This is a genomic window from Staphylococcus nepalensis (genome assembly GCF_014635045.1).
Classification (GTDB): domain Bacteria; phylum Bacillota; class Bacilli; order Staphylococcales; family Staphylococcaceae; genus Staphylococcus; species Staphylococcus nepalensis.
The window spans coordinates 230,686-288,356 of the sequence record NZ_BMCF01000001.1; the positions used below are offsets into that span (position 1 = coordinate 230,686).

59 protein-coding genes (2 of these 59 only partly in view) are annotated in these 57,671 nt (G+C 33.1%); 23 read left to right on the top strand and 36 right to left on the bottom strand.

Annotated features, from left to right (window positions below; all coding sequences use genetic code 11):
• The 3 genes from IEU88_RS01165 to IEU88_RS01175 all read right to left on the bottom strand — a co-directional run.
• Positions 1–148, bottom strand: partial view of a hypothetical protein gene (locus tag IEU88_RS01165; protein WP_170006822.1) — the 5' portion only. Its footprint begins 29 nt before the window's first position; 148 of the gene's 177 nt are visible here — the first part of the coding sequence; it begins with the start codon at positions 146–148; the stop codon falls past the left edge of the window.
• 80 nt (positions 149–228) lie between these two features.
• Positions 229–702 (bottom strand): SRPBCC family protein, encoded by a 474-nt coding sequence (locus tag IEU88_RS01170; RefSeq protein WP_096808514.1) that lies wholly within the window; start codon positions 700–702, stop codon positions 229–231.
• Positions 703–717: 15 nt separating this feature from the next.
• Positions 718–1,305 carry a helix-hairpin-helix domain-containing protein gene (locus IEU88_RS01175; RefSeq protein WP_096808513.1) on the bottom strand — a complete coding sequence of 196 codons (588 nt, stop codon included), beginning with the start codon at positions 1,303–1,305 and terminating at the stop codon, positions 718–720.
• A 161-nt stretch (positions 1,306–1,466) separates the two neighbouring features.
• Between IEU88_RS01175 and IEU88_RS01180 the strand changes: the two genes are divergently transcribed.
• Both IEU88_RS01180 and IEU88_RS01185 read left to right on the top strand, forming a co-directional pair.
• Positions 1,467–1,805 (top strand): PadR family transcriptional regulator, encoded by a 339-nt coding sequence (locus IEU88_RS01180; protein WP_103372697.1) that lies wholly within the window; start codon positions 1,467–1,469, stop codon positions 1,803–1,805.
• On the top strand, positions 1,795–2,574 hold the full coding sequence (locus IEU88_RS01185) for a hypothetical protein (protein ID WP_115359558.1): 780 nt from the start codon (positions 1,795–1,797) through the stop codon (positions 2,572–2,574). The genes IEU88_RS01180 and IEU88_RS01185 overlap by 11 nt, the downstream gene beginning before the upstream one ends.
• Before the next feature lie 140 nt (positions 2,575–2,714).
• Here the strand turns inward: IEU88_RS01185 and IEU88_RS01190 are convergent, their stop codons facing one another.
• The 6 genes from IEU88_RS01190 to IEU88_RS01215 all read right to left on the bottom strand — a co-directional run bounded on the left by IEU88_RS01190 (position 2,715) and on the right by IEU88_RS01215 (position 8,778).
• Positions 2,715–3,230: a YceI family protein gene (locus IEU88_RS01190; protein ID WP_103372818.1), complete on the bottom strand. Its 516-nt coding sequence runs from the start codon at positions 3,228–3,230 to the stop codon at positions 2,715–2,717.
• Positions 3,231–3,411: 181 nt separating this feature from the next.
• A complete protein-coding gene (adcA, locus tag IEU88_RS01195) occupies positions 3,412–4,956 on the bottom strand; it encodes a zinc ABC transporter substrate-binding lipoprotein AdcA (RefSeq protein ID WP_103372819.1) in 1,545 nt (514 codons plus the stop codon).
• A 323-nt stretch (positions 4,957–5,279) separates the two neighbouring features.
• Positions 5,280–5,894 (bottom strand): DsbA family protein, encoded by a 615-nt coding sequence (locus IEU88_RS01200; protein WP_103372820.1) that lies wholly within the window; start codon positions 5,892–5,894, stop codon positions 5,280–5,282.
• A 27-nt stretch (positions 5,895–5,921) separates the two neighbouring features.
• Positions 5,922–6,293, bottom strand: a complete 372-nt coding sequence (locus IEU88_RS01205; RefSeq protein ID WP_103372821.1) for a cystatin-like fold lipoprotein — start codon at positions 6,291–6,293, stop codon at positions 5,922–5,924.
• Between the two features lie 583 nt (positions 6,294–6,876).
• A complete protein-coding gene (locus IEU88_RS01210; protein WP_103372822.1) occupies positions 6,877–7,206 on the bottom strand; it encodes an ASCH domain-containing protein in 330 nt (109 codons plus the stop codon).
• 126 nt (positions 7,207–7,332) lie between these two features.
• Positions 7,333–8,778 (bottom strand): MDR family MFS transporter, encoded by a 1,446-nt coding sequence (locus tag IEU88_RS01215; protein ID WP_103372823.1) that lies wholly within the window; start codon positions 8,776–8,778, stop codon positions 7,333–7,335.
• 222 nt (positions 8,779–9,000) lie between these two features.
• On the opposite strand from IEU88_RS01215, the gene IEU88_RS01220 reads away from it, so the two are divergent.
• Positions 9,001–9,105 carry a putative metal homeostasis protein gene (locus tag IEU88_RS01220; protein WP_017722768.1) on the top strand — a complete coding sequence of 35 codons (105 nt, stop codon included), beginning with the start codon at positions 9,001–9,003 and terminating at the stop codon, positions 9,103–9,105.
• A 187-nt stretch (positions 9,106–9,292) separates the two neighbouring features.
• On the opposite strand, the gene IEU88_RS01225 is transcribed toward IEU88_RS01220, so the two are convergent.
• The gene (locus IEU88_RS01225) at positions 9,293–9,979 is read right to left on the bottom strand and encodes a 2,3-diphosphoglycerate-dependent phosphoglycerate mutase (RefSeq protein WP_096808505.1); all 687 of its coding nucleotides are present in this window, start codon (positions 9,977–9,979) and stop codon (positions 9,293–9,295) included.
• Positions 9,980–10,349: 370 nt separating this feature from the next.
• Here IEU88_RS01225 and IEU88_RS01230 point away from each other — a divergent pair, with 370 nt between their 5' ends.
• Positions 10,350–10,712, top strand: coding sequence for an aggregation-promoting factor C-terminal-like domain-containing protein (locus IEU88_RS01230; protein ID WP_103372824.1), 363 nt, complete (start codon positions 10,350–10,352; stop codon positions 10,710–10,712).
• A gap of 119 nt (positions 10,713–10,831) precedes the next feature.
• Here the strand turns inward: IEU88_RS01230 and IEU88_RS01235 are convergent, their stop codons facing one another.
• Together IEU88_RS01235 and IEU88_RS01240 are read right to left on the bottom strand one after the other, a co-directional pair.
• Positions 10,832–11,701, bottom strand: a complete 870-nt coding sequence (locus IEU88_RS01235) for a cation diffusion facilitator family transporter (RefSeq protein ID WP_096808503.1) — start codon at positions 11,699–11,701, stop codon at positions 10,832–10,834.
• A 307-nt stretch (positions 11,702–12,008) separates the two neighbouring features.
• Positions 12,009–12,389: a GtrA family protein gene (locus tag IEU88_RS01240; protein WP_103372825.1), complete on the bottom strand. Its 381-nt coding sequence runs from the start codon at positions 12,387–12,389 to the stop codon at positions 12,009–12,011.
• A 257-nt stretch (positions 12,390–12,646) separates the two neighbouring features.
• On the opposite strand from IEU88_RS01240, the gene tcaB reads away from it, so the two are divergent.
• Positions 12,647–13,852 (top strand): putative multidrug effflux MFS transporter TcaB, encoded by a 1,206-nt coding sequence (gene tcaB, locus IEU88_RS01245; RefSeq protein ID WP_096808501.1) that lies wholly within the window; start codon positions 12,647–12,649, stop codon positions 13,850–13,852.
• 122 nt (positions 13,853–13,974) lie between these two features.
• Here the strand turns inward: tcaB and IEU88_RS01250 are convergent, their stop codons facing one another.
• Positions 13,975–14,439 (bottom strand): GyrI-like domain-containing protein, encoded by a 465-nt coding sequence (locus IEU88_RS01250; protein ID WP_096823759.1) that lies wholly within the window; start codon positions 14,437–14,439, stop codon positions 13,975–13,977.
• A 163-nt stretch (positions 14,440–14,602) separates the two neighbouring features.
• Here IEU88_RS01250 and IEU88_RS01255 point away from each other — a divergent pair, with 163 nt between their 5' ends.
• Positions 14,603–15,211, top strand: coding sequence for a C39 family peptidase (locus tag IEU88_RS01255; protein WP_096808500.1), 609 nt, complete (start codon positions 14,603–14,605; stop codon positions 15,209–15,211).
• Between the two features lie 23 nt (positions 15,212–15,234).
• Here the strand turns inward: IEU88_RS01255 and IEU88_RS01260 are convergent, their stop codons facing one another.
• Positions 15,235–16,047, bottom strand: coding sequence for a metallophosphoesterase (locus IEU88_RS01260; protein ID WP_096808499.1), 813 nt, complete (start codon positions 16,045–16,047; stop codon positions 15,235–15,237).
• Positions 16,048–16,405: 358 nt separating this feature from the next.
• Here IEU88_RS01260 and yidC point away from each other — a divergent pair, with 358 nt between their 5' ends.
• Positions 16,406–16,948, top strand: coding sequence for a membrane protein insertase YidC (gene yidC / locus IEU88_RS13845; protein ID WP_318270770.1), 543 nt, complete (start codon positions 16,406–16,408; stop codon positions 16,946–16,948).
• Positions 16,949–17,208: 260 nt separating this feature from the next.
• The gene (locus IEU88_RS01270; RefSeq protein WP_096808498.1) at positions 17,209–17,709 is read left to right on the top strand and encodes a GNAT family N-acetyltransferase; all 501 of its coding nucleotides are present in this window, start codon (positions 17,209–17,211) and stop codon (positions 17,707–17,709) included.
• 221 nt (positions 17,710–17,930) lie between these two features.
• Here the strand turns inward: IEU88_RS01270 and pcp are convergent, their stop codons facing one another.
• The 16 genes from pcp to IEU88_RS01350 all read right to left on the bottom strand — a co-directional run bounded on the left by pcp (position 17,931) and on the right by IEU88_RS01350 (position 33,419).
• Positions 17,931–18,572 carry a pyroglutamyl-peptidase I gene (gene pcp / locus IEU88_RS01275; protein ID WP_103372836.1) on the bottom strand — a complete coding sequence of 214 codons (642 nt, stop codon included), beginning with the start codon at positions 18,570–18,572 and terminating at the stop codon, positions 17,931–17,933.
• Positions 18,573–18,615: 43 nt separating this feature from the next.
• On the bottom strand, positions 18,616–19,542 hold the full coding sequence (locus IEU88_RS01280; RefSeq protein WP_103372826.1) for a DUF979 domain-containing protein: 927 nt from the start codon (positions 19,540–19,542) through the stop codon (positions 18,616–18,618).
• On the bottom strand, positions 19,535–20,239 hold the full coding sequence (locus tag IEU88_RS01285; protein WP_103372827.1) for a DUF969 domain-containing protein: 705 nt from the start codon (positions 20,237–20,239) through the stop codon (positions 19,535–19,537). The genes IEU88_RS01280 and IEU88_RS01285 overlap by 8 nt, the downstream gene beginning before the upstream one ends.
• A gap of 359 nt (positions 20,240–20,598) precedes the next feature.
• Positions 20,599–21,039, bottom strand: a complete 441-nt coding sequence (locus IEU88_RS01290) for a DUF805 domain-containing protein (protein ID WP_096808494.1) — start codon at positions 21,037–21,039, stop codon at positions 20,599–20,601.
• A gap of 129 nt (positions 21,040–21,168) precedes the next feature.
• The gene (locus IEU88_RS01295) at positions 21,169–22,773 is read right to left on the bottom strand and encodes a M20/M25/M40 family metallo-hydrolase (RefSeq protein WP_103372828.1); all 1,605 of its coding nucleotides are present in this window, start codon (positions 22,771–22,773) and stop codon (positions 21,169–21,171) included.
• Between the two features lie 229 nt (positions 22,774–23,002).
• Positions 23,003–24,394: an MFS transporter gene (locus IEU88_RS01300; RefSeq protein WP_103372829.1), complete on the bottom strand. Its 1,392-nt coding sequence runs from the start codon at positions 24,392–24,394 to the stop codon at positions 23,003–23,005.
• Between the two features lie 566 nt (positions 24,395–24,960).
• Positions 24,961–25,722, bottom strand: coding sequence for an alpha/beta hydrolase (locus tag IEU88_RS01305; protein ID WP_103372830.1), 762 nt, complete (start codon positions 25,720–25,722; stop codon positions 24,961–24,963).
• A 15-nt stretch (positions 25,723–25,737) separates the two neighbouring features.
• Positions 25,738–26,430 carry an ABC transporter permease gene (locus tag IEU88_RS01310; RefSeq protein ID WP_096808490.1) on the bottom strand — a complete coding sequence of 231 codons (693 nt, stop codon included), beginning with the start codon at positions 26,428–26,430 and terminating at the stop codon, positions 25,738–25,740.
• On the bottom strand, positions 26,430–27,371 hold the full coding sequence (locus IEU88_RS01315; protein ID WP_096808489.1) for an osmoprotectant ABC transporter substrate-binding protein: 942 nt from the start codon (positions 27,369–27,371) through the stop codon (positions 26,430–26,432). The genes IEU88_RS01310 and IEU88_RS01315 overlap by 1 nt, the downstream gene beginning before the upstream one ends.
• A 15-nt stretch (positions 27,372–27,386) precedes the next feature.
• Positions 27,387–28,022: an ABC transporter permease gene (locus IEU88_RS01320; RefSeq protein ID WP_096823757.1), complete on the bottom strand. Its 636-nt coding sequence runs from the start codon at positions 28,020–28,022 to the stop codon at positions 27,387–27,389.
• Positions 28,022–29,206, bottom strand: coding sequence for a betaine/proline/choline family ABC transporter ATP-binding protein (locus tag IEU88_RS01325; RefSeq protein ID WP_103372831.1), 1,185 nt, complete (start codon positions 29,204–29,206; stop codon positions 28,022–28,024). The genes IEU88_RS01320 and IEU88_RS01325 overlap by 1 nt, the downstream gene beginning before the upstream one ends.
• A gap of 283 nt (positions 29,207–29,489) precedes the next feature.
• On the bottom strand, positions 29,490–29,957 hold the full coding sequence (locus IEU88_RS01330) for a thioesterase family protein (RefSeq protein ID WP_096808486.1): 468 nt from the start codon (positions 29,955–29,957) through the stop codon (positions 29,490–29,492).
• Positions 29,958–29,969: 12 nt separating this feature from the next.
• A complete protein-coding gene (locus IEU88_RS01335; protein ID WP_103372832.1) occupies positions 29,970–30,923 on the bottom strand; it encodes a 3-hydroxyacyl-CoA dehydrogenase NAD-binding domain-containing protein in 954 nt (317 codons plus the stop codon).
• Positions 30,923–31,810, bottom strand: coding sequence for a beta-keto acid cleavage family enzyme (locus IEU88_RS01340; protein WP_096808484.1), 888 nt, complete (start codon positions 31,808–31,810; stop codon positions 30,923–30,925). Before IEU88_RS01340 ends, IEU88_RS01335 begins: the two co-directional genes overlap by 1 nt.
• A 179-nt stretch (positions 31,811–31,989) precedes the next feature.
• The gene (locus tag IEU88_RS01345; RefSeq protein ID WP_096808483.1) at positions 31,990–32,550 is read right to left on the bottom strand and encodes a TetR/AcrR family transcriptional regulator; all 561 of its coding nucleotides are present in this window, start codon (positions 32,548–32,550) and stop codon (positions 31,990–31,992) included.
• A 272-nt stretch (positions 32,551–32,822) separates the two neighbouring features.
• On the bottom strand, positions 32,823–33,419 hold the full coding sequence (locus IEU88_RS01350; RefSeq protein ID WP_103372833.1) for a YdeI/OmpD-associated family protein: 597 nt from the start codon (positions 33,417–33,419) through the stop codon (positions 32,823–32,825).
• 181 nt (positions 33,420–33,600) lie between these two features.
• Between IEU88_RS01350 and IEU88_RS01355 the strand changes: the two genes are divergently transcribed.
• Positions 33,601–34,980, top strand: coding sequence for an APC family permease (locus tag IEU88_RS01355; RefSeq protein WP_103372834.1), 1,380 nt, complete (start codon positions 33,601–33,603; stop codon positions 34,978–34,980).
• 679 nt (positions 34,981–35,659) lie between these two features.
• Entirely contained in the window at positions 35,660–37,030 is a 1,371-nt protein-coding gene (locus tag IEU88_RS01360; protein WP_096808480.1) for a CitMHS family transporter, read from the top strand.
• A gap of 45 nt (positions 37,031–37,075) precedes the next feature.
• On the opposite strand, the gene IEU88_RS01365 is transcribed toward IEU88_RS01360, so the two are convergent.
• From IEU88_RS01365 to IEU88_RS01380, 4 genes are all read right to left on the bottom strand, one after another.
• Positions 37,076–38,260: an MFS transporter gene (locus IEU88_RS01365; protein WP_103372835.1), complete on the bottom strand. Its 1,185-nt coding sequence runs from the start codon at positions 38,258–38,260 to the stop codon at positions 37,076–37,078.
• A 309-nt stretch (positions 38,261–38,569) separates the two neighbouring features.
• Entirely contained in the window at positions 38,570–39,343 is a 774-nt protein-coding gene (locus tag IEU88_RS01370; RefSeq protein WP_096808478.1) for an ABC transporter permease, read from the bottom strand.
• The gene (locus IEU88_RS01375) at positions 39,340–39,990 is read right to left on the bottom strand and encodes an ABC transporter ATP-binding protein (RefSeq protein ID WP_096808477.1); all 651 of its coding nucleotides are present in this window, start codon (positions 39,988–39,990) and stop codon (positions 39,340–39,342) included. The genes IEU88_RS01370 and IEU88_RS01375 overlap by 4 nt, the downstream gene beginning before the upstream one ends.
• Before the next feature lie 126 nt (positions 39,991–40,116).
• Positions 40,117–40,899 (bottom strand): CPBP family intramembrane glutamic endopeptidase, encoded by a 783-nt coding sequence (locus IEU88_RS01380; protein WP_096808476.1) that lies wholly within the window; start codon positions 40,897–40,899, stop codon positions 40,117–40,119.
• Positions 40,900–41,072: 173 nt separating this feature from the next.
• Here IEU88_RS01380 and IEU88_RS01385 point away from each other — a divergent pair, with 173 nt between their 5' ends.
• On the top strand, positions 41,073–42,656 hold the full coding sequence (locus IEU88_RS01385) for an FMN-binding glutamate synthase family protein (RefSeq protein WP_096808475.1): 1,584 nt from the start codon (positions 41,073–41,075) through the stop codon (positions 42,654–42,656).
• A gap of 76 nt (positions 42,657–42,732) precedes the next feature.
• Here the strand turns inward: IEU88_RS01385 and IEU88_RS01390 are convergent, their stop codons facing one another.
• On the bottom strand, positions 42,733–43,239 hold the full coding sequence (locus tag IEU88_RS01390) for a thioredoxin domain-containing protein (protein WP_103373360.1): 507 nt from the start codon (positions 43,237–43,239) through the stop codon (positions 42,733–42,735).
• A gap of 198 nt (positions 43,240–43,437) precedes the next feature.
• On the opposite strand from IEU88_RS01390, the gene IEU88_RS01395 reads away from it, so the two are divergent.
• Positions 43,438–44,514 (top strand): M42 family metallopeptidase, encoded by a 1,077-nt coding sequence (locus tag IEU88_RS01395; RefSeq protein ID WP_103373361.1) that lies wholly within the window; start codon positions 43,438–43,440, stop codon positions 44,512–44,514.
• A gap of 114 nt (positions 44,515–44,628) precedes the next feature.
• Here IEU88_RS01395 and IEU88_RS01400 read toward each other — a convergent pair whose 3' ends face one another.
• A complete protein-coding gene (locus tag IEU88_RS01400) occupies positions 44,629–45,447 on the bottom strand; it encodes an SDR family oxidoreductase (protein ID WP_096808472.1) in 819 nt (272 codons plus the stop codon).
• A gap of 417 nt (positions 45,448–45,864) precedes the next feature.
• Between IEU88_RS01400 and ppx the strand changes: the two genes are divergently transcribed.
• From ppx to hisF, 11 genes are all read left to right on the top strand, one after another.
• Positions 45,865–47,394 (top strand): exopolyphosphatase, encoded by a 1,530-nt coding sequence (ppx, locus tag IEU88_RS01405; protein ID WP_170006907.1) that lies wholly within the window; start codon positions 45,865–45,867, stop codon positions 47,392–47,394.
• 67 nt (positions 47,395–47,461) lie between these two features.
• A complete protein-coding gene (locus IEU88_RS01410; protein WP_170006909.1) occupies positions 47,462–49,621 on the top strand; it encodes an RNA degradosome polyphosphate kinase in 2,160 nt (719 codons plus the stop codon).
• A gap of 278 nt (positions 49,622–49,899) precedes the next feature.
• On the top strand, positions 49,900–51,195 hold the full coding sequence (gene dsdA / locus IEU88_RS01415; protein ID WP_103373340.1) for a D-serine ammonia-lyase: 1,296 nt from the start codon (positions 49,900–49,902) through the stop codon (positions 51,193–51,195).
• 321 nt (positions 51,196–51,516) lie between these two features.
• Positions 51,517–52,332 carry an ATP phosphoribosyltransferase regulatory subunit gene (locus tag IEU88_RS01420; protein ID WP_103373341.1) on the top strand — a complete coding sequence of 272 codons (816 nt, stop codon included), beginning with the start codon at positions 51,517–51,519 and terminating at the stop codon, positions 52,330–52,332.
• A gap of 16 nt (positions 52,333–52,348) precedes the next feature.
• Positions 52,349–52,966 (top strand): ATP phosphoribosyltransferase, encoded by a 618-nt coding sequence (gene hisG / locus IEU88_RS01425; protein ID WP_103373342.1) that lies wholly within the window; start codon positions 52,349–52,351, stop codon positions 52,964–52,966.
• The gene (gene hisD, locus IEU88_RS01430; RefSeq protein ID WP_371871911.1) at positions 52,956–54,224 is read left to right on the top strand and encodes a histidinol dehydrogenase; all 1,269 of its coding nucleotides are present in this window, start codon (positions 52,956–52,958) and stop codon (positions 54,222–54,224) included. The genes hisG and hisD overlap by 11 nt, the downstream gene beginning before the upstream one ends.
• The gene (locus tag IEU88_RS01435; RefSeq protein ID WP_096808465.1) at positions 54,211–55,224 is read left to right on the top strand and encodes a pyridoxal phosphate-dependent aminotransferase; all 1,014 of its coding nucleotides are present in this window, start codon (positions 54,211–54,213) and stop codon (positions 55,222–55,224) included. Before hisD ends, IEU88_RS01435 begins: the two co-directional genes overlap by 14 nt.
• On the top strand, positions 55,193–55,771 hold the full coding sequence (gene hisB, locus IEU88_RS01440; RefSeq protein ID WP_096808464.1) for an imidazoleglycerol-phosphate dehydratase HisB: 579 nt from the start codon (positions 55,193–55,195) through the stop codon (positions 55,769–55,771). The genes IEU88_RS01435 and hisB overlap by 32 nt, the downstream gene beginning before the upstream one ends.
• Positions 55,768–56,346, top strand: coding sequence for an imidazole glycerol phosphate synthase subunit HisH (gene hisH / locus IEU88_RS01445; protein WP_096808463.1), 579 nt, complete (start codon positions 55,768–55,770; stop codon positions 56,344–56,346). The genes hisB and hisH overlap by 4 nt, the downstream gene beginning before the upstream one ends.
• On the top strand, positions 56,339–57,043 hold the full coding sequence (gene hisA, locus IEU88_RS01450; protein ID WP_103373344.1) for a 1-(5-phosphoribosyl)-5-((5-phosphoribosylamino)methylideneamino)imidazole-4-carboxamide isomerase: 705 nt from the start codon (positions 56,339–56,341) through the stop codon (positions 57,041–57,043). The genes hisH and hisA overlap by 8 nt, the downstream gene beginning before the upstream one ends.
• Positions 57,040–57,671, top strand: partial view of an imidazole glycerol phosphate synthase subunit HisF gene (gene hisF, locus IEU88_RS01455; RefSeq protein WP_103373345.1) — the 5' portion only. It continues 127 nt past the right edge of the window; only the first 632 of its 759 coding nucleotides appear in the window; the start codon lies at positions 57,040–57,042; its stop codon lies off the right edge, out of view. The genes hisA and hisF overlap by 4 nt, the downstream gene beginning before the upstream one ends.

Sequence of the window (57,671 nt, forward strand, 5' to 3'; positions counted from 1 at the left end):
GGCCATAGGCAAAAATACCATAACCTGCTAAAGTACGTAAAAACCATTTGAATGTGCTGCTACGTAAACTTTTTTCATTTAACAAAACAGCTGGTACAAGCGTACTAACAGCATACAACCCCAAAACTTTTAAATAACGTTTATACAATACACTCACCTCATTTCACTTTTATTATAACTAAAAGTGACGATGTGTGAGCACTCTAATTTTTACATATCTTTGACTTTTTACATATTTTTTAAAAGTGATTCTAAATTATCAAACGTGCTATTCATACCATCTTCTACGCCCATATCTAATAATTGCCGTGCTGATTTTGGATGAGGTAGTTCAGCTGTAGAAATAATACGTGTAATCGTGTCATCTTTTTGTTCTATTTGAATGATATTATGCATACCAGCCATATTTTTATCAATATGACCTTCCTTGTCAGCAAAGTAATCGTAATAATCAATCAAATTCGGTTCTTTTACTTCATTATATTTTGTTAATGTATAACTGGCGCCTTGATTAGTATATATTGCAAAAAAGGCTTGTCCTCCTTTTTTAATATTGAATTCAAATACTTCAGTTGTTGCATTTTGTGGGTGAAACCACTGTTCAAATAAAGCACGTTCTGTATAAGCTTGAAAAATTTGTTCTGCTGTTGCTTCAAAATCTCTTTTGAAAATAATTTTATTTTCGTTCACTTCTATTCCCATTTAATATACTCCTTCTTATGATTCGTTCATAATGACGTAAGACGTAACGATTTTTATTTTTGCATTTTTACTGTGACTCTCAAATTCAATAAAATCTGCAAAGTAAATTTTCATACCATTAACATTTGTCTGAATACCGTGCATTGCCCCGAATTTTCCGTGTGTTAAATGATGTGTAACTTCAATTTTTTTAATTTCTGTGCTGTGTGCTTCTATTTCATTATAAAATTCATCTAAGCTTTTTAATTCAAATGCGCCTGGTACCTTCCAAATGAAATTAGAAACCACAATTTGTGATAACTTTGTTTTATCGGCTAATGCAGAAGCTAGTAGAAAGTCTAACATTATTCGACGTTTTGGCGCATTATCACACGCCACATCTCCAACCAATTCAAACGGTATTTCAGATAATTTTTCATTTTTAAATGATAGTCCTTGTTCTTTTAAGGCTTTGTCCAATCTATCTATCGCTTTTGGTCCTACGCCATGAATATCTAAAATAGACGTTCGGTCATATTCTGCTACTTTTTCTAAAGTCATAACACCAATAGATTGCAATGCATTTGTAGCTGGACGTCCAATTTTAGGTAGCTCTGTTGCCATCATTAGCCTCCTCTCTTAGTCATTATATACCCCCGTTAAATCTATTTTAGTTATGTGGTATATTTGTTATTAAATTATCAACTACCTTTTATTATAAGATAGTTGACAAGTTTTAAAATCCATACTATCTTTTATCACAAGAGAGTGAAAAGAGGGATGTCATGTCAATTTCAAATCAAATGATGAAAGGTTTGTTAGATGGTGCAATTTTAGCGCTCATCTCTCAAGGAGAAACTTACGGATATGAAATTTTGGATAAATTGGAATCTCAACAATTTCCTGAAATCAGCGACGGCAGTATTTATCCTGTGCTATTAAGGTTAAGTAAAAAAGGCTATGTGATTTCTATTTCAAAAAAATCAGATTCGGGCGGGCCAAAGCGTAAATACTATAGCATCACGGAAGAAGGTAAAATGGAATTAGCTAACTTTAAATACAAGTGGAACGATTTAAATAATGGTATGAACAATTTAATGTGGAGGGTTAACAATGTTGAGTAAAAAAGCGGAAGATTTTTTATTAAAGTTGAGAATTGAGTTATTATTTCGTGGAAAAAATGAAGACGAAGTAAATTCAATTGAAGAAGAATTACGTGACCATATTACACTTGCAGAAGAAAACAACGATAATATCGAGGATCTATTAAACACACCCATTAAATCATATGCAGATAAATTTGCAAAAAATTTAAATATGACTCAAGGATTATTTAAATATATTTTATATTTCATATCTTTTATGTTTATCATGACAACGATACCTAGAATGTTAGATCATTCATTTCAATTAACGATTGCTTTAATTTGTTACTTCGTTCTTATCTTTTTGGGATCATTTATCTTTATTTTATGCTTTGTCAAAAAATCAATTATGCGCTGGGGTGACAGTAAAATAACTTATGCTATTATTGGAATTTCATCTTCAGCTATTTTTGGTTTATATCTATTAAGTGAATATTTATTACGAAACTATCCACTTTATATAATTTGGTCACCTAATCAAACAACTAATTTCACCCTTGGGTTAATCCTTTTACTAATAACAATGGTGACTTGCTTTATTTTAAAACAAAAGTTTTACGCAGGTCTTATTCTATTATTATGCATCCCCAATCTGATTGGCACACTATTTACAGGCGGTGACTTTACAAACAAAAACTATGTCATGATTTCTTCAATCGCCTTAATTATCATATCTTGGATTTTTATCATTTATATAATGATTAAATATTATCGCGAAAAACGGTCAACCGATACAAACGGGCCCTAAAAACAAGCGTGATATCAACGACTAACATTGTAAAATAGATTTTATTGTTCTACTGCAACTATCTATAATGAGTATGATAATTAAAGGCCGAAGGGCACCATTATGCCCACCGGCCTCACTGCTATATTTAAATAACTATATTAGTCTTCTAATGCAAATTCAAGACTTACTTGGAAATGCACATCTTTGCCAATCATAACGCCACCAGTTTCAAGTGCTTGGTTAAATGTGATACCGTATTTTTCACGGTTAATAGTACCATTAGCAACAAAACCAGCAGTTGTTGCGCCGTTCATAGGGTTTTTACTTTGTCCTTCATATGATAATTCAAAAGTTTCTTCTTCTGTAACATCTTTAATTGTTAAATTACCAGTAACAGATTGTTCTTCGACTTTTGTAACTTCAAATTTAATTTCTGGATAATTCTCAGCATCTAAGAAATCACCACTTCTCAAGTGATTATCACGATCACCTACACGTGTATCAATTGAATCTGCTTTAATCGTAAGCTCGCCTTTGATTGAATTTAAATCATTTAAATCACCTTCAAGTGATGCATTAAAATCATTAAATCTACCTTTGATATTTGAAATCACTAAATGCTTAACTGAAAATTCTACTACTGAATGCGCTGGATCAAAATTAAATTTTGTCATAATAAATTCATACCTCCAAATTTGTAACTTTTATTAATACATTAATTATACCAAGTATATTAAATATATCAATAAAAAAGCTCACATTTGTATTGCTTTATAATCATTCCCTTATAACAAAATTTTATTCATCCTCATTTTTAAAATGTATAATTTTAAAATAGACCAATATGTTAACAGCTTAATGTGCTAACATTTCTTCTTTTATTTCTTCTTCATTTAATTTTCGTGGGTAATATGTTGGCCAATTATCCAATTCTTTTAAAACTTTTTGTTTATCATTTCCCATAAAAATATGGAAATGAGCTGATTTTTTAGGTGCTATATTATGATCGCTAAATTGAACAAATTTTGGCAATGCTTTATTATTATCTGTTAATTTAAATGTATATCGTACGCCTCTATTACCTTTTTCATATTTCAATATATCCTTGCCATCATATACGTAATGGCCCGTCATTTTTTTGCCATCTTTTTCAAAAGTAATCGTATCTTTTGTGATGTCTATGTTATTTATATCTGTTTTATAACCTTTTTCGTAATATGTTTTATATTCTTTTTCATCCATTTTATCATCAGCAGCAGCTTTATGTTTCATCACTCCATCTAATGTACCATCCTGTAAGTATGGATATACGGATTGCCATTGTCCCTGAAAGTCTGTTAGTTTTCTATCTTTTACTTGATTATCTTTAAAATACCCATCAGCAATAGCTTTATCATGTTTATTATGTGAATGTTTTTCCTCAGTTTTAATATTGTCGCTTAATGCCATATCAATATGTTTAATATTTTTATCCATTAAATTTTGATAGGTTAACTTTTCATCTTTCAATTCTTCTTTAGATAATGATTCCATGTTATTAAATTTTAATGGCTTAGCTTTAGTTTCTTTGCGAATCGTATCAGTAACTTTATTAGAAACATTTGCTTCATATAAGATATATTTAGCTCCTGAGTCATTAATCTCTTTAACAATATTTGTCAATGCTTTTTGAGATGGATCTTCGGCATTCATATTTTGCACGCCTTTTTGTACAAAACCATATCTTTGTGACAGGTATCCCATTGATTCATGGGAGATATACACAGTATTCCCTTGTTTATCTTTAGTGATGTCTTTCATTTTGTTATCTATCGAATCTAAATCATTTTTTAATTTCTTATAATTTTCTTCATAATATGATTGATGATTTGGATCTTTTTTAATTAATTCATCTTTAATTTCTTTTGCAAACACTTTATTAAAATGAGGGTCTAACCAAATATGTGGATCATACCCGCCGTGATGATGTCCTTCATGATGCTCGTGTCCCTCATGTCCTCCATGATCCTCGTCATGTTGGTCTGTTAATAATTCAGATTTATCGATTTTATTTTCTAGTGATAATTTTATGTCATCGTCTTTTATCGTTGAAGCTACTTTTTTAGCAACAGGGTCTAAATCATCACCTGTATATAAAAACATATCGCCTTTACTTACATTCATTATTTCTTTTTGGGTTGGCTCATAACTATGTAAATCTGTACCGGGCGGATAAATCGATTTCACCGAAACATATTTGCCACCAATCTGATCAGCAAATGATTTCAGCGGAAATACTGTAGTATTTATTTCTATTTTCCCATCGTCTTCTTTATCACTATTCGATTTAGACACATCACACGCTGTCGCGATCATCGATAATATAATGATAATAGACATTAAATATATTGATTTTTTCATTTCTTCTCCTCCTTAAATAGTAACTGTTACGATTTAAAATTATAACCCTACCTTTATGAAAGTGCAATAGTTATTCTGAAATTATTTCGTAATTATTACGATTTATTTTAAAATGCTTTGTTAACGTCTTTTCTATAGTACGCCTAGTTAATATAGAATTAAAAAAAGCTGGAACACTAAAATGTTCCAGCTTCAAAACGCATTGAATAATAAATAACTATTTTGAGTATACGTTTATATTAAATTTACCAATCCAGACCTTTTATGACACATTAAAAAGAAACCTTACTAACAAAATAGAGCTAGTTATTACGTTATTCTATTCATTCGTTTGCTTCTAATATTTCTTTGTAATTTTTATATTTATATGGATCTTCTACCTTTTCACCAGCGATATATACAGTTGGCGCCGTTTTAATATGATTGTCTTTATATTGCTTTTGGTCTTTCTCAGCAGCTTTCCAAGATTTACTATTTTTGGTCTTATAATCTTTTTTAATTTCTTCTTTTTTAAGAGTAGAAATATTTAATTGATCTATTTGTTGATCAACGAGTTTTTCAGTAATCCATTCTTTTTCTGAATCTGGTTGTTGATTAAACATCCGTTTTTGGTAATCTAAATAATGCTCAGGGGCAATTTGTTTTACAGCATGCCCTGCTCTAGCACCTTTAATTGAATCTTTTCCTAAAAAGGCCATATTAACAAATTGATAATCTACTTTATTAGTATCTATATATTCTTTTTTTAATTTAGGCATAATATTTTGTTCTACCTTTTTACAATACGGGCATTTAAAATCTCCATACTCAATGATTTTAATTTTACCGTTTTCACCATATTTATCATCTTTATGTACATGTTCGTCGTCGTCATTTGAACAGGCTGAAACCAATAATAATACTGTTATCAATAACAAACTTAACCATCGTTTTTTCATTATTTAACGTGCACCTTCTTCTTTATATTATGATTCCTCTAAGTCCATATTTTCTTCTTTATAGTCTGGCTCATGCTTTTGAGTATAACCTTTAGTGTTAAAATTTTCTAAGTAATGCGCTTTATCATCTTTTATCTTATACGTATAATAATGAATTTCGTCATCATCTTTTAAAGGTTTATAAGCAATGATTACATATTTGCCATTCTCGTAAACATATATATTTGAATCTTTTTTTTCGTATGTGGATTCGACATCGCCTTTTTGTTTATCTGCTAAAACTTTTTGATATTGTGCTTGTTGTTTTACTGCTTGATCAATTGCTTCAGCGTATTTCCCGCTGCTACATCCAACCATCATTATTATTGAAATAATAGTCACCGTCATAACTTTTTTCATATTCCCACTCCTAGTACAAAACCTACTTATATCGTATTATTTATCCATACTGTTTATCATACAATGAAATCAAGGTATGTACTAGAACAATACTAATTATTTTCAGCTTAATTACTTTGTGTTTAAAAATTTGACTCATGTAATCATCTCTATACTGAATAAGCAAAACATAGATAACAATTATTAAGAAATTGGTATATAATCTATATATTTCAATGGCTAGATACCATTGCTAACAGCATATAAAAGAAGCTGATACATACATAATGTGTCAGCCTTAAATATCATATTGGCAGTAGATGTTTGGAATAAAAGTGCACTTATATCAAGCTTTTAAAACACCGCTTCTAAAGTACTAATTCTAAAGTGCTACTTCTTCATTTATGAAGCTTAGTAGCACTTATGCATGAGCCAAATCTCTTGTTTGCTTTTTTCTCATCATTCTTGGTGAGGCTACGAAATCATTTTATAAAATATAATTTCTGTCCCACTTTCTCTATAAAATCTAATTTCCATTAATTTAAAAAAATGTCAACGCGTACACCTTATATATAAATAAAACAAGGTGCATCCTTCGTTTTCATCAAACTACTTCCACTCTAATAGCTAATGCACCATAATGAAGTTCATCAGTTTGAGAATAAATTTGGTATATAGCAGCTATTTTTTGAGACAATTGATCTTCTGATTTAGCTCCTATTTCTTTATTAGAATATTGCTTCAGTAAAGATTGAAACGAAGTAAATACTACCGTTTCTATAACTATGACTTTTAGCGTTTCTTTACTTTCTAAATTTTCAAATATGATACAATCGCCACTTTTAATGTCTTGCCTTTTCTCATCATTCAATCTAATTTCAATCGTTTTTATGCCATTTTTCATTAATTGAAAGGGTTCGTTGTTTAAGTGCATCGAGTGTTCTATAGTATATACGCTCCATTCTTCATAAGCATTAGGTTGATATCAAATTATCATATTATTAATACGCTTTACAAGTTTCTACAAAAATAGAAACAAAATATAACTGTGTTTAGATTATTAATTTTTGTCCTCTTCTAATCTAATTTGTCGTTTGCTTTTCAACATAAACACACTCATCAAACTCAAGATGGATATAATGACTGCAAACCAAAATGCGCCATGATAACCACTTAATAACGCTTGATGTTGGACCTCTGCTGCCATTTCCTTTTGGCCCATATCCTTAAAATCAGACATATCTGGCGTATAGTTCTTAGCAACTTGGCTCATAATCGTTATTAGACCTGCTGTACCAATAGAAGCTGAAATCTGTTGTACAGTATTGGTCATTGAAGAGCCATGTGCATTCATCTCTGGTGAAAGTTGGTTCATAGTATGTGTCATCAGTGGCATTAACCCAAGCGCTATACCAATCATACGAATTGCATACACAGTTGCTAATAATGCTGATGATGTCTGTTCATCCATTATTACAAAATAAGACGTTGTAATTACTACGATAAACATACCAATAAATGCCAATAATTTAGCACCGTATTTTTCATATAACAAACCAGAAATCACTGACATAATACCCATAACAATGGCTCCTGGTAATAATATTAAACCTGACTGAAGTGCAGAATCATTCATAATATTCTGTACAAACATTGGCAATACTGTTTCAGAACCAATCATTGAAATCATAGTGAAGGCCATAATAATAATACCTATCGCAAATTGGCTATCTTTAAATACTGAAAAATCAAGTAATGGATTGTCTAAACGCGTTTGACGCAAGATAAAGAGGGCCACTAAAATAATGCCACCTATTACAGTTGTTAATACAACAGGATCATTCCATCCATCACGTGAAATTGAACTTGTACCATAGAGTAAACCGCCAAATCCTATAACTGATAAGATAATGGATAAAACATCAATAGGTGTCTTACGATTCGTTCCAACATTTTTCACGAATTTAAGTGCACCAATAAATGTAAGTGCCGCAATCGGTGCTACTACATGGAACAATGAACGCCAGTTAAAATATTCTACAAGGTAGCCTGATAGCGTTGGGCCAATAGCTGGTGCTAAACCTATAACCAAACCAAATGTCCCCATATATTTACCTCTTTCATGCGGTTCAAATATATCTAAAATGGTCGTCATCATCAAAGGCATCATAATTCCGGAACCAAGTGCTTGAACAATTCTTGCACTTAATAAAATAGTAAAGTTTGGGCTAAATCCTGCAATGATTGTTCCTATAAAAAATATAAATATTGCAGTTAAAAATACCTTTCTTGTTGAAAATCTTTGGATAATCATCGCTGACAATGGAATAACAACACCGTTCGTTAATAGAAAAGCTGTTGTAAGCCATTGTACTTGCGTATAATCTATTTTAAAATCTCTCATTATACTAGGTAATGCTGTTGTTAATAGCGTTTCGTTTAATAACCCAAAAAAACCACCACACAACATCATCAAAATCATTATAATTTTTGTTTTCTTATCCATTTTCTTACTCCTATATTTTAAAAATTTATCAACTTATGTTAGTCGCATTTCTGCATTATACCTATTTTATATGTATTTAGCATTAAAAAAACTTGAAATTTTTGGTTTAATTTGATGCTGTTTAAGTTAAAAAATAGATGCACCTTTGCAAATCGTAATAATTACTATTTACTTTTTTGATTTTATCTTGCATAATAACTTTAGATAAAGGAGGAACTTATTATGAAATTAGATTTACAAACAGCACGTCGTAATCTCAACAGTCCAAATATCAAAACAAGAAAACGTGCACGTAAAATTATCCAGCAACATAAGCGAAATAAATAAAAAAAGCGAAATTTCAAAACCAAAAACAATTACCTTTGATTTCGTCATTCCGCTTCTCAATGGTGACTTGATTTCTAAAACACATAAAAATAGGTGTATTGAGAAATCAGTCACTTATTATACCATTTAAGTTACTATATTAATGCGATACTTAAACTTTATTTTAAAAATAGATATCTTATGATAATTATAAATAGTATTTATCGATTACTTTTAAGTCATCTGTAAGTTCATAAATCAATGGTGCACCCGTTTTAATTTCATACCCTACTATATCTTCATCGGAAACGTCTTCTATATATTTAATTAACGCTCGCAGTGAATTACCATGGGCAGAAACTAAGACAGTCTTACCATCTAATAATTGTTGTGATATTTGATCATTCCAATAAGGTATAACTCTAACGAGCGTATCTTTTAAACTTTCAGATTCTGGCATCACTCTTCTATCTAAGTGTTCATATTTTCGATCATTTAAATAGTCATTTCTTTGTTGTTCACTTTGATTAGGCGGCGCTACATCATATGAACGTCTCCACGTATGCACTTGTTCTTCTCCAAATTTTTCTCTTGCTTTATCTTTATTCAAACCTTGTAACCCACCATAGTGACGCTCATTTAGTCTCCAAGTTTTAACGATAGGGATAAATAGTTGATGAGATTCATCTAATAGATGATAGGTTGTTTTAATAGCACGTTGTAATAATGAAGTAAATACAACATCAATTGCGATACCTTGGTCTTTTATTTTTTTACCTGAAGTTATTGCTTCGGTTCTCCCTTGCTCAGATAAATCAACATCTGCCCAACCTGTAAAGAGATTCTCTGCATTCCACACGCTTTGACCGTGTCTACATAAAATTAACTTTGGCATACTATTCCTTCTTTCCATTAATTAAAATGATATTACTTACTACATTTACAAAACCGTTACAATCAATCATATTAAAAAAAGCTTAAAAATATTTATATGACGCTTATTTCTATTTAAATCGTCACTCTATATATTAAAATTATAACAATTTACACTGTATTTTGAAATAATTGTATTCTTTTATTCATAAATGACATTTTATTTTTATTTAACTGTAACCTATAGCCTATCTAATGATGTTATAGTTGAAATCGTTGAATAAGAAACAACATATTAATAAAACAAGATGTCATTTTTTTAACACAAAAAATCAATAATTAAACAAAGTATAATTCATTCAAACAAAAAATTAATAGGAGGATTTTTCTCAATGAAAAAATTATTATTAGCTTCTTTTGCATCAATTACTATCGCTACAACTGGAGTTGGCCTAAACTCAAACGCATCTATAGCTGATGCTGCAGAAACAACACAAGCAAACAATGATGTTTATAGTGAATTTATTGCTGCAGGCGGTACAAAAGCATTATGGGATCATATTGTAATGCCAGAATCAAGCGGTAATCCGGATGCCGTAAATGAATTAGGTTACAGAGGTTTAGGACAAACTAAAGAAGCTTGGGGTACTGGTTCAGTAACAGAGCAAACTAAAGGGATGATTCAATATGCTGAAGACCGTTATGGCTCAATCGATGCAGCAATTGAATTCCGCGTTGCAAACGGCTGGTGGTAAAAACATAAATAGTGAATTTACCCCTCATTATATATTTTTTTTGCTAAAAAAAAGCGATGTAAGTGTCTATCATATTAGATGCTTACATCGCTTTTTATATAAAATTTTAGTTATTTATTCTACTGAATTGATCTGGGTTCTGGGTGAACATAAACTGAAGATATACCCTTACTATGCATATGTTGTTCTACTTTATCGCAAATTTGATGCGCTTCTTCTAGGGATATATTAGATTCAACCACAATGGTCACATCTACAAAGATACTACTTCCATGATAACGGCCTTTAATATTTTGAACATCTATCACTTCTTCAATTTCTAATACATAATTTCGATAAGCCTCTAACTCTTGCTCATTAAAACCATCACTTAATGTAAAGATAGACTCTTTGAAAATACCAAAACCTGTATATATAATAAGTAAACCTAAAATAATAGCTAATATCGTATCAAAAATAGGAAAACCAAATTGCGTGAACACTAAACCAATTGCTGTCCCTATACTCACTAACGCATCTGATAAATTATCTTTAGCTGCAGAATTCAATGAGCTACTTTTTGTATGATTAGCAATGCTTTGGTTAATGTAAAATACAGCCAGCATAATCAAACCACTAATGACACTGACGTAAATGTTTATAATATTAGGCGTTTCATGCTCGTCAGTCAATAACTCTGGGGCATTTTCTATAATAACCTGAATACCGACAAACATTATGATAAACGAAACAAGTAATGATGAAATATTTTCAGATTTCAAATGACCATATGGATGGTTTTTATCTGCAGGTTTAATAGAGATTTTTAAACCGATAATCACTGCTAATGACACAATAATATCCGTCATATTATTTAAACTATCTGCTTTAACAGCCGCTGAATTATATAAATAGCCTACTATAAATTTAATGATTGATAATATGACATAAACGGTTAAACTTAAAAACGCTCCTTTTTGAGCTGTTTTCAATTTTTCATTTTGACTCATCTTTATTTCCACCTTCAACATTATTGAATACTCATTATGACTTATCACCAGCATATTTACAACAATTTTTATTCAAAAATTATTTAATATAAAAACACTAATTATTTTTTTAGCCTTTCCTAATATTAATTATAATATTGAGTGAGAATAAAAAATAAGCGGAGCCGAAATCAATTGTTCTAAATAGATCTCATTACCCCGCCGGCCGTTTTAATACTTAAATGTCGTTACCATTGTACCTTATCTTTTATTGCATCTATGAAGCCTTCCATTGTTCGCATACTGTTTAGATTCTATACGTCCTTTATTAGTCTCTTAAAATATATTTAGAGAGTAAAAATGTAACTGGTATTGTGATAACCAACCCTGCAAAAGGGGCTATAACTGATGAAATGCTAAACCATTGAACAAAAATATATAATAATAAAGTTTGCATCCCCATATTGACCACTTGCGTTAATGGAAATTTCAAAAATTTCCTCCACGTTGGCGTTACTTTATAAACAAAGTAACAATTTAAATAATATGAAATAATAAAACTGATGATAAAGCCGCTTATATGACTAACTAAATAATTCAAGTCTAGTAATTTCAATAAACAAAGATAAACGATATAATAATTAAAAGTGTTCATGCCACCTACAATTACAAATTTAATAACTTCATAGTGCGTTTTAGTTAAATTCATTATTTTACTCCTTAGTAAATTCCAAATTATTTCGGATGATTACTATCAAAATATAAAATTACATGTATTATCTAGTATCATACTTTACCATAAAAATGTATGTCGTGTGTGATATAAACCATCCACTTACCATATAACCAATCCACGTCTCTCATCATATTAGGCTCATCATGAACTTAAATTCAAAACAATAGTTACAAAATGACTTAACATGTTTATAATAAGGGATTAGAGACAATTTCAAAGGAGTTTCAAACATGGACAAAATTTCAAATCGTCAATTACCAACCATGGTCATTATTGTGTTGGGTATAATGACTACGTTTGGACCTTTAACTATAGATATGTATGTACCTTCATTACCAAATGTGCAAAGTGATTTTAATACTTCTGTATCGCAGGTTCAACTCACTTTATCATTTGCGATGATTGGACTCGCTATCGGTCAATTTATCTTCGGTCCCCTATCTGACGCATATGGACGTAAAAAAATGGCTTTAATCATTATTTCAATCTATGCCATTGCCTCATTATTTGCCGTTTTTACAACCTCTATGAGCCTTTTACTTCTATTGCGACTATTTCAAGGCTTAACTGGGGGAGGCGCTATTGTTATCGCTAAAGCGACAATGGGCGACCAACATGAAGGTAAGGCTTTAGCTAAAGGACTTGCCTCTTTACTTGTGATCAATGGCATTATTACAATTATTGCTCCAATTATAGGTGGCTATGCATTAACCATATCCAATTGGAAAGCCATATTTTTAATTTTAACTGTAGTGAGTATCATCATATTGATATTATCAATGTTGCATTTAGAAGAAACACATAAAACAAATCTCTCTAAATTGAATTTTAGTGCTATCTTTAAAGACTTCGGTGCCTTATTTAAAAAACCTGCATTTATTATTCCAATGGTTTTACAAGGCTTAACATACGTCATGTTATTTAGCTTTTCAGCTGCAGGACCGTTTATTACACAGAAAATTTACGACATGACTCCTCAACAATTCAGCTATTTATTTGCATTTAACGGCGTTGGGCTAATCATTATGAGTCAACTTACAGCAAAATTGGTTGCATATATGAATAGATATCTATTGTTAATTATTTTGACAACAATTCAAATAGTGGGCGTCATACTAATCATTGTAACTTTAACACTTCATCTACCATTGTGGGTGTTAATTATTGCATTCTTTTTAAACGTGTGTCCTGTAACAGGCATAGGGCCTTTAAGTTTTGCCCTAGCGATGGAATCACGAACGGGCGGTAGTGGTAATGCCTCAAGCCTTTTAGGTTTATTCCAGTTTATACTTGGCGGCATAATGTCACCACTTGTTGGTTTACAAGGCGAATACAGTGTTTTACCATATATCACTATTTTAGTTATAACTGCTATACTCATTATTTGTTTAGAAATTGTCTTTAAATCTATTTTATTTAATAAACAATTAAAATAGATATCTTATTTTAATCATTTAAATGAAAGAACAGGGCGAACAATTTTTAGAAAATGTGTTCTTTACCCTGTTCTTTTTTATATCTCTTGATTGAATTTTATCTACTCTATTAACATCATTTGTTACAAAATAGGCAACCAAATTTCTGTAACATATGCTTCTGAATTTACATCACCTGATTTATATAATTCAAAAAAAGGTGCGTTTCTCAATTCATAATCTAAAGTATGTAAGATATCTCTGTTAATGGTTTGCATCGCTCGTTTTATTGACTCTGGAACCGGTCCTTTTGCGTCAAAGACAAGGTACCTTCCTTCAGCTAAATCAACTTGTTGCCAATTATTCTGCGCTTCCTCATTCGTTACACCGATTAAATAATGCATCTCTCCATTGGCCTTGGGTGTAAAGACGCCTAACAAGCCGTCTAAATGACGATTGCTTTGAAGTTTTAACTGATCTTTATGGCCTGCTGCTTCGAATTCCATCCAGAATTTAAAAATATTTTCTTGTGCTTTTTGCCCAGTTATATATTCTTTTTGAACACCTATAACTGACGTTTTTGATATTGTTTCTATTCTATATTTCATCTCTTCCAACCCCTTTTGGTTATTATAACTAAATTTATAAAATAATTTCTAATATTAACAATATGCTAAGCAACTTTATAGGCGCTTCACGGCAATAGATATATAATAAAAATATTAACTAGAGTTAATTGTTACTCATAAATTGAAACAGGAGTCACTCATTATGAACAAAAAAATATTAGCAGTTAAACCAATCAGTCAACTATTTCCAATCCCAATGATTATGGGATGTGAAGGTATCGCATGCGCAATGATATTACAATTCAACAATCATAATGTGCTCGCCTCCCATATTATGAAACATTGGCCTAAACATGATAATAATCCGTACAAAGGTTATGTAGGCCATCATTTATGGGTTAAACGCGGCTACCACCAAACAATCTTTCCAAATGCTTTAGTTCCATATTTACAAAAATATGATGCGCGTATGATTGACAGTACGGGTCAATCACTTAAAACATTATGTGACACGCTTGATCATGGCCAACCTGTTATCATTTATCACACTGTTTTAGGCCGTAAACCATTTAAACGCACTTTTAAATTTGACAATCAATCTCAGAAATTAGTCTCTAATATTCATGTCACAGTACTTATTGGTTATGATAAACATCATTATTATTATATCGATCCATTATGGTCAAGATTAAAAAAATCAATTATATTCCCTGCTATTTTTCCAAATAAATACCAAATTATTAAAATTAAAAAAGAAAAACTAGAAGCAAGTTACAACACACCTGGTCGCATGAGCCTACATTTTCAATAAAAGTAATTAAAACAAAACACCCATTAATCAATCACAATTTGATGCATAGCCTGATCAATCTCTTGCTCTATATCAGACGTACGCCACTCTCGTTGATACCCTAAACAAGGGCAAATATACGTCACGCCATTTTCTTCAAATGTATTTCTAAAATGAACATGGCCCATAATACTGTACTTGATATCATAACTTGTATAAATACTATTAAAATCTGATGTACCTATAAATGCATTAAAATAATCGAATATCCTATGTGGCATAGGGACAGCAAATTTAGGATGTGTAACAATATGGGTCATTAATATAATTTTTTTGTGTTTTACTTTTTCAATATCTTTAATTGTTTGTTTAGCAGCTATAGCTGATAATTTTCTATCTTCCATTGGCCAATCTATTTTCACTTTATCTTGCCAAGTAGCACCATAATACTTTCTTCGTGCAAGCCGTTCCAATGAAAATTTAGAATTGGCATACGTATAATCATACCAACCTGTATTACCAACAATGGCCCATTCATCATTGACAACATAGGGTTGATCAATTAAACAATTATCCATTTTAATATAAGTATCTAAAATTTCAGATGATGTAATCCCAGTTTCTGCTGACCAAAAATCATGATTCCCCGGGATAAATAACACTTTTATTTGCGCGTTTATTTCAATATTTTCTATAAATTGTTTCGTTCGTTGATAATGATTTGACACATCTCCGGCAATCAATAGTAATTCAATTTGTCGTTTTTGTATGATACGAACTAAAGCTGCTTGATAGTCTTTCGGTGTTAATTGATTATGCCTATCTACATGTAAATCAGAAATGACCCCTATTTGCATAATTATCACATTCCTTATTTATTGTAACAATTTCATTATGACATAACTCCAGTTTATTCATTAAATATTTCGTTTTTCTCTCAATCTTAACAATTTGCATTTTATATAAAATATATTTCTTTTTCTAAAAACACCCTTAAAGCTACTTTGGAAACGATTAAAAATTACATACAATTGTGTTAAAGTTAAGTTTATTACATTGCAGATTGGAAGGTATTTTTTATGAATAGAAAATGGACAGCCTTAATGGGTCTGTCTTTATGTTTAACTGCTTGTGGTTATTCAAATCAAGAAGAGAACCATCGTTTATTATATTTTTGTTAGATCTCTTGATACACTTTTGCATGGGCTAGGTCATTTGTTTGTTAATAACTATGGTATAGTCATCATTGCTATTGTTCTGATTATCCGACTATTTTTAATGCCCTTTATGTTAATCCAAGTTAAAAATATGCATCTGATGAGAGAAAAAACAAAAATAGTTCAACCACAGGTAGATGTTATCAAACAACATTTAAATGAGGCACAAACACAAGAAGACAAACGCGAAGCTAACAAAAAACTTATCACTACTTACAAGCAATATGGTATCAATCCATTGAAAGGCCTCATTGGTTGCTTACCTATTTTAACCCAATTCCCAATATTATTTGGTCTTATTATTACACTAAAGTTCCCTAGTAATGGTGGTATTGACCGTTTTCCATATTTTTTATGGTTCGATTTAACGAAACCTAATTTATGGATGTCATTCATCGCAGCACTTATTTATTTTGTTCAACCTCTCGTGAATACAATACATTATCCTAAAGACCAAAGAAAAACTCACTATATATTAATGGTGCTCTCTCCCATTTTCATTACGTACATTTCATTACATTACATTCTGCTGCTGCACTAGGTTTGTATTGGTCATTTAGCGGGTTGTTTTTAATTTTACAATGCACTTTGCGCATACATATTATAGTAGATTAGTCAAAAAGAAGCGGTTCAATTACAACAACAAATGCATAAAACAAGGCTTAAAATAACTTAGTAAGTATAGCAATATGTTCCCGTTATATATTTTTTAATGAATATCATTTTGTATTTAAAAAATTTCTTTTATAAACTTTTGATGCTATAATAAATTCAATTTGGTAGACAAAGGGGGAGTTTTGTATGGAATTTACTATAAGACCCTTAACAGAAACAGATAAGCGTGGTAAAGCAATTGTTCACTATGAAAGTTGGCTAGAAACCTACAATCACCTTTCCAAAAATAATTACTTAGAAAATCTTGATAAAGAACAATTTATTAAACAGTCTTTTTTACACAATGTGCCAACCTTAGTTGCGATTGTCGACAATGAAGTCGTAGGGTTTATATCTTACGGTAAAACACAGTCCTCTTCTTCTTCGGATGACTGGAGTGAAATATTTGCGCTGTATTTACTAGAAGAGTATCAACGTCATATGATTGGCTATGCGCTTACACAACGCGCGTTAGAGTTGTCTTATCCTGATAATGTAACACTATGGGTAGTCGAAGAGAATGAAAATGCTATTCATTTTTATGAGCAAATTGGATTTAAGGTAACTGATGATAAGAAACCGACTTACTTTGGAAAAACTTATAACGAAATTCGTATGGACTATATAAGAACAGAACATGATCATTAAACTATTTTAAAAAACAAAACATAAAAAAATACAAGCGCTAGTGCGCTTGTATTTTTCTGTCTCACGCCTTTTCCTTTTTCTAAATCATGTCTTAACTTCTATTAAATTAATTTTGGATATATTTTTCTCTCAAATAAGAACTTGTAAATAACATTAAATTAAATCGTTATCTAGATGGATTTTACTGCTATTCTATTACATTAACTGATTAGAAAGTATACTTAATGCGTTTCTCCTAGAGCGACTTTGATATCTTCATCTGATTCAATAATGGCTTCAAGCGCAGCTTTCAATCCTTTTGCGATAGTTTGAATGGACATAGAAGGTTGTTCTGGTTTGTCTGTAACTTGTTCTGGAATAAAAGGGACATGAATAAAACCAAATTTAATATTTGGAAACTGAGTTGCTTGTAAAAACCCCAATTGATATAAAATGTGATTACATACAAACGTACCTGCTGTATTAGATAATCTTGCTGGTACACCCGCTGTTTTAATTGCCTCTGTCATACGTTTTACTGGTAAATTAGAAAAATATGCAGCGTCACCTGATGATTGTATCATCTCATCTATAGGCTGATTGCCTTCATTATCAGGTATACGTGCATCATCTATATTGATACCTATGCGTTCTGGTGTTAATTCAAATCGACCACCAGCTTGCCCTATAGCTAAGACAATATCAAAATGGGTTGCTTTAAGTTTATTTTCTATGGTTACTTTACTTTTGTTAAAAACTGTCGGGATTTCTAATTTTTCTATCGTATGACCTTGTATCTCGTCTGGTAATAAGTTAACCGCTTCTAATGCTGGATTGATTGTATCGCCTCCAAAAGGGTCAAAACCTGTTACTAAAATTTTCATCATTTGAAATCTCCTTTCATTGTTTAAATATTCATCAAATTACTTAAAAAGCCCAAATGTACATCAATCCTATATGAATCAAAATCAATATAAACGCAACAGGCGCCTGGGCTTTAATAACACCAAATTCTTGTTTCATTTCTAATAGTGCGACTGGCAATGTATTAAAATTAGCAGCCATCGGTGTTAATAACGTTCCACAAAATCCACCTGTCATTGCTAGTGCACCTGCAATAACTGGATCCCCACCTTGCGCAATAACAAAAGGAACACCAATACTTGCTGTGATAACTGTAAAAGCAGCAAATGCATTCCCCATCAACATTGTAAAAAGTACCATACCAATCACATAGGCCGCAGCACCTATTAAATGATTTCCCTCGGGCAAAAATGAGGATATCCCTTTGGAAATGACATCACCAACGCCGCTAACGGTAAATAGCACACCTAACGCTGCCAAAAATTGTGGCAATATCCCTACTGTACCAATTTGCTGTGTTAGTCTATCACTATCATACAATACATACTTTCCATTTGGTTTTATGACTATATAAGCAGCAATGAGTCCTAATATAGAAGACACTCCTAGTCCGATAGCTCCGCCTAATGGTGTCCAGTTTGAAACAATAACCGCAGCGACTGCCAGCACTATAGCTGGTATAAATAATTTATTTCCATATTTTTTCGAACCTTTATCTCCTTGTGTATCATTTACATCTACAATGTTTTTAATAACGACTTGTTTACATAGCGTTAATGCCCCCATAACTAAAATAAATACGCCATTAACAACATTGGGTATATATGGACCGCCAATAAATAAGATGGCTAATAAAATCCAAAATAATGCTGTACTATATTTCTTTTTATTTGAGGTGGCTTTTAGTACACGATAAGCGGTATAAAGTAATTGTAAACCAATCAATATGTAAAAAATTTCTAAAATCTGATTTAATGTTTGATCACTCATGTGGTTTCACCTGCTTGTTGCCATACTTTTTACCTAAATATTTATCAAACCTTACATTATTAATCCATACAATCATAAAAACGATAACAGCAATGGGTAATGATGCTAGAACAAGGTCTATAGCATTTACTTTTATATTTAATGATTGAAATGTTCCCACCATTAAGAGTACGCCAGCCGCACCAACAAACAAATTTTGTCCAAAGAAATTACCATAATTTTCCATAGCAGAAGTTTGAGCTTTAATTTTTTCAATATCTTCTGGTTCTACTTCATTTTCTTGCAAATTATAACGTGTTCTTAAAGCCCCTTGCACCATTGGGTTAATTAGTGGGCGAACAAATTGCGGATGCCCACCAATACGTATTGAAGCGACACCTGCAATCTCTCTTATCAATAAGTATATTGTCATTAAACGACCACTCGTCACCTTATTTACTTTGCCTATCATATTCGAAGCTTGCTTCTTTAAGCCAAATCGCTCAATTAAACCGACCATAGGTAGTGTTAAGATAAAAAGTGTTACTAAACGATTATCAACAAATGCTTTACCTAATGTTTCAAGAATTGCGTGTATATCCAATCCAGATACAATTCCTGTTACCACCGCGGCTATTAAAATAACAGCGATTGTATCAATTTTAAATAAAAATCCTAATACGATAATTAAAATACCTAACAATTTTAGCCATTCCATTTTCTGTCCTCCTTTTTTCTTTATATTAAAGGTTTCATTTTTTCAATACAATGAATTTTCTGATAATATTCAGTTGAAAATTTTTAATCTTTAACAAATAATATAAAAAATAGACGAAATAGAACCCCTATTGATTAAAAGGTTTCCTTATTCCGTCTATACGTCCATACATGGATGACTATAAAAATAAGTCTCATGAGTTAGTTTCATGCATTAGTTATTCATTAGATACGGCGCTTTAAAAGTAGTGCTTTTTAAGCTAGGCGTCAATTCATTTTTGTTTCGGTCAACTATCGTTAATCTCATATTCATTCGGAATGGTTCACAGATGCACATTTATTTAAGTGTTTGGAAACGCATTACAACCATTTTAGTTCTGATTCACCAACGTGACGTGATGGTAGTAAAGTTTCAACAATTAATATAATTGTACAAAGCCACGCAATCACGTTAAGTATCACAGCGATGCTATTGATTTGAATTATATCAAATAAAATATTCACCACGATAGTTATACCAATAAGCAAAATAGCAGTACTTCTTTTTCTACCGGCGTCGTAAAATCGCCGTAACGTGACTGCAAACATAGGCACAATCATCGCTAATACAAAAACGCCTACGATAGCGGATATGATTGCTGCAACCGTAAACACCCCTGTAACAAAGCAAATAATGCCTATGATAGCTACAATAAATACCAAAATGATATGAATCAATACTGGTGTCCAGAACTCTAATCTATTTGATTTACCTTGAAAATCTATATATTTTTTCCAAAAATCTTTATAGGCTTCTACCATATTTGACACTCCATTTTCCGTTTAAAATTAACCCTAAAAACCAATATTTAAATTTATACTTCATAATATATCGTAATAGCTTATCCACTAACAAGTAGAATTATACTTAAACAGTAAATATGATAATCTTTATGATTTAATATATGATTTAATAACAGTTTCTAATATAACTGGTAATTCTACAAATGCACTTTGTTTATGCAAACGTTCACTTAATTGATGCGCATCTTTACCGATGGGACCCAGCATTAATGTAGGTGCGCTAATCATTTTGATGGCTTCAAAAGGAATTGAATACGTTTGATTAAAATTGGGCGCATTCTGAGCATATAATGTCATATCATCCATATCAGTTTCAAACTTCAAATAACTGGCGTCACTTATACCATTAAAATAATGTACACGTTCACTATTACGTTGGAATTGATTTTTCAGTGTGTTTTGGACTAAATGAATCGTTGATTCTATACCCTCGTCATACGAAGTATTAACCGCAGGGTAGTATGGTGAAGCAAAAAATGTTACAACAGCAGGCGCAATATTTTTACATAATTGCATCAATTTATCTACGACATTAACGCTTTGTAAATGTAACTCACTTGTTTCTTTGATTGTCTGGTTTATAACTTGATTTATATGATCCACACCATATCGTTTGATTGCATACTGCTTAAGTTGCTCATAAGTCAGAACGTTTATTTTCGTATCAAATTGATAATTTTCTTCTTCTAATATAGAAAGCCATTCTGATTCACAACGTTCTACAGCCGTAATCACAGTATTAATAAAAGCGCTATAGATATCTTTCGGAGTCTTTTTGAATAAAAATATATTAAATAATCCCATGGTTTTAAAAGGTGTTTGAACATCATATGTATCTTTGAGGTCTCTCGTCATCAATGTAACAGGCAAAGGCGTTGATTCATTTTCAAAGCACTCTTTTAATTGGGTATTATATTCCAGTGCTTGCGTAATGTAACTCATCATAAAGCTAGAACTCAATCCTTCAAGTGGTTGGCCTACGTGTGTTTCTTTACCATAACAAAGCACACCAGGCATTATTTTTCCAATTGACCCTGAATATATGTAATGTTGGTCATCAATAGATGCTTGTTGAAACGTAGGCTCACTGTTTAAATGTAATTGAATATCCAAATGATATTCAGTTTTTAATGCCGCGAGTTTTTCTACTGCTTTTCTCATACCGGAAGAGTGTACTTCCTCATCTGGCACTGTTACTAATATAAGGTTAATATCCCACGCTTCCACTGAAGCTAACTCAATTAATGACAGGTGCAACATCAAACCTGCTTTCATATCCATTGTTCCGCGTCCAAATAAATAATCTCCACTGATTAAATCATTTACAGCATCTTCATCTAGATAGCCTTTATTTTGTTGAAAATAATAAGCTAATTTATCAGGGTCACAAGCGATATCCTTTGAAAAACCAAATTCGGATACCCCTACTGTATCATAATGACTTACTAGAACGATTGTTTTACCTGTCCGTGTACCATGATAAAAAGCGATGAGTGCTTCTTTATCATCTTCAGTCAACACTTTTTGTATATGGTCAGAGTTTTTTTGAAAATAATTAAGTTGTGACAATAATTGGTGCACTAAACTAGGAAAACTTTTTTCACCTTGGGTATTCGTAACCGTTGGATGTTTTACAAGCCGTTTTAATAAAGCGAGTCGCTCTTTTTCATTTTGCCATAGTGTATTTTTCAAATTTACCCCTCCTATGTAAACGTTTACTAAATTATAATATGTATCTTAGATGATAACCAATATTTTCATTAAAATATACAATTAACTTAGTTTTACCGCACAAAATTATATTACTACTTCCTTAAATCAATAATATGCATTTAAAAATGCACCCTCAAAGTCAAATTGTCCATCCAACTTTTGGGGTGCATCATCTTTTCTGCTCAATTTACGAGCTAGCTTATTATATTTAATTATTAAATTGGCGTTTCGGTACTAGCAACCACACAGCAATAAACGCAATAATTGCAAGTGTAGCATTAAACCATAAACCATACATGGCGCCCACATGAATATTTTGCTTCGCTGTCATCATACTAAATATGGTACCTGAAATAGCTACACCAAATGAATTACCTAGCGATGACGCCATCTTATAAACGCCGGACGCTACACCAACTTTGTCTTCTGGTGCTGTGGTGACAGCTGTATCTGTTGAAGGTGTTGCGTACATACCTAAACCGATACCGTATATTAAATAACCCAGCACACAACTAACAACATAAACTGTTGTCGGTAAAAATGTTAATGAAATTAAGATAATACCTATAGCGTTCAGCCCTGCCCCTATAAGCATCGGTTTTTTGGGACCGATTGCTTGTAGAACTTTTTCACCAACGCGAATCATAACTAAAACTGCTACTAAATAAGTGATTGTCATTACACCTGATTGAAAAGATGTGAAATGCAAACCTGATTGAAAATACGTATTTGCAACAATTAATGTACCTGCTACAGCGTTCAATAAAAAGTTAGAGACTGTAGCACCACTATACGCTTTATGTTTAAACAACTTGAAATCGATTAATGGGTTTTTAATTTTACTTTCAAATAATATAAATACAATAATTGAAATGATGAATATCACAATTAACATCAAAATAAACGGTGAAAAGAAACCATAATTTGAAGATTGTGTAATAATTAGATTGACACTCAGCATTGCAACTATCAGTATAATTAATCCTACGATGTCAAATTTGGCACGTTTGGATAGCTCAGTTTGAACTGCTTTCGTTTCCGGCGCATGTTTCATTAAATACATAGATAATAATGCTACGATTATAGATATTATAAATATAGAACGCCAGCCTACAAATGTAGCCATAATACCACCAAAGAATGAGCAGATACCTGTACCGCCCCATGAACCTATAGACCAGTAACTTAACGCACGTTGGCGCCTTCTACCAATATAATATTCATTGATAATTGCCAATGTTGAAGGCATAATACAAGCTGCTGATAATCCTTGTATGGCTCTCCCAATAACGAGTAATGGAATGAATCCAGGTATAATAATAAGTAAAGAACCTAATATACTTAAAAATAAACCTATGTAAGTCATTTTAACTCTGCCATACCTATCAGCAAGTCCACCTGTACCAACGACAAATAGACCACATAATAATGCTGTTAAACTTACAGCTACATTAATTGTTCCATAGTTCGTATCAAAAGATGATTGCAGTGCGGGAACAATATTAACGAGTGATTGAGCAAACAACCAAAATGTGATCACACTTAAAAAAATACCTAGAAGAAGCCGATTATCTCCTTCAAACGGTCGTTCTGTTTCCATATATTTTTTGCCTCCTAATCCCCCATGAAACAAGCAGTAATTATTATCAGTGGCTTTGACTATCAAACCACAAAAACATTTTTCTCCCTTTTAAAATAATTACTATAATATAGATATGACTTTTTACTTATCAAAAAAACAAATGATTTTTCAAAAGTCAATATATCCAAAATAACACTAAGTGGTTAATATTGCTAAAAAACAGTGCGTATAGTGTATAAATATACCTAGAAAGAAATTTAACATTTATATAAACTATCTTATTTATGAGTTACCGTGACCAAATATTTTATCTCATTAGCACAATACCTCTACTTTAATCATTCAATATATAAATTTGTATTATATGTTTACCATTATCAGAAAATTCAAATAATATATCTTTATATCCTTGTATTTCGATAATAATTATAGTACTGTGCATTTAATCAAAATATAGCATCCCGTATTAAATGACATTAGAGCTACATTAAAATAACCCATTTCACATAAAAGAAGACAATTTCCCAGTAATTTGGAAAATTGTCTTCTTTTTATTTTAGAATTAAAAAGATAACACTTTATGATTATGCTTCAACGAACCATTGAATCGCACGTTTAATCGCATAATCCCAATAAGCATAATCATGTGCGCCTGGTCCATCTTCAAATAAGTATGACACTTGTTTTTCGTCTAAATAATTAATAAATTTCTTATTATCTTCATATAATTCATCTTCTGTGCCACACATAATCAATAATTCTGGTATCGCTTTATGTTGTTGCATAGCTTGTTCAACTAAATAATATGGGTCTAGTTCATTGCCCTTTGCATTTTTAGATATGCCAGCGATTGCTTCTCCTGAGTAATCGTACCATTTATAATCCATAAATGCCTGAGCATCAAATACAGCAGATAATGGGCAAGCTTTTGCAAATCGATGGCCCTCAGCTAAAGCATATTTAATTGTTCCATAGCCACCCATAGAATGACCTGCAATAAAATTATCCTCTCTTTTATGAGATAATGGCAAGATTTGATGTACATAATCAAACACTTCTAATATATAATCATAATATTTATGGCCAAATACCATATTGCTATAACCGCTATGGTCTGCATTAGGCATAATAACTGCAAGTTGATGTTCATTCGCATAGCGTTCAATACTGGTGTAGCGCATATAGGACGTTTCATCACTTGATAAACCATGTAATAATAATAAAGTTTTTAAGGGTTTAGGCTGTGCTTCTTTGTTAAAATAACTTGCATCTTCTGGTAAAACCACCATAAAATGATGATGCATGCCTATTGTTTTTGAATTATAATTAATCGATAATATTGCCAACTGTTTCACGACCTTCTATTCATTAATCGTTTGTGGTTGTTGTTTACTTCTTTTCTCTGCTCTGTGTGCTGGGTCTAAGCGTTTTTCTAATAATCTTAAACCTACATCAATTAAAATAGCAATTAATGCGATAGGTATTGCACCAGCTAAGATAAATGTCGTACCATCTGTAGCGTTTGTACCGCGAATAACAATATCGCCTAAAGTTGGCGCACCGATAAATGATCCCACTGCTACAACGCCAATTGCTACTACAAGTGCAATTCTTAATCCACCTAAAATGACTGAAAGCGATAAAGGTAGTTCAATCATTCTCAACACTTGGTTTCGTGTCATCCCCATGCCTTTACCAGCATCTTTAATATTTACATCTACACCCATAATACCTGTATAGGTGTTTTTTATAATTGGTAATAAAGCATATAAGAAGACTGTGACTACAACTGTTGTCGTACCTAACCCCATAACTAACATAAGAATCGCTAACATCGCAATGACTGGAACTGTTTGGATAATATTCGCAATCGTAATAATCAAACCAGAGAACTTACTGTATCTTGCGATGACGATACCAATTGGGATACCGACAATGGATGCAAATAATACACCATATACAGACATTAATAAATGTTTTAAAAATAAATCCCAAAGGTAGCCATAGTTAACTGAATAATATTCTACTAATTGCTGTAATAAATTACCTTCCATTAGTTTTGACCACCTTTCTTATCGTCTTCAAAATAATTATGTGCTTTCAAGAATTTTTCTGCAACCACAGCAGGCTCTTGACCTTCACCGTCTGCTTGATAATTCAATTTTTGCATTTCATCTGTAGATACTTTCTTAGCTAATTTATCAATAATTGGCTTCAATTCTGGATGTTTGTCTAACAATTCATTTGTAGCTACCGCACTCGCATCATAGGGTGGGAAAAAGTGTCTATCATCTTTTAATACTTTTAAATCATAAGCTGCAATACGGCCATCTGTGGAATAACCCACTGCTACTTCTAAATTATTTGAATGCAACGCATCGTATACTAAACCAATTTGCATTGGTCTAATCGTGTCAAATTTAAATCCATATTCTTGAGTAAATCCTGGATAGCCATCACCTTTACGATTTAACCATGAACTGTCCACTCCAAGTCGAAGTTCTGGATGCTTTTTCAAATCTGATACAGTATCTAAATTATATTTTTCTGCAGTTTCTTTCGTTACCATAAATGAATATGTGTTTGCAAAACCATATGAATCAAAAAATGTTTGATCGAATTTCTTTTGGAAACCATCTTGTGTTACTTTCATTGCTTTTTTAGGATCTTTAATCGGATCTTCGTTTAATGCGCCAGTCAAGTCTGTACCATTATATCTTGTACCTGACATGTTAGCGTCACCATTAACTAACGCATTGTGTTGAATCGTACTTGATCCTAAATTGTTGATTAGTGTCGGTTTAATCTTACCGTTTGTATCATGTTCTATTAACAGTCTCAACATATGAGACATAATTTGTGATTCACTTGTTGCTAGCGCTGTAATTTTGACATCATCTTCTGAGCTGTTGCCACCTAATCCAGGTAAACTACATCCAGATAAGACCGTCAGACACAACACAAGCACAATACAATATTGTTTCAATTTCTTCATAATGTCCTCCTCAAATTATCTGGATACTTTTAATCCTTTAGGTACAGCCCATCTTTCTACGATTGAAAGTAAGAAGTCTACGAATAAAGCTAATGCAGTAACTAATACCGCTGCACTTATAATCATTAATGGGTCATACAAGTTTAATCCGTTAAATACAAAATCACCTAAACCGCCCGCGCCTACGTAGCTGGCTAAAGTAGCCCAACTAATTACGTAGACAGAAGATAGTCGGATACCCCCTAAAATAAGCGGTAAGGCTAATGGTAATTCAATATCTTTCATTAATTGAAAGCGTGTCATACCCATGCTTGTGCCTGCTTCTTTAATATTGTCATCTATGTTTTGTACACCTAATACAGTGTTATTTAAAATTGGTAATAATACATATATAAATAATGCTACGATTGCAGGTAATTTACCAACACCAAATATCGGTATCATGACAGCTAATACCGCTAATGTTGGGATTGTTTGAAGCACCCCAGCAATTGTTAATACAATATTAGATGTTCTTTTCATTTTAGATAGTAAAATCCCTATTGGTACCGCGATTACAATAGCAATTAATAAAGCGATGATTGAGATATAGAAATGTTCAACTGTTTTAGATATCAGTTGCCCACCATATTGATCTATAAAGTCTTTCATTACTTATCAGCTCCTACATTGTCGGGCTCAACAATAGCATTTTTTTGTGCGCTGATATCTTCATCTAATTCGCCCCAAATACTATCGTAAACAATATCAACTAAGTTTGCTCTTGTAATTAATCCAATCAGTGTTTCTTCATCGCTATCTACAACTGGTACGTTTCTTACATTACGTTTTAAGATTGTGCGTACTGTATCTTGTAATTTACTATCTACTCTCACTCTATAAATATCACGTTGCATCATGTCTATAAGTTCTTTCCCACCACGTAGTCCTTGGTTTATATCTTCAATGTCTAAATAACCAAGCAGCCTACTATTGTTTCCAACTACGAATATTGTATCCACGCGACGTTCTCTCATAATTTTAACCGCTTCGTTTAATGAACTGTCTGCATGTACTGTTACTGGTCGGATCATTGCATCTTTAACAGTTCTCATATTAGGTCTATCTTGAATCAATCTATTTTGACCAATAAAGTCGCGGACGAAATCATTTGCAGGATGACGTAAAATATTATCTGGCGTATCGTATTGAACGACTTGCCCTTCAGACATAATACAAATCTTGTCTGCCAGTTTAATCGCTTCATCCATATCATGTGTAACAAAAATAAATGTTTTACCTAATTTTTGTTGCAATTGTTTCACTAAGTCTTGCAACGTGTCTCTCGTGATTGGATCTAATGCGCCAAACGGTTCATCCATTAAAATGACATCTTGTTCAGCAGCTAATGCACGAACAACACCAATACGTTGTTGCTGCCCGCCAGAAAGTTGAGAAGGATATCTATCTAAATATTCTTCAGGTAAATCGACAAGTTTAATTAACTCTTTCGCTTTTTTCTCTTTCTTTTCTTCAGACCATTTTAATAACTTAGGGACTAATACAATATTTTCTTTAATGGTCATATGAGGCATTAATCCAATTTGTTGAATTACATAACCAATTTTCCTACGTAGTTCAACAGCATTCATTTTACGAACATTTTTGCCGTTGATTGCAATTTCTCCTTCTGTAGCTTCAATCATTCTATTTATCATTCTTAAAGCAGTTGTTTTACCGCTTCCACTTGTACCTATAAATGCGATAAATTCACCAGATTCAATTTCTAATGAAATATTATCTACAGCTTTTTTTGTGCCGCCATAGACTTTAGATAAGTTTTTTATACTTAACATGTGTTAATTCCTTTCTATACTTATATTCTCAATTAAAAGTTTCTTATAAATATAGGGCTACCTGTGGATGTTATACAAATCCGAAAATAAGTAAAAACATGTAGCACAACTAGCCCTACTTTATTCATGTGTCGGTCAAAAAGATTAATTTCGACTTATTTTATCCATACTATATATTAAGATAACTCAATAAATGAAAATAAACAATTTATAACTGTAAATTTTGTTTATTAAAATATTGAAGTAAATTTACATTCAATAGCTCAAAATTAATTCTAAAATTTTATTTTCGTTTTATGCCAATAAGGTGTCCTAATTCTTTTGGTTTTACTTGAATCCCACCCAACTGCGCATAATCATCTATAGCATTTTTAATTTTTCCTGGGAACGCTGATGGTCTACCAGTCGTTGTGTCCATCCCCATGAGCATCACTTCATACGTTGCACAGCGTGTGTTTTGAGAATCTACTAAATTCATAAATACGTGCAACCGTTTAGCATCATAATCATATAATGCCACTTTTACCGTAATCGGTTCATCTACTTTAATTTCTTTTAAATACATAACATGATTCTCTAAAGTAAAAACGGTGTACTGAAGTTTGTCAATGGCTTCCATATCTAAACCTAGCTCCGCAAGCCAAGCATCTGTAGCATCACTAAATACACGATTATATTCAGCATCATTCATATGCTGATTATGGTCTACCCAAATATCTTTAACAGTTGTTCGATATTGAAATTGAGTCATATTAACCTCCGTTTATTTTGTACCTTTTTTCATTGAGGCAGTATCTCCCGGCCAATAAGCTTCCGCTAATTTTTTTACTTTAACTAAGAATTCATTACGTTTTTGATCTAATTCAGACATTGACTGACCTTGTGAAGCTATTTCACAGCCATTAACGACATCATCATATAGTGTTTGAGTTAATTCAGGCGCAATTAATTTTGTCCATGGTTTTTTCAATGCTGGTCCAAATTGTTTCAACATATGACGCATGCCACCTTCGCCGCCTGCAAGATGGAACGTCATAAATGGCCCATATTGTGCGTAACGTAATCCTGCTGCATGTGTAAATGCTTTATCTACTTCTTCTGTTGTCGCTACGCCGTCATTAACAATATGTAATGCTTCTCTCCATAATGCTTCCATTAACCTATCAGCGATATGACCTTCAATTTCATGTCTCACATGTAATACATCCATGCCAATACTTTCATATATTTCTTCAGCTTTAACCGTTGTAGCTTCATTCGTTTGTTTGCCAGGGACAACTTCTACCAATGGCAAAATATACACTGGGTGGAACGGGTGCGCCACCACTAAACGTTCAGGGTGTTTTAAATTTTGTTGTAATTCTGAAGGCATAATTCCAGAAGTACTCGATCCAATCATTGCATCTGGCTTAGCGTAAGCATCAATTTCAGTTAATACTTGATCTTTAATTGATTCGATTTCTGGAACATTTTCTTGAATATGATCAGCATCTTTTACAGCTTCTTCTAAATTTGCTGTGAATGAAAGCTTATCTAAAGATGCACCTTCTGCTAAACCTAATTGTTCAGCATATGGCCAATTTTGTTTTACTTGCTTTAACATTCTTTCATAAGCACCTTCACTCGGATCAGTTGCTACCACTTCATGACCGTGGGCTAAAATACGCGTAATCCAACCACTACCTATAACACCTGTACCTACCACTGCAAATTTCATTATTTGCCTCCTTTTGGATCTCTAAGTTGATATTTCACGCGCGCTTCAGCTGGCGTCATCGGTTCTATATCTAAATCTTTTAATATTTCAACCGCACGTTCAACAAGTTGCTCGTTAGAAGCTTTGACACCTTTAGATAAATATAAATTATCTTCTAATCCAACGCGCACATTGCCTCCACGTTTTGCTGCTTCTTCTACAGTTGGCAATTGCATTCTTCCAATTCCAAACGCTGACCAATGTGCATTGTCAGGAATACGTGTTTTAAAATATTCAATTGTTTCCGCGTCATTTTCAGCGCCCCACGGTATGCCTAAACAGAATTGGAACATTGGTTCACCTTCAATAAGGCCTTCATTAACTAATTGTTTAGCAAACGAAATATGTCCACTATCAAAACATTCTAATTCAGGTTTTACGCCTGCATCTTTTACAAGTTGTGCTTGTTTTCTTAACCAATCTGCTGGGCTTAAATACACAGCATCTCCCATGTTCACGCTTCCACAATCAAGCGTGCACATTTCTGGTAATAAGGCACCAATTGCTTCGTGTCTCTCAGCAGGTGTTTGCATATCTGAGCCTTTAGCCGCTGTATACGGATCTTCAAGGTTAGGGATAAAGTCTCCGCCACCACCTGAAGTAATATTGATAATAATATCTTCATCAGCTTCTCTAATTAATCTGACTGCTTCTTTAAAAAATTCAACATCATGGCTTATACCCCCTGTTTCTGGGTCTCTTGCATGAATGTGTGCTACAGTAGCTCCTGCTCTTGCACATTTAATTGCTGAATCTGCAATTTCTTGAGGCGTTACAGGAACACTTTTATTTTTATCTACAGTATCTCCAGCACCTGTTAAAGCTGCTGTTAGCATAACTTTTTTCATATATAAACCTCCAACAGAGTTTTTATCACATGGGATAGTGTACCAACTGGACGGTTTAGTTTCAACCCTTAAAACGGCCAAAAAAAGGGATAAATGATGATGTCTCGTCATTTATCCCTATACTATCAGTACTTCTCACGATTTGAGAATTTAATTATTTTTTTATAATTTTAACTTTTTTATGCATCGTTTCGTCGCATTCGATTTTTTTCAGTGTAAGATGTTAATCTTTCTAAAACTTTTGACCTCATTGACTCATCTAATGCATCTAATCCAAACACCTCTGATAACCATAAACCATCTACTGCCAACCTTATAATTGTCGCATCTACTTTATCAAGTCCGTCTCGTTCTATTTTATCTTGCCATGCTTTATAGGTATCTTGTAACGGCAATAATAAATTACTGTTTATACCTTGTGCAGCCAACATTCCAGAAGTAATGGATGCATTTTCTGAACGGTGTTCTCTTGTAGCTTCAATAAAGGCGCGAAGTAATTTACCTTCATCTTGATCGTCTTTTTGTACATGCTCATTGACATTATTTCTATACAATTCATCTGCATGATCTACAAGTCCTTGTATTAACGCAAATTTATTTTTAAAGTGATACAGTAAACCACCTTTACTTACACCTGCTTTTTTGGCTACTGCATCCAGAGTTAAATATTCACTGCCTTGTTCGTTAACAATAGCCGCTGCTGCTTGTAATAGTTGCGTACGTTTAGACGCTCTTGCCATGACTACACCTCCTTAAATAATTTAATTTCGTTTGTATTTTTATCTTTTGTTTATCCGAGCAAACTATAAACGATAAATTATCAACTTGCAACATTATTATATTTTTTATATAACTTTATAACAGTTTAATCAAGTGGTGATACGTGCTTTTACTAACTTAAACATATGATATAACTATACAACCCTTTTTATATTTGTAACACACAAAACATGCAATGTGTGTTTACAAACTACAACTGATTTGTATAGTAAAACGCCAATTTATTGAGCGATTAGTTATCATTCATCCCTTTGCCTTCTAAAATATGCTCAATATATTTTTCAACTCTATTTTGTCTTGTTGATGCCTTTTTAGCATTTCCAATATAGTACATATATTGACGTTGTCTACCTGGTGTTAAATGATTAAATGCTTCTTTTAATGCTGGTGATGCTTCTAATTTATTTTTTAATTCTTCAGGCATATGATATGTTTCTGTTGTTTTCATAGGTACCTTTTCTCCAGACTTTTCAAGACGAATCGCTTCCTCAATATACCATTTAATTTCATCTTTTCTGTTTTTGATTTCTTCTAGACTTTCAAACCTTAATTGTCTCGCTGCTTGAACATTTTTTGTTTGTTGAATCAATGAATGATAGGGGTCTTCCATGATAGCCCCCTTTTCAAATAACAAAGCACAGTATTGTTTAAAATTTTGTATAATTACAACGTTCTTATGATTTAAAGTATAACAAGGATGCATCCATTTATAATCTTCTACTAATTCAGTTTCTTGCAAAATTGTTCTAAGTAATTTAAAAGAGGCTTGCCAATCGTTTAATCCATCAATAAATGCATCTACCTTTATATTTTTATTTTTTTCAACCATAAGCACTCACCCTTTATTTTTTATTTATTTTCATTTTACTATGAATAGTGCAATTTAAGCCATTACAAAAGTATTCTAAAGAACAAACCAAGTTTTCCGATTAGTTTACTATGATTTAAATATAATTTGTGTTATGATGCTTTTATTATTTTCAATTTACATAAAATAAAGAGGTGTTCTAATGCAACAATCAAAACATTTAAAAAAAGTGCTGGGTTTATCTGATGTTATGGGTATTGCTATCGGACAAATTATTGGCGCTGGTGTCATGTCCTTAACGGGTATTGGTATACAAATGACAGGAAGTGGCATTACGCCAGCATTCATTCTATCATCACTTATAACATTACTTACGATGTTACCTATAGCAATTTTAGCTTCTAGTTTACCTACTACAGGGGGTATGTATCAATATACTAGTCGTTTACTGTCACCTAAAACAGGTGTTTTTTGGTTATTATTATTCATCTTTTTACAAATAACATTATCTTTATATGCGCTTTCTTTTGCACAATATCTTGAAGGTTTACTCCCTGGTGTTCCAGTAAGAACTGTAGCCTTTTTACTACTCACCGTTTTGTTTGTAGTTAATATCGTGGGCATTAAATCTGCTTCAATCGTCGGTAACTTAATGGTAATAACTTTAATCTTAGCTTTATCATTCTTTATTCTTTTTGGTTTACCTCATGTTAATTTTAGCGTATTCAGCACCTCATCCATGTTTCCTGATGGTTTTACTGGTTTCTTTACAGCAGTGGGTCTCGTTTCATTCGCTACAGGTGGAGCTCAAGTAGTAGCTGAACTTGGTGGAGAAATGAAAAACCCTAAGAGAGATATACCACTTGTAATCGTTGTAGCTACTATTTTTGTAGGGTTATTATATGCTTTTATCGCCTCTATTGCAGTTGGGGTTTTACCAATACCTGAAGTTGCAGGCAGACCTTTAACAAGTGTCGCTAAAGAAGTGCTACCATCACCAGTATTTATTTGCTTTATGGTTGGAGGAGCGATGTTCGCTTTAGCTACGACTCTGAACGCAACATTCACGTGGGTCACAAAAAGTTTATTAATTGCTATCGAAGATGGGTACTTGCCCAAGACGTTAGGCACTGTTAATAAACGCTTTGGCACGCCACATTGGTTATTACTAATATTTTATATTATCGGAATTTTACCAATTGTAAGTGGTATGTCTCTAGATGTTGTCGCACAGTTAGGTACAGGTATTTCACTTATCGTATTTGCTTTCCCTGCGCTAGCTGTTACACAATTACCTAAAAAATATCCTGAAGCTTATAAGCAATCTTTCTTTAAATTGCCTTATCCAGTACTAGTGGTCATCGCTACGGCAGCCATTGTCGTTTTACTCTATCAATCATACTTGCTAATTTCAGATTTGAAATTAGGTTATATTATGGGAACATTTGCATATATTTTTATTTCTGCATTGATTGCTCATTTTTCTAATAAAAAATCAAACTTATCTATTGAATCTATACAATTCGCTAAAAATGTTCCAAAAAATGAGGACTGGGACAAAAACCAAATTTTTATAAAATGATTTCGTTTATCCACGCCATCAAGAAGAACTAGAAAAAATAGTCCAGAGCCGAATTGCTTGCATAAGTGCTACTAGCCCCCAATGGATTACATGAGCTTCGACTCATGCATAAGTGCTACTAGCCCCCAGTGGGTTACATGAGCTTCGACTCATGCATAAGTGCTACTAATTTTCATAAATGAAGAAGTAGCACTTTAGAAGTAGCACTTTTGAAATAGCTTTTTAGACCTGTTTTTCTTTAGTAAAGTAAGGCTTTATATTTTTATTCCATTCACCTCCTGCCAACACAATATTCAAGATTAAAACATTATTTATGTCTCAATACCTTTTTCAACAATAGCACTCCATTAAACTTAAAATGGATGCTATTGTTATGTATATGTTAAACACTATAAAAACATAAGAGTCACAAAGAAGTTTGTATCAATGTACTATTTAATACATTCAAACATGCCTCCCTTTTTTCAAATAAGTCACTTTATCAAAATACATCTTTAATCTATGTAGCGATTTGCTTTTCTTATGGTTTAATATAAGTAAAATTATATTAAAATCATTATAAAATATTAAAATCAATCCCTAATCTCTGTTACACTTATAAATAATCACTTTTTAAGTGTGTGTGGTAAAGCGTTAAATGATTTATGTAAGCGCTTTAAGTTTATGGAGGGGATGTTTTATGCAACAAGATAATATTTGGTTAACAATTGTTGGTCTCATTATTATCATTTTAATCGTTGGTTTATTGATAGCCAAACGTATCAGCCCTGTGGTAGGTATGATTTTAATACCAAGTATAGGGGCTTTAATATTAGGTTATAGTATTGGAGACTTAGTAGATTTCTTTAATAGTGGGTTAGATCAAGTAATCAACGTTGTCATCATGTTTATCTTTGCCATTATTTTCTTTGGAATCATGAGTGACAGTGGTTTATTTAAACCTTTAGTGAAAAGGTTAATTTTGTTAACGAGAGGTAACGTCATCATCGTCTGTATTGTCACAGCAATCATTGGTACGTTCGCGCAATTAGATGGTGCAGGTGCAACAACATTCTTGCTATCAATTCCTGCATTATTACCACTGTATAAAGCCTTAAATATGAATCGATATCTATTACTTTTATTACTTGCTTTAAGTGCCGCTATTATGAATATGGTACCTTGGGGCGGCCCGATGGCGCGTACGGCTTCAGTCTTAAACATAAAAAACGTGAACGAGCTATGGTATGGTGTTATTCCTATTCAAATTATAGGGTTCTTCCTTATACTCATATTTGCTGTATATTTAGGTTTCAGAGAAAAAACACGCATCAGCCGTGATATTCGTTCTGGTAAATTACCAGATACTCAAGACGTGGACATACATAAATTAGTAGAAATTTATGAGCATGATCAAGATATTAAGTTCCCTATCCGTGGTGTTGCTGTTACAAAACCTTGGATTAATTGGGTGAACGTCGCATTAACCATCGCAGTCATTGTAGCAATGTTAGCTAACATTGCTCCACCAGAATTCGCATTTATGATTGGTGTTGCAATTGCTTTAATTATTAATTTCCCAAATGTCGATGAACAAATGAGTCGTTTAAAAGCGCATGCGCCAAATGCTTTAATGATGGCTGCAGTTATCATTGCAGCAGGCATGTTCTTAGGGGTATTAAATGAAACTGGTATGTTAGAATCTATTGCACTCAGCTTTATTCATATTATTCCAGACGCAGTAGGTCCGTATTTACATATTATAGTGGGTATATTTGGTGTACCTCTAGATTTATTAACGAGTACGGATGCTTATTACTTTGCTGTATTACCAATCGTAGAACAAACAGCAAGTCAATTCGGTGTACCTAGTATTTCTACAGCTTATTCTATGGTTATTGGTAATATTATAGGAACATTCGTCAGTCCATTTTCACCAGCGCTATGGTTAGCTATAGGTCTTGCAGAAGCAAACATGGGTACTTATATTAAGTATGCTTTCTTCTGGGTTTGGGGATTTGCAATCGTAATGTTACTCATTGCTATGTTAATCGGCGTTGTAACTTTTTAATATGCACTTTATAAAAACAGCGAAGCCTTTTGGCTCCGCTGTTTTCTATGTGTTTATTTGAGTATTTTTATATTTTGCGACATTTTTAAGGCTAACCACTAAAATGAATGCTACGATAGCAATCGCAGCTGAGAAGTAGGTAGTTGCATATACGTTTAAATTAGATACAACTAAACCACCCACAATACCGCCAATACCGATGCCGGCATTTAAACTGGACATATTCCAACTCATTACTTGGCTTGTATCACCTTCAACATGTTCAATAATACCACTTTGAACAGCTGGATTAGTACTCCATTGCATAATATTCCAAATAAAGATAACCATTAATAATAAGCCTGTTCCTGGTAAGAAAACATTAAGGATAAGCATCATGATAATAAATATAGTAGTAGCGATAATTAACCAACGTTTACTTGTAAGTCTATCCGATAAAAAACCACCCATTGAGGTACCTATTACACCTGCTACACCATTAATTAATAATGCAACAGAAACAAATGACAGATCATGTCCCCCAGAAAGCATCAATGGATTAATATATATGAATGTAACTGAGTTCGCTACTAATAATAAGAATGTGATACCTAAGTATTTTGTTACTTCAACTGGTCTCAGCACTTTAGAATAACTACTTGAACGTTTCGAATCTGTTTCTGTATTGGTAGATGGATAACTGCTTAATTTCGGAACATACGCATACATTAAAACCCCTACAAGTATACTAATAACAACAATAAATAGAAATGTATATCTCCAACCAACTAAATCACCTATAATTGTGCCAATCGGTACACCAAAAACGTTTGCGCCACTAAAGCCTGAATACACAATACCTATCATTTTGCCACGGTGTTGAGGTGCAGTTAACAAGGCTGTTAACGCTAGTATTTTAACTACAATTAAAGCAGCTGCTGCAGATGATAATATTCGTCCGACTACTAGAATAGAAAAGTTAGGCGCTATAGCAATAATAAGATTTCCTACAACAAACACTGCTAAAGCCCATATTAAAACCTTTCGTGGTGAAAAACGGTTGGTTAACTTCACTAATATAGGACCAGCTACGGCAAATGTAATAGCATATAAAGTTACTAATTGCCCTATGACAGGTTCAGAGACTTGTAAATCATTACTCATTAAATTCATAATCCCTGCAACCATCATTTCGACCATTCCAACAATAAATATACTTAAAATAAACGTAATAATACGCATAATTGACATAAATATCCTCCTCTCTTTGCTTTGATTTCAAAAATTTTATAACTGTTTTATTATAAACCATTCGTCAATATATATGAATATGTCACTATATGTAAAATTTTTAATTTCCAAATTAAAGGCAGGAAACGAACAGAAATCCAAAATTGAATTTGGTCTCCTGTTCTGTCCCCTGCCGCACAAATTGATTGTAAATAAATGGGCAATCAGCAATCAAGTTATTTCTAAATCGTGCATCGTTTTGTAGTTCTCTCGCATATATAACTAGCATGCATTATAGCTAGACATGTACTGTACCAATCATATACATTTTCATCGATTATCTTCTGATATATGACGGCCAATTAATTGATCGCGTTGATTAAAGAATTGACGATAGCTTAAATAAGTTGCAATCAATGCTGACATAATAGTTGCAGTCGTATGAATAAACACGACCATCAGTTGAAATTTCACTGCTTCTAATGGTGCTACACCGCCAATAATTAAACCAGTCATCATACCTGGTATAGACACAATACCATATGTCTTCACAGAATCAATCGTTGGTACAATCGCTGTTTTTATACTTTCACGTATTGTACCTTTTGAAGATAGTTTTGGATCTGCGCCTAATGCTAATTTTGCTTCTATTTGACTCATTTCTTTCACGAATTCACGGTCTAAATTTTGATAAGCAAGGTTAATAGCAATCAACCCATTACTTCCAAGCATTCCTGCTATCGGAATAACTTCATTGGGTTTAAAATCAATTGCTCCAGTTAATATAACCCCAAATAATGGTAACGCAACCCCGACAAATATAGCAATGAAAGAAATCCAAAAAACATTATGCATGACTGGCGAAGCCCTACTAATAGTGTTCCAAGAGGCGTTAACAATTATGATTAAGACAAATAATAATAATAACCAAGCTTGATTTACATCAAATATAAAATGAAGTAAATAACCTAAGATAACTAATTGAACGACCGCTCTAATAGTAGCAATTAACAAATCTTTTATGATATGTAACTTCTCTTTATATGAGACGATAATTGGGAAAAGTAAGAGTGTGCCGGTAAGTACTAAAGCTGTCGTGCTCATCTTAAATCCTCCTCCTTCTCTATTTGACCATCAACGATTCTAATGCGTTTTTGAAAGTGTCTCATACTTTGGTCATTACTATGTGTAATCCACAATATACTTACACCTTCATCGGCAAGTTTAAAAATGAGAGATTCAATTTTTTCACTATTATGTATATCTAAAGCACTCGTAGCTTCATCTAGTAATAATATTTTTGGTTTATACATTAACTGTCTAGCTATGGTTATACGTTGTCGCTCTCCACCAGAAAGATGACTTACACTGGTATTAAAGTTATAGTGTCCTAGACCAACCGCTTTCAATAGTGCTTTAGCTCTTTTACGATTAAATTTATCGTTTCTTATATTAGCAGGGAAAGCTAAGTTATCGCCAATCGTTCTATCAAACAAATCACTTTCTTGTAGCAAATAACTCACTTCCATACGTAATTCTTCTGGGTTAATCGTTTCATATGCGTCCCCATTTAGATATAATTCTCCTTGCGTTGGACTTATCAAATTATTAATTAGGCGAAATAATGTACTTTTACCGCTTCCAGAAGGCCCAACAACAGCAATCGTTTCCCCTGATTCTATTTTCAAATTAATCTCTTGAATGATTTTACGGTTATCTATTTGATATGAAACATTTCTGAGTTCTAACATTTTGAACCTCCTAAATACATATATAAGTCGTATTCCCTAATATAATTACTTTATTATGTCATTCATTAGAAAAAGTTAAATAACTTTAATCTATACTCTCAATATGCCATTAAATGAAATAACTATTTATTTTAAAAAGACTATAGCAATAAAAGAAATTAAATTATTGAAAGCATGTAAAGAGATTGAAACAGCTAAATTTTTACCACTTTTTAAATATACAAATACTAATCCTAACGCAATAAATATATAACTACCAATTTCAAATGGCGATGTTGCGCCTAATACATGTATACCAGCAAATAATATAACAGAGAGTACACTTGCAACACCATACGTTATTTTTTTACCTAATTCATGAATAATTAAATGTCTAAATAATAATTCTTCAATGATTGGCGTCAAAACAACAATGTCCACAAATAAAAAGGGAAGCATCCAATTATTTTCAAACATATCCTCCAATATCATTTGGTTTTGCGTCTCACTATATTGCAAAGTTTCTGGTAAAAGTGTCATAAGCCAATCATAAAAACTATTTAATCCAATAGTAGAAATGTATGTAATAAAAATAACAAGTACATACTTACGAACTTGTTTGAATCTTTTTGTAGTCATTGTTTTCAAATTATCGTTTATATGCATCAAATAAAAGCTGAAAATAATACTTATTTCTGCTATGACACCGCCAATAATCAATACATTATGATTACTAAAAAGCGAAGTATCATCTAAATTAAAAGCAGAGTATAAGGCTAATAAAAATATTAATAACATTAGCGGTATGATATTATTCGCTAAGATATAAATGGGGATTAACCAGAAATCTCTTTTTACTACTTTTTGTTTTTGCCATATATTTGTATGTGTAAATTGAGTAATATGAGATTCTGATGGCTTGTCAGTCATATGACACCTTCCTTATGATTATTTATCAATAATATAACATAATTCTATACCTCAATTATAAGTTACTTTATAATTTTTGTATTTTTAAAAATAAAATTTCGAATAACATATTTATATCATTGTAAAATGTATGATTTATTGTAGTATATAATTATATAAAGGGGGAATGTTACATGACTATACTGTCCATTTTGCAGTTCATCGTTAACATTATCATTGTTATTTTCATATTAAGTGTACTAATTTTAGGGGCTATCTTACTTATAAAAGATAAGCGCCAAAAACAACATAGTGTGTTACGCAATTATCCATTATTAGCGCGTATTCGCTATTTCGGTGAAAAAATAGGGCCTGAGTTGCGTCAATATTTATTTTTAGCAGATACTAAAGGAAAACCTTTTTCCAGAAATGATTTCACTAATATTGTATTAGCTGGAAAATATAATTCGAGAATGACGAGTTATGGCACGCAAAATGACTATGAAGATGGGTTTTATATTCAAAATACCATGTTTCCATTACAATCTACAGAATTACATATTGATCAGTCACCTATGATTTCGTCATTTATTTATACCATTGATAACGAACGCTTATTTGATCGAGATGAACATCGGATTGAAGCAGAAATCGATCCTTTTTATTTAGCAGATGAAGACGCCATTATCATAGGTTCTGAATTAAAGCATCCGTTTAAATTAAAACGTTTAGTTGGTCAATCTGGAATGAGTTATGGTGCTTTAGGAAGTCATGCCATCAGAGCACTATCAAAAGGATTAGGACGAGCTGGAACTTGGATGAATACTGGTGAAGGTGGTTTGTCTAAACACCATTTATCTGGAAATGTTGATATCATTTTCCAAATCGGGCCTGGTTTATTTGGTGTTCGCAATGAAGATGGCCAATTTGATATGGATGCTTTTTTAAATTTGGCTAAACAAACGACTATAAAAGCATTTGAAATTAAATTGGCCCAAGGTGCGAAAACACGTGGTGGCCATATGCAAGGTAATAAAGTGACAGAAGAAATCGCAAAAATTCGTAAAGTAGAACCATGGAAAACGATTAATTCACCAAACCGTTTTGAATCGATTAATAATTCTAAAGATTTATTGGATTGGATAACAAAACTACAACAACATGGCCAAAAACCTGTTGGGTTTAAAATGGTTATAAGTAAAGTTTCAGAAGTAGAAACACTTGTGCGGACTATGATTGAAACAGATCAATACCCTAACTTCATTACGGTTGATGGCGGTGAAGGTGGAACCGGCGCAACATTCCAAGAATTACAAGATAGCGTGGGTCTACCATTGTTCACTGCTCTTCCTATATTGACAGGTACTTTAGAAAAATATGGTATTCGTAAACACATCAAAATTTTTGCATCAGGTAAACTTGTAACACCCGATAAAATCGCCATTGCTTTAGGTTTAGGTGCTGATTTAGTCAATGTTGCACGTGGTATGATGATTAGCGTCGGGTGTATTATGAGTAGACAATGTCATATGAACACATGTCCAGTAGGCGTCGCAACCACTGACCCTAAACGAGAAAAAGGCCTAATTATAGAAGAAAAAGAATATCGCGTCACTAATTTTGTAACCAGTTTACACGAAGGGTTATTTAACATCGCCGCTGCGGTAGGTGCAGCCTCACCTACCCAAATATCCAAAGAACATATTATTATCAAAAAGAAAGACGGCAACTTACAATCTATATATGATTATAAATTAAAACTACTTGAACATAACTGATATCAAAAATAAGCGCTCTAATAATTTAAAGTGAATGTCAAACTTTGAAATATCAGAGCGTTTTTTCTTATTATTTTTATTTAATCTGTTTGTTTAACTTGGCTTCTATTGTTTCTTGATCATCATCTAAAGGATTAAATTCAAATGGATTATCATTGATAAAAACAGTAGGAATACCTTTAATACCTCTTTCAAATGCTTCTTCATGAATAGCTAAAGAACGTTCATCTGCTTCTTTATGAGGTGAAAGATTAAAGGCTTGCTTCATCTTTGCTTCAATTGTAGAAAAGTCGACTTTCCATTGGTTCTGAGTTTGATATAACTCACGTATAATCTCTAAGTTTTTTTCTGGTTGTTGATAATCTAGATATATATTGGCTACTGTTCCTTTCAATAATGCTTGTTTTGTTTTATCAAAATGCTTAATGACATGCTGCACCTTTCCTTGCTCAACTAAAGGCGTTAATACAGTATCAGCAGCATAAAAATAATTTTTACAATAAGGACACGCAAAATTTATAAATGATTCCACTTTAATAGGTGCATCATTTGAGCCAAATGTTAAATGTTTAATTTCCGTCATAATTGATCCCTCCACTTTATCTATATTTATATTGAATCACGGAAAAGATTCGATTGCACCTTTTTAGTCTTAGCAAATTACTAAGAATTAAATTAACGTGTTATATTTTTTACAAATGAAGGGTCCAAAGTGCAATCCATTAGAATATCTAGCAGTTCATGATAAAATAAATATAATTATCATATTAGGGGGAATTATATGGACAATTCAGTAAAATTATTAAAAACGTTAACGGATGTGGATGGCATCGCAGGACATGAAAAAGCGGTAAAAACACTTATGCGCGATTATTTAACACCCGTAAGTGATGAAATCGTCGAAGACAATTTAGGGGGTATATTTGGAAAAAAATCTACTACTAACGGAAATAAAACATTAATGGTGGCAGGCCATTTAGATGAAATTGGTTTTGTAGTGACTAAAATCGATAACGATGGTTTCCTAAAATTCACACCTATTGGCGGTTGGTGGAACCAAGTTATGTTATCACAAAAAGTGACAATCACAACGGATCATGGCAAAAAAATCAGGGGCATCATTGGTTCAAAACCACCACATGTATTATCGCCTGAAGAACGTAAAAAAAACGTAGAAATCAAAGATATGTTTATTGATATTGGCGTAAAAAGTAAGAAAGAAGCTGAACAATTCGGTATTGAAATTGGTAATATGGTCACACCATATAGTGAATTTGAAACACTTGCGAACAATAAATATTTAACTGCAAAAGCTTTTGACAATCGTTATGGTTGTGCCCTTGCGGTAGATGTCTTAAATAACCTTACCAACGCATCTATCGATATTAACTTAGTCTCCGGTGCAAATGTACAAGAAGAGGTCGGTCTTCGTGGTGCCAAAGTTGCAGCTAATAAAATCAAACCTGACTTAGCACTTGCAGTAGACGTAGCTGTTGCATATGACACACCAGGCATGTCTGGCCAAACAAGCGAAACGGCTATTGGTCAAGGACCGGTTGTCATTATTATGGACGCATCCAACATAGGCCATGTTGGGTTTACAAAACACATCAAAGCAGTTGCTCAAAAACATAACATAGATATTCAATTAGATTCCACGCCTGGTGGCGGCACTGACGCTGGTAGTATTCATGTCGCTAACGAAGGTATTCCTACAGTATCAATTGGTGTTGCACTACGTTATATGCACTCCAATGTTTCCGTATTGCATACAGACGATTATAAAAACTCTGTAGCCTTAGTAACTGAAATAGTCAAATCTCTAAACGATGAAACAGTGGATGAAATCATCTGGTAATAAACTAAATATGAAATAAGATAAGCCGTGAGCATTAATCAAATTGATTTGCTCACGGCTTTTTAATACCACTTTATAACATTTGGTTTCAAATTATATGAATTTAGCAATTCGTTATTTAGTGGATTTTTTCCAACTATCATCACTCAACATTTCACCTGGCCATGTGTATGCCATCACACCACCGTCGATTGTAATTGATTCACCAGTGATAAACGAGCTATCATCTGATGCTAAAAATGCAACAAGTTTACCTACTTCTTCAGGCGTTCCTAATCGACCTAAAGGCGTCATCCACTTCTGATTTTCTCTGAATATTTGTCCATTTTCCTCGGATTTTGTCCCCGTCAATTTATCTATAAGTGGCGTTTCTATAGTACCTGGAGCGATTGCATTTGCTCTAATATTTTCACGGCCGTATTCAATTGCCGTTGAACGCGTAAAATTAATAATGCCTCCTTTTGCGGCATTATAACCCGAACGATTTAGGTCTGCAGCATGGCCCGAAAATGACGAAGTATTAATAATGGAACCGCCTTTTGACATCATTAATGGTAAGAAAAACTTTGTCATGAGAAATGTTCCTCTTAAATCTACACTCATAATTTTGTCAAATACATCAATTGGATATTCATGAATACGGCCTGCTGGGTTATCAACACCTGCATTATTAAATAATACATCAATTTGTCCATAATCCGATTCAATAGATTGAGCCAGTCGTTCTATAGCATGCTCATCTGAGACATCAACTGTATAGCCTGAAGCTTTATACCCGGCGTTATTAATTGCTTTCACAGTGTCATGGACAGATTCTGATATATCGACAGCTAACACGTGCGCGCCTTCCTCAGCCATAATGCGAGCAGCGGCTGCTCCAATGCCGGTACTCACACCAGTTAATACAGCGATTTTGTTATCTAATCTTCCCATATATTACACCTCTTTTTTAATTTTTCTTTCTTCTGTTTCAACACTCTTTATTTTATTCATTTCCTTTTTTAATTAACTTTGAAACTTATATGTAGTCTTATCTATTGCTACTACTTGTTTGTCACATGCTTACAATATATTTTTTAAAATTTATAATACTAATTTCAAAATGAGTTTGTTATAATTTCGATAACTTACTGAAGGAGGTCGTTACGGTGTCTTCAAATATGAGAGAAAAACCAACAGTTATTAATAGATTTTTAAATATCAAAGATAGATCTGTTCAAAAAAATAAATGTTTAATTGAATAATATTTAAATAAAGTATCACAAATTATGTTATTTATTGTAATATAAAGAACAAAAATGGGTAAATAATACTTATAAAAGTAATTTTACCTCATTTGTTTAGGAGGACATTATGGAACGCATAGGCCTAGTAGATATCGGATCAAATACAATTAGATTAGTTATCTTTGAGTTCGATTCAAAAACAGGATTAAATGAAATTTTAAATATTAAAACACCGGCACGTTTGAGCCAATACTTAACCGATGATTTAACTATGAACCAAGATGGTATCGACGTATTGACATCCACACTACACAGTTTTAAAGCAGTTGCCGATAAATTCAAAGTAAATGAATTACATCCTATTGCTACTGCCGCGATACGACAATCTACGAACCAACACGCTATTATCGAACATATCAAAAATGAACTTAATATAAATATTAAAATTATCCCTGAGCAAGAAGAAGCATTTTATGGGTTTTATGCCATCACACACACAACTGATGTAGAAAACGGTGTGTCTATCGATATCGGGGGTGGCTCTACAGAAGTCACTTTATTCAAAGATAAGGCAATGATTGAAGCACATAGTTTTCCATTTGGTGTGGTAACATTAAAACGAAAATTCTTTGAAAATAAAGATCATAATGATAAATCTGCTATTAAAACGATGGAGAAATTCTTATCCAAGCAATTTGAACAACTTCCATGGTTACAAGATAGAGAAATTGCCTTAGTAGGAATTGGTGGCTCAGCTCGTAATGTTGCACGTATACATCAATCTGAGCATTCTTACCCTATCGGTGGCGTTCATAACTACACGATGTCTGAGGGAGATATTGATGAGGTTTATACAATAATCAAGAAAAGTTCCCGTGACGCGTTAAAAGACATAGATGGATTAAGTAGAGATCGTATAGACATCATAATACCTGCAGTTTCCGTGTTTAAAACACTGTTCAAAAAGATAAATGCCACACACTTTACTTTCTCACGTAAAGGACTACGTGAAGGTTATGTTATGAAAACAATCGCTGAACGCCATCCTCGAGAATTTAGAAAAGAAAATATTCAAAAAGATGCATTATATCATTTGGCTAACGAGTATAGCATTGAAGAATCAAGTGCAAAACAACGCGTCAAATTAGCCCAGTCATTGTTAACGCAGCTTATTGAACTAGACAAAATTCAAGTTACTCATAAAGAACAAGCACTATTTGTTGAAGGCGCGTATTTATATTATTTAGGTAGATTTATTGATTCTGATTCGAGTTCGCCCCACACCTATTATATTATTGCGAATTCAATGATTGATGGCTTCTCACATGAAGATCGTGTCAAATTAGCAATGTTGGCAAGCTTTAAAAATAAATCACTGTTAAAATTTTACAATCAAGAAACGAAATGGCTACGCGGTAAAGCGTTAGATAACATTCAATTTTTAGGTGGCATTATCAAATTTGTAAACGCGCTCAACATATCACATACAAACCCCGTTGAACGTCTCGAATTACGTCACGATAGTAATGGATTCACGTTATACGTTCATTATATTGGTGAACCAATTGCTGAATCATACCAATCTCTTAGACAAAAAAAACATATCGAGAAAATTTTAAAAGAAAATCTTTCTATCATCTTTACAAAATCTTAAAATTCATATGATAAATTATACGTAGTAAAACATGTTATTAAGACTACAATAAGGTGGAATTAGAATGGTGCAGAAGAAATTGGGAGAGAAGGATTTAAATTTACCAAATTATTATAACAATAGAGAATTAAGCTGGTTGGACTTTAACTATAGAGTGTTACAAGAAGCAGAGGATAAAAATAATCCATTATTAGAGCAACTTAAATTCATTTCTATATTTAGTTCCAATTTAGATGAATTTTTTATGGTTCGTGTAGCTGGTTTACAAGACCAAGTTAAAATGGGATATGATAAACCAGAGAATAAAGCACAATTAACGCCTAAAGAACAGCTCGAACAAATAAAGATTAAAAATACAAAATACGTAGATTTACAATATAAACGTTATAAAGCGTTAACTGAAAATTTAAAACAACACCGTGTTGAAATAACACGTCCTGAATTATTACCTGAGTCATTATTGTCGCAATTAGAACACGAATTTAAAACAGGTATCTTACCTACATTAACACCATTAGGTATTGATGCTTACCATCCTTTCCCAAAACTTAATAATAAAAGTTTAAACATATTTGTAGATATCGACACAGAAGAAGCAATCAATTCAGCTATTGTACAAATTCCTTCATTAATCCCACGATTTTATACGTTAAATCAAGGGCAAACTCAATACGTTTTAATGTTGGAAGATATCATTATATTTTATATTCATCTTTTGTTTACTGGCTACGAGGTATTAAACACCTTTACATTTAGGATCACACGTAATGCAGACTTAACCATTCATGAAGATGGTGCCGAGGATTTATTAATTGAAATAGAACGCTTTTTAAAAGAGCGAAAACGCGGTACCGCAGTGCGTTTAGAGGTAGATGGACGACACGCAACTCATGAAGACATCCTCTGGATTATGAACCAACTGGAAGTTTATGACAACGATGTCTATTTTGTAGACGGTCCTTTGGATTTAACTATGTTGTTTGGGCTAGTTGATTACTTATCTAATCGGTTAAAGCATTTAACTTATAACAAATATGTACCACAACCACCTCAATCATTAGAAAGTGAAGATATATTTGATTTATCTTTAAAACGGGATATTTTCTTTCATCACCCCTATGAATCATTTGAACCAATTGTAGACTTTATTCGTGAAGCTGCAAATGATCCTAGTACAATTGCCATCAAACAAACACTGTATCGTGTAAGTAAAGATTCTCCTATTATCAATAGTTTAAAGACAGCTGCTGAAAATGGTAAACAAGTGACAGTGCTTGTTGAATTAAAAGCACGCTTTGATGAAGAAAATAATGTTCAATGGGCTAAAATGTTAGAAGACGCAGGGTGTCATGTCATTTATGGCATGACTTATTTAAAAACACACAGTAAAATTTCGCTCGTAGTGAAACGTACTAATAATCAACTTACCTCGTTTGTACATTTAGGTACTGGAAACTACAATGACAAAACTGCAAAATTATATACAGATATGGGTATCATCACAACAAACAAAGCAATAGCAGAAGATGCCATCAACTTCTTTAATTACCTGAGCGGCTATACACTTAAACCTGAATATAATAAGCTCATTGTTGCACCATATGATATACGTGATGTATTTTTAGCTCGAATCGATAATGAAATTAAACTTCACCTTGAACATGGTAATGGGAAAATTATGATGAAGATGAACTCTTTAACAGATAAAGATATTATTCTTAAACTATTTGAAGCCTCACGTGCTGGTGTTCAAGTTCAATTAATTATTCGTGGTATATGTTGCTTAAAACCTGGTATACCAGGCATCAGCGACAACATAGAGGTCGTAAGTATCGTTGGCCGTTTTCTTGAGCATTCGCGCATATATTACTTTCATAACAACGGAGATGAACAAATTTATCTCTCTTCAGCTGATGCAATGACACGTAATATGATTAAACGCGTAGAAATATTGTTCCCGGTAGAAGATAAAGCCATCGCAAAACGTTTATTAGACTATATGAATTTACAATTATCAGATAACCAAAAAGGTCGTTATCAAGACCAACAAGGGCATTATCATTACATTCATAACAATTTGTCACCATTAAATTCTCAAGCCTATCTAATGAAAGAAGCTATCACATTTGGCCAAAAATTGAAGGAAGCTTCAACCCGCCCTGAAGCATCTCCCATACAATCTAAAAATAGATGGTTTTCTAAATTAAAAGACACTTTTAAACGCTGAGTGTACTTGTAATCATGCTTAAAATTAACTTTACCTATAACCAAAAAGCGCCTGAGACATAAATTAACGTCTGAGGCGTTTTTATAATCTTAATACTCAATGACAAATTAAATTTCATCCATCAGACACCATCCATGAAATATGACATTTTCATTATGACATGCTCTTTGCTATTCAACCTCATATATGTCGTTATACATTTTGGTTTTAAACCCATTTCAATTATTAATCTTTGTTATAATGAATGCATATAATTTCCTATACGAGGTGGTTTGTCCATGATAGAACTTAAAAAATTAAAAGCGCATTTTCCATTAATAAATGAAATGCAACACTATAACCCTATATTTTGGAAAAATCCAAATTTCCGTAAAAATGCAACATTTCCTTTTACATTGAATGACATAGAAGATGCAGCAGCAAGATTAGAACGTTTTAGCAGTTATATTCGTAAAGTTTTTCCTGAAACCGAAAAAGATAATGGCATCATCGAATCTCCACTAAAAGCAATCCCTTTCATGCAACAAGCATTAACTAAATCTGAACATCTCGAACAAAGTGGTAAATTATGGCTTAAATGCGATAGTCATCTTGCTATATCAGGTTCTATTAAAGCGAGAGGTGGCATATATGAAGTTCTTAAATTAGCTGAAACAATTGCTATACAAGATGGTAGTTTAAAACAATCTGATGATTATCAAGTTTTAGCAGAGCCCTATTTTAAGGATCTCTTTAACCAATATACGGTTGCCGTGGGTTCAACTGGCAATCTCGGTTTAAGTATTGGTATGATGAGCGCCCAGTTTGGTTTTCAAGTAACCGTGCATATGTCTAGTGATGCGCGTCAATGGAAGAAAGACTTACTCCGCTCCCATGGTGTTGAAGTGGTAGAGCATCAATCTGATTATCAATATGCGGTAGCTGAAGGAAGAAAAGCTGCAGAAAGTGATCCTACATGCCATTTTGTTGATGATGAAGGTTCTGCCGATTTATTTTTAGGCTACACAGTCGCTGCATTACGATTAAAAACACAACTCAGTAATGAAGGGATACAAGTAGATGCAGAGCATCCCCTTTTTGTATACTTACCCTGTGGTGTTGGCGGTGGCCCTGGTGGTGTCGCTTTTGGTTTGAACCAAGTATTTGGTGAGCATGTATATTGTCTATTCGCTGAACCAACACATGCGCCTTGTATGACTTTAGGCATGATGACACAATATCATGACCAAATAGCTGTCACAGATATTGGTTTAGATGGACAGACAGATGCAGATGGCCTTGCAGTCTCGAGACCTTCTACACTGGTTGGTGAAATTATGAACACATTATTATATGGTGCTTATACAATAGAAGATCAACAAATGTATCGCTATTTATATATGCTTAGTGAAAAGGAACAAATATTTATTGAACCATCTGCAGCTGCAGGCTTCGCAGGAATAAAGGAAGTATTAAATCATGCAGATAGCCATAAAATTAACCTAGCTAACGCTAACCATATCGTTTGGGCGACAGGAGGGAATATGGTACCTAAAGAAGAAATGCTCAAATACGTAGAACAAGGAAAGCAATAATATCATATAAACAGAAACTGTAAAGCATCCTTTTAAAATGCTAGCCCTTATACAAGCGCCTTAGCGCTTGTATTTCTTTTCCCTATTCTTCCTTATTGGGTCGGGTAGCGAAATCATTTTATAAAATACGATTTCTACCCTAATCCCTTCTTAACTTTATGATCTAAAAACAATATACCAACTATCCTTCTAAATAAATGGTAACAATTATTTTCTGAATATTTATTGAATTCTAAATTTAACTGTGTTAAAGTATGTTTTATCAATTCACTTTAGTTCGGTAGAGAAACAAAGTAATCAATAAAGGATGGTCATTATATTATGAATACGCAAACACTTATTACTAATAAAGAATATGAATTAGATTTTTTAAAACACTTTCAGCAAGCAGGTTTTAGTCTTGTTGATTTTAGTTTTATAGAATCTTTATCTTGGCAATCACTTACTTCTGATGATTTACAACAAATGACTGAGCGTAGTTTTTGGCAACATGACCATCATATTTTTGCGTTACGCAATGATTTTACTGATCAATTACTACGTTACTATAGTAACTATCAACCGCAACAACAATGCATTGCCTATGCTGGACCAATTGTCAGAAATAATGAAGTTTATACTCAGTTGGGTATTGAACATTACAACCCAACTGTTAATGATATGCAAAACGACTTTAAAACATTTTACCAATATATTAAATATACATTGAACGATGATATTGATTTCGTCATCTTAGGTCATTATCAATTAATTGATTTATTATTATCTTCTAAAGCTCAAACACAACGTATTTTAAACCTTGTACAAGAGCGTAATATTTCAGAGTTATCAGCTCAATTAGGTCTTGCTCACCCTGTGGTTCAATTATTAACTACTAAAACAACTGAGCAGCTCGATCTATTAGGTCAATTGTTTCCCAATGATCACCGTACCATTCAATCATTACGTCGTTGGGAACAATGGTTTAAATCACAAGGCATTACAGAAATTCATTTAGATATCACACCCCAGCCGCCGCGCTCTTATTACAAAGGCGCTTTTATGAGATGTCATTTAAAAAACAACAAAACAAAACGACTCACAGGTGGATTTTATAAAGGCCCGTTAGAAGGTTTTGGTTTAGGATTTATACTTTAACAAAGGAGAGAATGTCATGCTTACTGTCGCATTAGCAAAAGGGAGACTACTTAAAAGTTTTATTAAGTATTTAAATGAGGTTGAAGAACCAAACATCGCGCGTGCACTGGAACAAAGAGAACGCCAATTATTAATAACTGTAAATGAAATACAATTCATTTTAGTAAAAGGTAGTGATGTACCGATTTATGTAGAACAAGGTGTAGCAGATATCGGTATTGTCGGAAGCGATATATTAGAGGAAGGCAATTATGTTATTAATAATTTGCTTGATTTACCGTTTGGTGAGTGTCATTTCGCACTAGCGGCTAAACCAGAGACACATACATTTAATAAAGTTGCGACTTCATTTACACAAACGACACGTCAGTATTTTGAAGCACAGGGTCTAGATGTAGAACTTGTTAAGCTATCTGGTTCAATCGAATTAGCATGTTTAGTCGATATGGTAGATGGTATAGTTGATATCGTTCAAACAGGCACCACTTTAAAATCAAATGGTTTAGTCGAAAAAGATCAGATTAAAAATGTTAATGCAAAATTGATTACAAATAAAGCATCATACTTTAAAAAATCATCTGAAATCGATGATTTAATTAAAATATTGGAGGTGTCTCTCATTGATTACAAATAAATCAACATTTTTAAATAACTATTTAAATCAATCATCATTAAATGAAGATTTATATCCCATTGTTAAGTCCATTTGTGACAACGTTAAGCAACAAGGCGATGAAGCATTAAAACATTATAATCAACAATTAGATCATGTAGATACGCCCCAATTAGAAATTCCAAAAGATAACTTAAAAATAGCCTATAACCGTATTGATGCATCACTACGTGAAGCACTTGAACATAGCCACGCAAGAATCAAAGCGTATCAAACCTCAATTAAATATGATCATCAACAAACATCTTCTGAATGTTATGAGTTATATCATCCTTTAGAACGGGTTGGTGTCTACGTTCCAGGTGGGAAAGCCAGCTATCCTTCTACCGTATTAATGACTGTAACGCTTGCAAAAGTTGCCGGCGTGAGCAATATCGTAGTCGTAACGCCACCACAACCCGAAGGCTTACCTGATGTTGTACTTGCTTCATGTTATATTGCTGGGGTTGATCAAGTTTATCAAGTAGGAGGTGCTCAAAGTATTGCTGCGCTTGCTTATGGCACAGAAACTATTCCCAAGGTAGATAAAATTGTCGGCCCTGGAAATCAATATGTTGCTTACGCTAAAAAGTATTTATTTGGTCAAGTCGGTATAGATCAAATTGCTGGCCCAAGTGAGATTGCGCTAATCATTGATCATACAGCTGATTTAGATGCCATCACTTATGATGTTTTTGCGCAAGCAGAGCATGATGAATTGGCTAGAACATTTGTTATCAGTGAAGATGAAGTATTATTACACCAATTAGAAGATAAAATTCAACAAGCCCTATCACAAATTGAACGTCAACCCATCGTTGCAGCAAGTTTGGCACATAACCATTTTTTAATTGCAGTAGACGATTTCGCAGAAGCATGCGATTTGATGAATCAAATTGCTCCAGAACACGCTTCTATTCAAACTAAACAACCACACGATTATTTAAATCATGTGAAATATGTAGGCGCACTTTTCTTAGGTCATTATTCTCCTGAAGTGATTGGCGACTATGTTGCTGGTCCAAGTCACGTGCTGCCTACGAATCAAACGGCACGTTTTACAAATGGATTATCTGTAAATGACTTCTTAACACGTCATTCTGTCATAGATTTATCCCAACAGACATTTAATGATATCGAACAATCAGCACGTAGGTTAGCGAACGTTGAGCACTTGTATAACCACGAACAATCAATTGAAACACGAACAGCAAAGGAGACGCACAATGATCAGAATTAACAAAAATGAAAGCCCACTCAAACCATTATCTAATGAACAGCTTGCAACAATTATTCAACAGGCGGCATTTAATCTTTACCCCGATGATGAATATGAACGCTTTAAACAAGCTTACGCTGAGTACCATCAAATATTACCGGATCAAGTCATCGCTGGTAATGGATCTGACGAACTAATTCAAAAATTGATGTTAATCATGCCAGAAGGCCCAGCGTTAACATTGAACCCTGATTTTTTTATGTACCAAGCATACGCACAACAGGTTGCGCGCCCTATTGAATTTGTATCGTCAAATCCAGATTTAACTTTTGCTCTCGAAGATATTCTTAATCGTATTGAGGAAGTACAACCGTCATTCTTTATTATGAGTAACCCGCATAATCCATCAGGTGTGCAATATAGCACAACTTTTTTAACAGCTATTGCTGACAAGATGCATGCTGTGGGCGGGTATTTTATTATCGATGAAGCTTACTTAGATTTTGGTGAGCCTTATGACATCAAGATGCAACCTCATATCATTCAAATGCGCACGCTCTCTAAAGCATTCGGAATTGCTGGGTTGCGTCTAGGTGTGTTAATTGGTACAACAGACACAATTCAACTCATTCAAAGAATCGAACACCCTTATCCCTTAAATACCATCACACTTCATATTGCAATTTACATGTTTGAACATCAAGCAATGATACGTGATTTTGTAAAACATCAAAGACAACTCGCACATAAACTTAAAGCAATGTTTAATGAATTAGTATCAGATGTAATGGTTGTCTATCCTTCTGCAACTAACTTTGTCTTAACTAAAGGCGCAACTGCACAAAGTTTGGGTAGATATATTAAAGCGCATGGTTACTTACCGAGATTATATGACGAACCAGAAATGGCTGATTATGTACGCTATTCTATTGCAACAGATGAACAATTAGATGAATTATATACGCTTATTAAAAATTGGAGGTCAAACTATGATAGTCAACAAAACACGCAATACAGCTGAAACCCAATTAACGATTTCTCTTGCTGATGACCACCGTGAAAGCCATATTAATACAGGTGTTGGATTTTTAGATCATATGTTGACACTCTTTACATTTCACAGTCAATTATCTATCAAAATAGAAGCAAATGGTGATACACAAGTAGATGACCATCATGTTACAGAAGATATCGGTATTGTACTTGGCCAATTATTATTAGAACTAGTTAAAGAACGAAAATACTTTCAACGCTATGGTGTAAGCTATTTACCAATGGATGAAACACTAGCGCGTACAGTAATAGATATTAGCGGTCGGCCTTACTTGTCTTTTAACGCGCAATTGAGCAAAGAGAAGGTAGGCACATTTGATACTGAACTTGTAGAAGAATTTTTCAGAGCATTAGTAATCAATTCACGTCTAACAACACACATTGATTTGCTACGTGGTGGTAACACGCATCATGAAATCGAAAGCATTTTTAAATCATTTGCGCGTGCGTTAAAAGATGCATTAACACCAATCGATATTAAGGTTACACCCTCTTCTAAGGGCGTGATTGAATGATTGCCATTATTGACTACGGTTTAGGTAATATTAAAAATATACAACGTGCGATAACACATTTAGGCTATGAAACGAAATTAACGGATAAAAAAGAAACTATTATAGCAGCAGATATCATTATCTTGCCTGGCGTAGGTCACTTTAAAGATGCTATGCAAGCTATTGAATATCGTGGTTTGAAAACTATTTTACAATCTATAACAGACAAGCCCATTATCGGTATTTGTCTAGGTATGCAGCTGCTATTTGAGCATAGTGATGAAGGTCATGTGAACGGGTTACAACTTTTCCCAGGAAATATTATACCTATCCATACAGCTTATCCAGTACCCCATTTGGGTTGGAATAATTTAATTAGCAACCGTAACCTTTTAACACAAGACGTCTATTTTGTACACTCATACCAAGCTGAAATGTCTGAACACGTGATTGCTTATGCAGATTATGGCGCATTAATTCCGGCAGTCGTCCAATATAAAAATTATATCGGCATCCAATTCCATCCAGAAAAAAGTGGCGAAGGTGGTTTGGCTATACTTAACCAAGCTTTGAAAGGCGGTTTCTTAAATGATTAAAATTTGGCCAGCAATTGATTTAATCAATGCAACAAGTGTAAGGCTAACAGAAGGAAAATATGATTCAGAAGAAAGAATGACACGTAGCGCTGAAGAAAGCATTACTTTTTACAATCAATTTAACTGTGTCAATCGTATTCACATCGTTGATTTAATCGGCGCAAAGCAACAAACCTCAATTGAAAAAAACTACATTAAACACCTAAGAACCTTAACAAATAAACCTATGGAAGTCGGTGGTGGAATCCGTAGTCATGAAACTATAGATGCCTACCTAGCTGATGGCATTGACTATTGTATTATAGGGACTAAAGGCATTCAAGATATGGATTGGTTAACTGAAATGGCTCATGAATATCCAAACCAACTGTATCTTTCGGTAGACGCTTATCATCGTGAAGTGAAAATAAATGGTTGGGAACAAGATGCACAATTGGATTTATTTGATTTAGTTAAACAAATTGAGTCGCTGCCCTTAGGCGGTATCATTTATACCGATATTTCTAAAGACGGCCGCTTATCCGGGCCCAATTTTGAAATAACTGCTCAACTCGTAAAAGCAACTCAAAAACCTGTTATCGCTTCTGGTGGTATTCGTCATCAACAAGATTTAACACAATTAGAAAATGCTGGTGTCTATGCTGCAATCGTTGGTAAGGCCGCGCATAACGCTGATTTTTGGGAGGGGTTATCATGATTAAAAAAAGAATTATACCCTGTTTAGATGTTAAAGATGGGCGTGTTGTCAAAGGCATACAATTTAAAGGCTTACGCGATATTGGTAATCCTGTTGATTACGCACTTTATTACAATGAGCAAGGCGCGGATGAGTTAGTCTTTTTAGACATATCTCGTACGGAAGCCGGACACGGGCTCATGCTAGATGTAATTGAAGAAACTGCTGAAAAACTTTTCATCCCGTTGACTGTCGGTGGCGGTATATCCACAATCGATGACATTTCTCAATTGTTAAACCATGGTGCTGATAAAGTCTCTCTCAACTCGAGTGCATTAAATCACCCTAACTTTATTAAGCAAGTTAGTGAAAAATTTGGTAGCCAATGTATATGTATAGCAATTGATAGTAACTTTGACAGTGAGTTAAATGATTATTTTTGTTATACGCATGGTGGAAAAAAACGTACAGACAAACGTGTGTATGATTGGGTTCAAGAAGTCGAGTCACTAGGTGCTGGAGAGCTTTTAATTACCAGTATGACGCATGATGGTATGAAACAAGGCTTTGATGTCAAACACTTACATGAAATTGAGCAACTTGTTAATATCCCCATTATTGCTTCAGGCGGCGGTGGAACACCAAAACA

Coding starts and splice junctions, on each gene's coding strand:
- IEU88_RS01320 (WP_096823757.1), bottom strand. CDS start 28,022: ATGAAAGACTTTATAGATCAATATGGTGGGCAACTGATATCTAAAACA.
- IEU88_RS01240 (WP_103372825.1), bottom strand. CDS start 12,389: ATGAATTTAACTAAAACGCACTATGAAGTTATTAAATTTGTAATTGTA.
- IEU88_RS01330 (WP_096808486.1), bottom strand. CDS start 29,957: ATGACTCAATTTCAATATCGAACAACTGTTAAAGATATTTGGGTAGAC.
- IEU88_RS01175 (WP_096808513.1), bottom strand. CDS start 1,305: ATGGCAACAGAGCTACCTAAAATTGGACGTCCAGCTACAAATGCATTG.
- IEU88_RS01285 (WP_103372827.1), bottom strand. CDS start 20,239: ATGGAATGGCTAAAATTGTTAGGTATTTTAATTATCGTATTAGGATTT.
- IEU88_RS01200 (WP_103372820.1), bottom strand. CDS start 5,894: ATGAAAAAACGATGGTTAAGTTTGTTATTGATAACAGTATTATTATTG.
- IEU88_RS01365 (WP_103372835.1), bottom strand. CDS start 38,260: ATGTCAATTATGCGTATTATTACGTTTATTTTAAGTATATTTATTGTT.
- IEU88_RS01210 (WP_103372822.1), bottom strand. CDS start 7,206: ATGCACTTAAACAACGAACCCTTTCAATTAATGAAAAATGGCATAAAA.
- IEU88_RS01340 (WP_096808484.1), bottom strand. CDS start 31,810: ATGAAAAAAGTTATGCTAACAGCAGCTTTAACAGGTGCTGGAGATACT.
- hisG (WP_103373342.1), top strand. CDS start 52,349: ATGCTTACTGTCGCATTAGCAAAAGGGAGACTACTTAAAAGTTTTATT.
- IEU88_RS01315 (WP_096808489.1), bottom strand. CDS start 27,371: ATGAAGAAATTGAAACAATATTGTATTGTGCTTGTGTTGTGTCTGACG.
- IEU88_RS01170 (WP_096808514.1), bottom strand. CDS start 702: ATGGGAATAGAAGTGAACGAAAATAAAATTATTTTCAAAAGAGATTTT.
- IEU88_RS01220 (WP_017722768.1), top strand. CDS start 9,001: ATGAAATTAGATTTACAAACAGCACGTCGTAATCTCAACAGTCCAAAT.
- IEU88_RS01360 (WP_096808480.1), top strand. CDS start 35,660: ATGCAACAAGATAATATTTGGTTAACAATTGTTGGTCTCATTATTATC.
- hisB (WP_096808464.1), top strand. CDS start 55,193: ATGATAGTCAACAAAACACGCAATACAGCTGAAACCCAATTAACGATT.
- IEU88_RS01290 (WP_096808494.1), bottom strand. CDS start 21,039: ATGGTAGAAGCCTATAAAGATTTTTGGAAAAAATATATAGATTTTCAA.
- IEU88_RS01215 (WP_103372823.1), bottom strand. CDS start 8,778: ATGGATAAGAAAACAAAAATTATAATGATTTTGATGATGTTGTGTGGT.
- IEU88_RS01400 (WP_096808472.1), bottom strand. CDS start 45,447: ATGGGAAGATTAGATAACAAAATCGCTGTATTAACTGGTGTGAGTACC.
- tcaB (WP_096808501.1), top strand. CDS start 12,647: ATGGACAAAATTTCAAATCGTCAATTACCAACCATGGTCATTATTGTG.
- pcp (WP_103372836.1), bottom strand. CDS start 18,572: ATGAAAATTTTAGTAACAGGTTTTGACCCTTTTGGAGGCGATACAATC.
- IEU88_RS01310 (WP_096808490.1), bottom strand. CDS start 26,430: ATGGAAGGTAATTTATTACAGCAATTAGTAGAATATTATTCAGTTAAC.
- IEU88_RS01235 (WP_096808503.1), bottom strand. CDS start 11,701: ATGAGTCAAAATGAAAAATTGAAAACAGCTCAAAAAGGAGCGTTTTTA.
- IEU88_RS01225 (WP_096808505.1), bottom strand. CDS start 9,979: ATGCCAAAGTTAATTTTATGTAGACACGGTCAAAGCGTGTGGAATGCA.
- IEU88_RS01375 (WP_096808477.1), bottom strand. CDS start 39,990: ATGTTAGAACTCAGAAATGTTTCATATCAAATAGATAACCGTAAAATC.
- IEU88_RS01350 (WP_103372833.1), bottom strand. CDS start 33,419: ATGGTTGAAAAAAATAAAAATATAAAGGTAGATGCATTTATTGATGGA.
- IEU88_RS01270 (WP_096808498.1), top strand. CDS start 17,209: ATGGAATTTACTATAAGACCCTTAACAGAAACAGATAAGCGTGGTAAA.
- IEU88_RS01230 (WP_103372824.1), top strand. CDS start 10,350: ATGAAAAAATTATTATTAGCTTCTTTTGCATCAATTACTATCGCTACA.
- IEU88_RS01370 (WP_096808478.1), bottom strand. CDS start 39,343: ATGAGCACGACAGCTTTAGTACTTACCGGCACACTCTTACTTTTCCCA.
- IEU88_RS01345 (WP_096808483.1), bottom strand. CDS start 32,550: ATGGCAAGAGCGTCTAAACGTACGCAACTATTACAAGCAGCAGCGGCT.
- IEU88_RS01335 (WP_103372832.1), bottom strand. CDS start 30,923: ATGAAATTTGCAGTGGTAGGTACAGGTGTTATAGGTAGTGGTTGGATT.
- IEU88_RS01385 (WP_096808475.1), top strand. CDS start 41,073: ATGACTATACTGTCCATTTTGCAGTTCATCGTTAACATTATCATTGTT.
- IEU88_RS01250 (WP_096823759.1), bottom strand. CDS start 14,439: ATGAAATATAGAATAGAAACAATATCAAAAACGTCAGTTATAGGTGTT.
- IEU88_RS01205 (WP_103372821.1), bottom strand. CDS start 6,293: ATGAAAAAAGTTATGACGGTGACTATTATTTCAATAATAATGATGGTT.
- IEU88_RS01435 (WP_096808465.1), top strand. CDS start 54,211: ATGATCAGAATTAACAAAAATGAAAGCCCACTCAAACCATTATCTAAT.
- IEU88_RS01180 (WP_103372697.1), top strand. CDS start 1,467: ATGTCAATTTCAAATCAAATGATGAAAGGTTTGTTAGATGGTGCAATT.
- IEU88_RS01420 (WP_103373341.1), top strand. CDS start 51,517: ATGAATACGCAAACACTTATTACTAATAAAGAATATGAATTAGATTTT.
- IEU88_RS01260 (WP_096808499.1), bottom strand. CDS start 16,047: ATGCAAATAGGGGTCATTTCTGATTTACATGTAGATAGGCATAATCAA.
- IEU88_RS01190 (WP_103372818.1), bottom strand. CDS start 3,230: ATGACAAAATTTAATTTTGATCCAGCGCATTCAGTAGTAGAATTTTCA.
- IEU88_RS01325 (WP_103372831.1), bottom strand. CDS start 29,206: ATGTTAAGTATAAAAAACTTATCTAAAGTCTATGGCGGCACAAAAAAA.
- IEU88_RS01280 (WP_103372826.1), bottom strand. CDS start 19,542: ATGAGTGATCAAACATTAAATCAGATTTTAGAAATTTTTTACATATTG.
- IEU88_RS01390 (WP_103373360.1), bottom strand. CDS start 43,239: ATGACGGAAATTAAACATTTAACATTTGGCTCAAATGATGCACCTATT.
- IEU88_RS01255 (WP_096808500.1), top strand. CDS start 14,603: ATGAACAAAAAAATATTAGCAGTTAAACCAATCAGTCAACTATTTCCA.
- IEU88_RS01355 (WP_103372834.1), top strand. CDS start 33,601: ATGCAACAATCAAAACATTTAAAAAAAGTGCTGGGTTTATCTGATGTT.
- IEU88_RS01300 (WP_103372829.1), bottom strand. CDS start 24,394: ATGGAAACAGAACGACCGTTTGAAGGAGATAATCGGCTTCTTCTAGGT.
- hisA (WP_103373344.1), top strand. CDS start 56,339: ATGATTAAAATTTGGCCAGCAATTGATTTAATCAATGCAACAAGTGTA.
- IEU88_RS01395 (WP_103373361.1), top strand. CDS start 43,438: ATGGACAATTCAGTAAAATTATTAAAAACGTTAACGGATGTGGATGGC.
- hisH (WP_096808463.1), top strand. CDS start 55,768: ATGATTGCCATTATTGACTACGGTTTAGGTAATATTAAAAATATACAA.
- IEU88_RS01185 (WP_115359558.1), top strand. CDS start 1,795: ATGTTGAGTAAAAAAGCGGAAGATTTTTTATTAAAGTTGAGAATTGAG.
- IEU88_RS01380 (WP_096808476.1), bottom strand. CDS start 40,899: ATGACTGACAAGCCATCAGAATCTCATATTACTCAATTTACACATACA.
- adcA (WP_103372819.1), bottom strand. CDS start 4,956: ATGAAAAAATCAATATATTTAATGTCTATTATCATTATATTATCGATG.
- dsdA (WP_103373340.1), top strand. CDS start 49,900: ATGATAGAACTTAAAAAATTAAAAGCGCATTTTCCATTAATAAATGAA.